Here is a 57,671-nt window from a genome sequence, read left to right on the forward strand (position 1 = left end):
GCGGCGTTCCGGCAACACGCCGAGCGCCCGATCGATCAGATGTTCGCGCGGAGCGTGGATCAGTGTGATGTTCTCGGACTGGGGTAGCGTCGGCCTCGAACCGATCGCACGGTCAACAACGACCATGGGAACCTCCCTGAACGACAATTCCAGCATAAGCTCTCCAGCACCTCAGGTCAGCCGGGTTGTCGCGACAACTCTCCAGTCGGCGCTGCCGTGTCGAGACCAGATCGTGCTGTACCTTGCCGGGGAGAGGGATCTCGCCGTGACGATCCCTTGCGCGGCGGCTACGGTTGGGCGTGTCAAGAACCGTCGCCGAGACGGCCCCGAGGTCCATCGAGGAGCAGGATGATGAGCACCCAGACTGTCGATAACGGTCGTCACCGGGTGGTGGTGATCGGCTCGGGATTCGGCGGCCTGTTCGGCACCAAACACCTCGCGCGCGCCGACGTCGATATCACACTGATCTCCAAGACCTCGACCCATTTGTTCCAGCCACTGCTCTATCAAGTGGCGACCGGCATCCTGTCGGTCGGCGAGATCGCACCCGCCACCCGGCTGGTGCTGCGCAAACAGAAGAACGCGCATGTGCTGCTCGGTGAGGTCACCGACATCGATCTGCGCAACCGGACCGTGACCTCACGCCTGCTCGATCAGGACACAGTCACCTCGTTCGACAGCCTGATCGTCGCGACCGGCGCACAGCAGTCCTACTTCGGCAACGACCATTTCGCCACATACGCGCCCGGTATGAAGACCATCGATGACGCGCTCGAGTTACGTGGGCGGATTCTCGGAGCGTTCGAGCAGGCCGAGCTCGCCACCACCCAGGAAGATCGTGACCGCCTGCTGACCTTCGTCATCGTCGGCGCAGGCCCGACCGGTGTCGAGCTGGCCGGGCAGATCGCCGAGCTCTCCGACCGCACCCTGGAGGGAACTTTCCACAACATCGATCCGCGTGACGCGCGCGTCGTGCTGATCGAGGGCGCGAATGCGGTACTCGCACCGATGGGGCCGAAGCTCGGTGGCAAGGCCGAGCGGCGGCTGGCGAATATGGGCGTGGAGATCCAACTCGACGCCATGGTGATCGATGTCGATGCATTCGGGGTTACCGTGAAGGACTCCGACGGTACGACCCGCCGCATCGAATCGTCGTGCAAGGTCTGGTCGGCTGGTGTCCAGGCCAGCCCGCTGGGCGCAATGCTCGCCGAACAATCCGATGGCACCGAAGTCGACCGCGCGGGCCGGGTCGTAGTCGAACCGGATCTGACCGTCAAAGGCTATCCGAACGTCTTCGTGGTGGGCGACTTGATGTCGGTGCCGGGTGTGCCGGGACAAGCGCAAGGCGCCATCCAGGGCGCGACCTATGCCGCCAGGCAGATCAAGGCGGGGCTGGCCGGGCAGACACCACAGGATCGCAAGCCGTTCAAGTACTTCAACAAGGGCAGCATGGCCACGATCTCGCGCTTCAGCGCCGTGTGCCAGGTAGGCAAACTCGAATTCGGCGGGTTCATCGCGTGGCTCGCCTGGTTGGCACTGCATTTGTACTATCTGGTCGGCTACCGCAGCCGGATCATCACCGTAATCCAATGGTTCGTCACCTTCCTCGGCCGCAGCCGCGGACAGATGGCGGCCACCGAGCAGTGGGTGTTCGCACGACTGGCTCTGGAGGCCATCAGTACCGGTGATGACGAAGATGCCGAACAGCTGGCCGCTACCCTCGGCGCCTCCGGCAACAGCCGAGTCGCCGTGGACAAGGTCACCACCGACGCCAAGGCCGGCTGACCCGAATTAGCAAATAATTGGTTACTGCAATTCGGAGTGTCGCAGTACGCTCGACCGATCCGGGTCGCCGATAGATCCGAATGTGAGGCGTCGAAGTCTCCCTTCCGGATGAAAGGCGAGCTATGGGAACGGGTAAGCACAAAGCACTCGCGCGACGGCGGCAACGAATCGGCTCGACTGTCGCGGCGGGAGCACTTTCTCTGGTACTCGTGCTGATGGGGAACAGCACCGCGAACGCAGAGGCCGGACCACCCGCCTCGGCGACCAGGACGGACCAGAGTGATCAAGTCGTACAGTGGCCCGACGCCAAGGCACCCAACGTCCGCCCGTACGAGGGTCTGCTGATCCCGGAAGACACGCTGAGTTCGCTGCAGTGGGCACGACCGATACCGGAGAAGAACTACCTGGCTCCGGTGGACATACTGCACGCGCCTATTCCGGTCGCCCCGGTGCCGCCGATCGCACCACCACCCGGCAAATTGCGTTTCGGTGATGTGCAGGTCGACGCGCCGGACTGGCTCTACCGGGAGCAGGCGATCCAGATCAACGACGGTGCTGCGCGAGTGGAGGCCGAACTGGCGACATTCCTCGACTCGGTGGGGATGGAGCGAACCAGATCCGATCGTATCGCAAGCCAGACCGTCGGCGCCGCCGCGATCGGTGCCGCAGCGGGCGCGGCAGTGGCAAGTCCGTTCGCACTGATCGGCGCTGTCGCCGGGGGTACGCTCGGCCTGTCCATCGGCCTGCCGTTCGCGCCGATCGGCCTCGCCGCGGGACCGATCGGCGCCGCCTACGGCGCGGCGCTCATGATCGTCCCTATGACCGCCATCGGTGCGGGTGTCGGCGCGACTCTCGGTGCGGTGCACGCTTTCAGCGCACCCCCACGGACGGTCGGCAGCTGACCGGACACTGTGCGAAGAATGAGTCGCGGGGTCGATTCCGGCGCTACCGGAATCCACCCCGCGACCGACAAGCTCCCGCGTGTCGGCACGCCGCGATCGACAACAATCTCTTCGACCGAAAATTCTCAGCTATCTCCAGTATCTCCAGCCGATCAGCTGTCTCGGCCCAATGGATACGCGGATCCTGCCGGATCACACGGCGAGCAGCACCCCGGTACTAGTAAACAAACTGCCACCAGCCGCCAACGGTAGTCTGGTCCGGGTCAATCCTGTCGCCATTACCGGACGTTCATCGGGATAGACGAGTTCGCTCTCCAACGCGCGGGCAGCGGCCAATACGTCGTCGGTAGATGTACCGGCACCCAGTTCCAGACGATGGCGCAGCAAAGGTATGTCGCCGACATCGGCGATCAAGTCTCCCCGCCATCGGCCACCATCCTCGTCGGCACGGCCGATCTGGATACGTTCGCGCATACGCAGCCGGGCGTCGGACGCCAGCCGGATCGTAGTGACGGTGCGATGACATGCGTCATCCGCCACGATCATCGGCTCAGGGTCGAAATCCAGCACTCCCCCACTACCGACTTCGAAATGCCAGTGCCCGAACGAAAGCGGTGTCACCTCGCCCGGCAGGGCGAGGGTTGCCGCAACCGAGCGCACCACCAGCTCTGCACCCGGCTCTACCAGCACGACGACATCGAACTCGTCACCGCCGAGCGGCGTGGCGGCAGTACCGATGAGATGGACGGTATGTGGGCCGGTACGGCGAGCCGATAGCCCGCCGGAGGCATGGATCTCCGGAAGTGCCGTGGTGGTGGCGACTATCTTCAGCTCAGTGCGCAACAGCAGATTCGCCTGCGGCCGTCCGGTCCTGCTCGGCCATCACACGCAGCTGCTCGCGCACCCAGGCCAGCACCGGTGCCGCCGCGGGGTCCTCGGTAAGCGAGATCAGTACTGTCGGCCGGTCGCTCCGCACCCGCGTCGCGTCACGCTCCATCACACCCAGGTCCGCACCGACCAACGGGGCGAGGTCGGTCTTATTGATCACAAGAAGATCCGAGAAGGTCACGCCAGGACCGCCTTTGCGCGGCACTTTGTCACCCCCCGCCACATCGACAACGAAGATCTGCGCGTCGATCAGACCAGAGGAGAAAGTCGCGGTGAGATTGTCGCCACCGGACTCGACCAGGATCAGATCCAACGGCGAGTTAGCCGCGACCAGATCGTCGATGGCGTCGAGGTTGGCGGTGATGTCATCGCGAATGGCGGTATGCGGGCAACCGCCGGTCTGCACGGCGGTGATCCGCTCATCCGGTAGCACCGCGTGTCTGCGCAGAAAGTCCGCGTCCTCGGTGGTGTAGATGTCGTTGGTCAACACCGCAAGGGATAACTCCGCACGCAACTGCCTGCACAGTGCGGCCACCAATGCGGTCTTGCCCGATCCGACTGGTCCACCGATGCCGATACGCAGCGGCTCGCCGGGCGTGCGAGACCGCTTGGGCCGGTCGTGGCTGTGGTTGTGTGGCTCACTGTCGAGTAGGTGCGGGGGCATAGAGCGATTCTCCTTCTCTCAGGGCTTCAGCTGGCGAACAGTGGCATGTCACGGTGTAGGTGACGTTCAGCGAGCACATCTTGCAACGGGTCCGACACTGCGGCGAGACCGGTCACCGCTTCCGCGGAAATCCGGTCGCACAGGTCGGTAAGACGGATCGTGCACGCGGCGATCGCGGCGGGATCAAGGGCGAGCAGGCGCTGGGCAGCGGTCGCTGCGCCGGTGAGCGTGGTGTAGACCACCACACCCGCGATCTCCCTAGGAGATACCGCGGCAGCCCTGCCCACAATGCCAAAGGCCGTCGACGCGTGAGGGGTCGCCCTGAGGGGTGACCAATCGTGCCGGGGCCACAGCTGTTTGGCCAGCCGTAACAGACCTCGGCCCTGGGCGCGGGAGGCGACTCGCGCGCTAGGTGCGGGAGTTCGCGCGTCGGCCTCCAGGTCAGCGCGGGCCGAGTCGAGTTCACCCGCGCATACGGCAGCGGCCAGCGACGCGGCTACCAGGCCTGAAGTCAGAATCCGGCGACGTACATACAGCTCCACTGTCGCCACGTCCCGAACCAGACCAGAAGCGATGGCCTCTTCCATACCACCGGAGTGCACATGCCCGCCGATCGGTAGCCGGGAGTCAGCGAGCGCGAGCACCGTTGCACGGCTCGGCGCAACCGGATCACTCGTACCAGATTCACGCACCCGTCGATCCTATGTCTCGGCATGTCGCGGGGGCGTATCGACCATTTCATGAATGTTCCGGCATCGCACGATGATACCGCGCTATTCGACAGCAGACGAGGCCCGGCGCTCGTCCGAGACGATCAGCGACGGGCACGAAGGGCGAACCAGGCCGATAGCGCCATCGCCACAAGCACCATCGCGCCCGCGGTCACCGCGGCATGCATTCCATGGACAAAGGATTCGCGCGCCGATTCGATCAGCGCCGTATTGCCGTCGGCCTTCTGGATGGTCTCGCCAAGCGTGTCCTTGTAGTCACCACCCGATCGGAAGATCAGCGCAGCTAGGGAACCGAGCAGCGCCAGCCCCAACGCGTTGCCCAGCTCGAAGCTGGTCTCCGAGATGCCGACCGCCGAACCGGCTCGCTCCGGTGGCACCGAGGACACTGCGACATCGGACACCAGCGTGAAGGCCAGGCCATAGCCGATTCCGGCAATGGTCGACCCGACCAGATATGCCCAGAGTCCACCGTGTACCCCGACGCCGAGCAGCATCAGGTTGCCCACTGCGGCGGCAAGTAGCGCGAACACAAAGACGGCTCGGGCACCGAACCGATGACCGGCCGCCGCGCCACCGACCGAGCAGAAGAACACCGCGATCGCCATCGGGATGCCGAGCAGTGCCGCGGCCAACGGTGTGCGTCCGGTGACCGACTGCAGGTAGATACTGCTCAGGTAGCTCAGACCGGCTAGCGACATCATGCCTGCCGAGCTGGAGCCGACCGCCACCGAGAACTGAGCCTTGGCGAAGAGCCTCATATCGAGCAGTGGTTCGTCGAGCTGCCGCTGTCTGCGGACAAACACGATCGAGCTGATCACGCCGATCAACCCGATAGCGATCGCTTCCGCATCGACACCAGTGGTCGCGGCGTGCTTGATGCTGTACACCACGGGAAGGATGCCGCCGATCGACAAGGCGACGCTCGGCAGATCCAGTGGCCCCAGTACGCGCTCCCGATGTTCCGGCAATACGAGCGGGCCGAGCGCGAGCAGGATCAACAGCACCGGGATATTGATGAGAAATACCGAGCCCCACCAGAAGTGGTGCAGCAGCACACCGCCCACGATCGGTCCCGCGACCGAACCACCCGCGAAAAACCCCGTCCAGATGCCGATCGCGGTAGCACGCGTGCGTGTGTCGGGGAACAGGCTGGAAATCAGCGCCAGGCTGGACGGCAACAGAGTCGCACCCCCGATACCCATCAGCGCCCGAGCGGCGATCAGCATGCTCGCACTCGGTGCGAACGCCGCGAGCACCGACGCGATGCCGAAGATCGCGGCACCCGCCAGCAGGATGGTGCGTCGCCCGACCCGATCACCAAGATTGCCCATCGTGATCAGCAGACCCGCGATCAGGAACCCATAGATATCGAGAATCCACAGCTGCTGGCCCGCCGAGGGATCCAGGTCGAGGGTCAGTCTCGGCAGGGCGAGGAAAAGCACTGATATATCCATCGACACCAGTAGCACCGGCAGCAGCAAGACCGCGAGCCCCAACCAGGCACGACGCGGAGCCGTCATTCCCGGTCCAATGGACACGGTCGATACTGCCTGTGCGTCAGCCATCCCAAGCATCCTTTCTCGTAGCGCGTACGTCGTACGCATGCATTAGGGTACAGTGTACGCATTCAGGTTCAGCACGGAAAGCGAGCCCGAGGATGACCGAGAACAAGCTGCACCGCACTGCTATCATCGACGCCGCGATCGAGCTTGCCGATGCCGAAGGCTTGGATGCGCTGTCCATGCGGCGCATCGCTGACCGGCTCGGCGTAGGAGCCATGTCGCTGTACCGCCATATCGCGAACAAAGACGAACTGTTGGCGGCGATGACCGACGAAGTGGCACGGCGCACCCCGTACCCCTCGCCAGAGGGACAGCAGTGGACCTGGCGCGATCGGGTCCACATCGCCGCCGAGATCGACCGGGCGCTCTATCGGCGACATCCGTGGGTGCTGCTCACCTTCGCCACCCCACGCTATAGCCCCGGCCCACCGAGCTTGGCCTGCTTGGCCTGGCTAGTGGACGGCTTCCTGGAGCTCGGGGTGTCTATCCGCGAGGCGACGAGCATGTCCCTCACCGTGTGGAATTACATCTCCGGCGCTACTTTGCCGGAGATCAGTACCGCGCTGATGACCCGCAAGGGCACGCACTCCGACGACAATCAGCTGCGCTCACTGACAGAAGCCGCGACGGACCGATCGATCTCGCCGATACCCGCCGAACTCATCGGCGGCGGGGCAGGCACCCTGTCCTACGAGGAACTGCTCTACAGCGGGCTCGACGCATTGTGTGACGGGTTCGAAGCACGGGCCGCGCACCATGTCCGATCGACCTCGGCCTGACTCGAGTCACAGCCTGACATGCCGACTACGTCCTGTGCTATCTTGCTTCCCCACGGCCAAGGCTGCCGCCGCGCGCTGGGGCCGCGTGGAGCGCGCGGCACGATGGAGCTGGTTTCCCAACCTCCGGGCTCACTCGATGTTGTCGCCGTTCACGACGGCGTAGGCGAAACCATCCCAGCCCTTGCTACTCACAGTTTGGATCACGGTCGCCGCCAGGCCGGGTTCGGCAGCGAGAAACTCGATCAGTTCGCGGCCCGCCTGCGCACTCGAGTCCGCGGAGTGCGCATCGGCCACCCCGCCACCGCGGACTACATTATCGACGATAATCACCGAGCCCGGTCGGCTCAGACGCATCGCCCATCGCACATATTTCGTATTGTTCTCTTTGTCCGCATCTATGAACACTAGGTCGAATGGGTCGAGCCCCTCCTCGGCGAGGATAGGCAGGCTTTCGAGCGCGGCACCGACGCGGATCTCCACTCGGTCACCCATACCCGCCCGATCCAGGTTCTCTCGTGCGATCTGCGCATGCCGCATGTCGAATTCCACGGTGATCACCCGGCCGGACGTGCCGACCGCGCGGGCGAGCCAGATCGTGCTGTATCCGCCGAGGGTGCCGATCTCCAGCACCCTGCGCGCCCGCACCGTCCGGGCCAGCAGATACAGGAGCTTCCCCTGCGGTGGCGGCACGTCGATCGCGGGCAGGCCCGCCGCTTTGTTCGCCGCCAGCGCGGCATCAGAAGCCGGATCCGCTACCAATGCGTCCATGAGGTAGCGCTCCACATCAGCCCATCCCGGTGTCGTCATTCCTGTCAGTCTGCCACTCGGTATCGCCCGCGGGCTCGACATCGCAAGTAGCCTGCCGCATAGAGAGACGTGCGTGTCCCGCCCTGCACGGCGCACGCCGACAGCGGAGCCGAGTATGTCGCGCTCGGCGCGCATCTCAGTCCTCGGGGCGATCGAGGACTGTCCTACTTGGTGAAGTTCTCCGGAGGCTGCTGCGGCGGAGACACCTCCTGCGCAGGGAGCACCGACCGGTGTGGAGAGGGTTCGTGTTCTCGTCGCGGCGATGTCGGTGTCATCCCCTCGACCGGGGTGCGCGCTGTGGCCTCGGCGGCGCGCACGGCACGCTCTATCGTTGGATCGGGTGCGGTATCGAACCAATCCGCGACATCGGAGTCGTCCTCTGGCTTAGCTTCCGTGCCGTCGGTGGCGGGCGGTTCGTACCGGAACACGCCGTCTTCCCCCTGTGTGCCGAAGCTCTTGGCGAACCCTTCGAGCGCCTTGCCGAAATCGCTGGGCACCAGCCACACTTTGTTGGCATCGCCACGGGCGACCATGGGCAGCGTCTGCATGTACTGATAGGCGAGAAGTTCCGGTGTCGGCTTGCCGGATTTGATGGCGGCGAAGACCTTCTCGATCGCTTTGGCTTGCCCTTGGGCCTGCAGATAGGCGGCGGCGCGCTCGCCCTGCGCGCGCAGGATGCGGCTCTGCCGTTCGCCTTCGGCAGAGAGGATAGCCGACTGCTTGGCACCCTCCGCGGAGAGAATCTGCGACTGCTTGGCGCCCTCGGCTGTCTTGATCTGCGATTCGCGCTGGCCCTCCGCAGTGAGGATCATGGCGCGCTTTTCACGATCGGCCTTCATCTGCTTCTCCATCGACTCCTGGATCGATGGCGGCGGATCGATGCTCTTCAATTCCACCCGGGCGACCCGAAGGCCCCAACGCCCGGTCGCCTCGTCGAGCACACCACGCAACTGACCGTTGATCGCGTCACGGGAGGTGAGCGTATCCTCTAGCGTCATGCCGCCGACCACATTGCGCAATGTAGTGACGGTCAACTGCTCGACCGCGGCGATGTAGTTGCTGATCTCGTACACCGCCGCCTGTGGACTGGTCACCTGGAAATAGACCACGGTGTCGATGTGCAGGGTCAGATTGTCTTCGGTGATCACCGGCTGCGGCGGAAACGAAACCACCCGCTCACGCAGATCCACTTTGGCGCGGATCCGGTCGGCGAACGGAACGAGAAACGTGAGCTGACCCGACACTGTCCGCGAATACCTGCCCAGACGCTCGATCACCGCGGCCTCAGCCTGCGGCACCAGCGCGATCGATTTGAATACCACCACGACGACCAGGAGGACGAGTACGGCGGCAACGATCAATACAGCCATCAAGGCCCCTTCCAGACGACGGCGGTCGCGCCGTCGATCTCCATGACATACACAGTCGTGCCCGGCTCATAGACTTCGTTCGTGTCCATCGGCCGCGCGGTCCAGACCTCCCCGCCCAGCTTCACCTGGCCGGAATGCTCCGCGACCTGTTCGAGCACCAGCGCCGTCTTACCCGGCAGCGCGTCCACATTGGTCGGTGTCGGCGGCGCGGTTCCGAAACGTCTGCGGATGATCGGGCGTACACCGAGGAACAGCACCGCCGAGATCCCTGCGAACACGATGGCGTCCACGACTGGCGAGGTATCGGCTGTTGCGCTGACACCAGCTGTGCCGAGCGCCGCGACACCCAGCATCAACAGCGTGAAGTCCCCGATGAGCAGCTCCGCTGCCGCGAGCAGGATTCCCGCGACCAGCCACAGTATTGCGACCACATCACCACTCTAGTGTGCTCGGCATAATCTGGGGTGGCAGCGCCCCGACTACTCGGCATGGAATCGCCCCAGACGCACGGCAAACCCCGTTGCGGCGAAACCCTCAGCGACAGTGCTAGCTTCAGGTGATGAGCGGGCGTGACGGATATGGCGACATCTTCTCCGGACATTCTCGATCGAAGCGGTCGGTCCCAACGGTTACCGCGGAACGCGATCTGGTCGTCGAAGACGCCGCGACAGGATTCTGTGGCGCCGTGGTCGGTTTCGATCGCAGCTACGACGGTGAGTTCGTGAAACTGGAGGACGCCCACGGCGTGGTGCGTCTGTTCGCGTTGCGCGCGGCCGCGTTTCTGCTGGACGGTATTCCAGTGACACTGGTCCGCCCGACCGAGGCGCCACCGAGACGGCAAGCTCGCTCGGCCTCCGGATCCACTCGGGTACATGGGCTGCGTGCCCAGGTAGCGCGTGGCAGCAGGATCTGGGTGGAAGGCGTGCACGACGCAGCCCTCGTCGAACGGGTGTGGGGCCACGATCTACGCGTCGAAGGCGTCGTTGTCGAACAGCTGGAGGGCTTGGACAACCTGGCTGAGCGGCTAGCGGCATTCGAACCCCGGCCGGGCAGGCGAGTCGGAGTGCTCGTCGACCATTTGGTGGCCGGGTCCAAGGAGACGCAACTGAGCACCGGGCTCGGACCGCATGTCCTGGTGACCGGGCATCCCTATGTCGATATCTGGCAGGCAGTACGGCCCGCAGCCGTCGGGATCGCGCAGTGGCCGCGAGTGCCACACGGCGAGGACTGGAAGACCGGAGTCTGCAGGCGGCTGCGCTGGGGCACTCCACAGAACGGATGGCGCCGGGTATACGACGCGGTGACATCCTTCCGGGATCTGGAGGCGCCGCTCATCGGTGCGGTGGAGCGCCTCATCGACTTCGTCGTCACCGAGCCGGGCTGAACCCTTTCCGGAACGGGCCAGGTCGCCGGTCGGTGTCCAGACCGGTCCGGAAACCCGCACGAAAGCCCTACTCGCGGCATGCGCGCTGCTCACGAATGCCCTTGTGCATGGCTGCCCGCCGGTAACGCCTACCCCTTATGCTCGGTAATTATGTGCTCTCCAAGTGCGACGCTGACCGTGTGGGCGAGCTCCTGGCTGGCCGGCCGCAGTGCGCCCGACGACGTTCTGGCAGCCTTGCACGCCTGGGCGCCCGGACACACCATCGCGGCGGGTGACCCGCTCACCGGCGGCCGCACCGACCTGCCCTGGCCCGCGCACGGTGACCTGCCGGGAAGCGGAATCATGGCCCTGCTCACCGTGATACGCAAGTTCATGACGCAGCCGGGAGCGCAGCTGCGGCTGGTGCTCCCGGTTCCCGGCGATGTGCGTGGAGTCCCCCTCGCAACAGCGTTCGCCGCCGATGTCATCGACGCGGAGGAAGGCATCCTGATCGGTGTACCAGGCACCGACGGCACCGGCCTCATCCCGCAACGGGTCACCGAAGACACTCTGCAGTGGACCGTCTACAGCACCCCCATCCCTACCGGTCCCGACACCGATATGTCGCTCGGTGAAGCCGAATACGCTATGCGCGAAGCGGTCCGCGACGCCGCGGACGCACTCATGGAGCTGCACACCACCTCGGTCGGCACGACCGATTCCGATCCACGTGAACTCATCGAGGCCGAACTCGCCGACTACTCCCGGCACGACTATCCCAGATCGATTCCGCTGCGCGCCCGGCGTATTCTCGATACCGCCGACCATGTCGCGGCCATCCTCACTGTCGCCCAGCGGGAACCTGCCTCCGCTCCCACCTCCGCCAGTGCGATCGGCGCGCAGGAATCGCTGCTACGCCCGCTGTGGGACGTGATCCGCGACGCTCGACTGGTCGCAGTGCACGCCTCGGTGCGCGGCGGCCGCTGACCCCCCTTGGCTCCTCTGCTCGCTTACCACCCCGAGCTCTGCCCGATCGGCGGACGAAACGCGTCACCCCGATGGCACGACCGCGGATGCCGCGGCAGAGCACCGGCACCTATGTCAATTCACCGCGCCAGGACGACGGGCCTCGGAACAACAACCAGGGGCACAGGGGGCGCCGTCGCGGGTGCAACCGTATCCAGGGACAGCACCGAGCCGACCGGGCTCACTCGCATGCGTATGTTCGGAGATCAACTCGACGACCAACTTCGCGAAACGGGGATCTGCGCCCGGCGTGGCGGCGCGCGCGAACTCCATGCCGAGCTCGGCGGCCTTCTTCGCGGCCTCGGTGTCGAGATCCCAGACGACCTCGAGGTGATCAGAGACGAAACCGACCGGGCAGACCACGACGGCGACGACCCCCTGCGCCGCGAGATCCACCAGGTGATCGACGATATCCGGCTCCAGCCATGGGACTTGCGGCGGACCGGAGCGTGACTGCCAGACCAGGTCATAGTCGGTGAAACCGGTTGCCGATGCGCATAATCGGGCCGCCTCCGCGACCTGACGGCTATAGAGTCTACCGCCCTCGGTGGGCGGACCCGCGGCGACGTCGGCCGAGACCGGGACGGAGTGCGCGGTGAAGACCAGCCGGGCATCGGTGCGGCGGCCGAATGAAAGCCGTTCGCGTGCCGCACTGATCGCATCGGCGAACGCCTCGATCAACAAGGGGTGGTCGAAGTACTGCCGCAGTTTCACCAGCTCCGGCGCATTCGATCCGAAAGCGGCACGCGCCCTTGCGATGTCCTCATCATACTGCAGACAGCCGGAGTAGCCACCCCATGCCGAGGTCGGGAACACCAGGGCGGAGCCGATGCCGTCGGCGGCCATTCGCGCGACGGTATCCTCCACCAGGGGATGCCAGTTCCGGTTGCCGAAGTAGACCGGCAAATCCAGCCCCGCCGCGGTTAATTCGCCCTCGACTGCCGAGATGATGTCCCGGTTGAGCGCGTTGATCGGCGAGACGCCGCCGAAGTGCAGGTAATGCTCGGCGACCACTTCCAGGCGTGCGCGCGGAACTCCCCTGCCCCGAGTGACATTCTCCAGAAATGGCATCACATCCTCGGGGCGCTCCGGACCGCCGAAAGACAGCACCAACAGCGCCTCAGGTGCCCGCATCACGGTGTTTCCCATCGTGTTCGGCTCAGTTGATCGACATGCTCTCGGGGAACCAGGTGTTATGGCTGGCTCCGCCGTCGACGTAGATGATCGAGCCTGTCGTGCCCGGCAACCAATCCGACAGCAGCGCCACGACCGACTTCGCTACCACCGTCGGGTCGTTGACATCCCAGCCGATCGGCGAGGCGCCCGCCCAGTACTCGTTGAGCTGATTCAGCTTGGCCGCATCGTCGGTCGCGGTGCCCGCGATGGCTTTGGCGGCCAGGGTCTTGATCGGACCCGCGGCGATCAGGTTGGAGCGGATCCGCTTGGCCGCACCCACTTCCCGCGCCACATACCGGTTCACCGATTCCAACGCCGCCTTGGCCACGCCCATCCAGTTGTAATATGGCATCGCGGTGCGCGGATCGAAGTCCATGCCGACGATCGATCCGCCCTCGTTCATTACCGGAAGTATCGCACGCGACAACGAGGCATAGCTCCACGCCGAGATCTCGAATGCTTTGGCGGCGTCCGGGCCCGGCCCTTCGAGGAACGATCGAGCCTCCGGCCCCATCAGAGTGCGAGGCGCGAACGCGATCGAGTGCAGCACCCCATCGATTCCCTCGGGCGCCAGTTCCCGCACCTTACCTGCCAGCGCGGCGAGATCCTCCTCGTTGGTGACGTCCAGCCCGATGGCAGGCGGAACTTCCTCCGGCAGACGTTTGGCGATCCGATCGATCAGCCGCAGTCGCTCCGGGATACCGGTGATGACCACCTTCGCGCCCTGCTCCTGCGCGACCGTCGCCGCGTGGAACGCGATCGACGAATCGGTAATGATTCCGGTGACCAGGATGGTCTTACCTTCGAGCAGTCCGCCCATGAGTTCTCGGTTCTCCTGAAATTCGATTGTGAGTGCCTGCGACGCCCGCGGCCTGCCGCGCTATGCGTTGGTCGATGTGTTCAATGGCCCATGCCCATGCCGCCGTCGACCGGGATCACGGCGCCGGTGATATATCCTGCTTCGTCGGAGGCGAGGAAACTGATGACCGCGGCAACGTCTTCGGGCTTGCCGTAGCGCTGGAGCGGGATGGCCTGTAACGCCATTTCCTTGTATTTGTCCTCCATCGCGTTGGTCATATCGGTCTCGATGAAACCCGGTGCGACCACATTCGCGGTGATGGACCGAGACCCGAGCTCGCGAGTGATGGAACGGGCCATACCGATGACGCCCGCTTTCGATGCGGCGTAGTTGACCTGCCCTGGCACGCCGGCCAAACCGACCACCGAACCGAGGAAGACGATCCGACCCCAGCGCGCTCGCAGCATGGCGCGATTGGCGCGCTTGGCGACGCGGAACGCTCCGGTCAGGTTCGCATCGATGACCTTGGTGAACTGCTCCTCGCTCATTCGCATCAGCAGCGTGTCATCAGTAATGCCCGCATTGGCCACCAGCACCTCGACCGGCCCCTGGTGCGCTTCCACCTCGGCGAACGCATTGTCCACCGACGCACTGTCGGTCACATCGCATTTCACTCCGAACAGGCCGTCCGGCACCCCCGATCCACGATGCGTGACGGCCACCTTGTGACCGTCGGCAAGCAGACGCTGCGCGACCGCGAGACCGATGCCGCGGTTACCGCCGGTCACCAGAACCGACCGGGATGTGATGTTCGACATGAGGTTCAACCTACCTGGTCCGGTTCGATCGGTACGACCGGCCCGCCGGGGGGCACACCTCGACCGGCGGTGAACGGGATACCGCGATCTGCGCGCTGTCGACACACCCGGCTACGGCAACCGCTGGCGGTAGAGCAGCCCGGTCACCACACCACCCGCTGTGATGAGCAGGCCGAGCAGCAACCACGGTCGACTCACATCCCCCCTGGTCAACTCGTATCCGATCTGCTGCTCGAGAGTGTCGTACACCGAAGTGAGTTCACCCATGCTCGACGCCTTGAAGAAGTCGCCACCGGACAGTTTCGCGATCTCCCGCAGCGACTCGTCGTCGACCGGCACCTGCTGCCGTGATTGTCCGCCCTCGCTGTCCGGTATCTCGACCGTGCCCCATGCGGTGCCGAACGAAATCGCCGAGATGGGGACGCCTTTGCTCTTGGCGAGCCGGGCCGCGACATACTCGTGCCGTGGGTTGTTGAAGTCTTCGAAGGAAGGGACCGTCTGCTTTCCGTCCGACATCAGCACGATCCGCGCCGGTGGCGGTTCACTGGCTCCGCCGAGCACTGTGGCGAGCGTGTCGATCGCCTGCAGCGCGGTGATGATGCCTTCTCCCGTCGCGGTACGTTCGGCAAGTTTGGCATTGTCGATGGCGGCTTTGACCGCTTCGTGGTTCGTCGTCGGCGACACCATCACCGACGCGGTTCCCGCGAAGGTGACGAAACCGATGTTCACACCCTTCGGCAGGCCGTCGACGAATTCCTTGCCCGCGTCCTTGGCGACCTGGAAGCGACTCGGTGCCACGTCCGTCGCCTCCATCGACAACGACACATCCATGACGATCATGACGGTCGCGCGATTACGCGGCACCTTCTTCACCGCCGTAGGCCCCGCCGCGGCGATGGTGAGGAATACCAGGCCTATCAGCACTAGTGCGATGGCCACGTGCCGGAACGGACCCGGCCGCGAGGGCGCGACTTTCTCCAACAATTGCATATTGGTGAACGTCAACATGTGCTTGCGCCGGTTGCGCTGTACCGCGACATAGCCGAGCGCGATCAGCACGATGACGACCAGGAATCCGAGCCAGATCTGTGCGGTGAAATGCGAAATACTCACTGACGTGGCACCCGCCCGGTCGGGGCGCCGAAGCTATGGCGCCGGGTGGACACGAACCGGACCACATCGGCGATCCAGTCTCGATCGGTGCGCAGCGTGAGCACCGGCGCGCCACAATTACGCAAGGCCTGTTCGACCTGTTGTCGATGGCGTTGCGCCGCTGCGGCGAAATCGGCGCGCAAGGTTGGGGTCACGCTGAACTCGCGGGTGCGCCCGGTCTCCGGGTCATGCAGCACAACGTCGCCGATATCGGGCAGCGACAGATCGCGCGGGTCGAGTATCTCGACCGCGAGCAGATCGTGTCTGGCGGAGATGGCACGCAGCGAACGCTGCCAATCGATCTCCCCCAGGAAATCGCTGATGATCACCGCGAGCCCGCGTTTACGCTGCGGGCGGCGCAACGATTCGATACCGCCGCGCAGGTCGCCGCGCACACCGTCACGCACGTGCGGAGTGGTCGCGATGTCACGTAACAGCGACTGGGCGTGAATGCGCCCACTTCGAGCCGGGATACGGACCAATCGCTCACCGGTGGCGACCACCGCGCCGATCCGGTTGCCGCCGCCGCTGGTCAGATGTGTGACAGCGGCTGCGGCGGCAATGGCGAGATCACGCTTCTGGCAGGCGGCGGTGCCGAAGTCGAGGCTGGCCGACAAGTCGATCACCATCCAGGTCTCCAGTTCCCGATCGGCGATCATCTGCCGCACATGCGGATGAGTGGTCCGCGCGGTGACCGACCAGTCCATCTGGCGCACATCGTCACCCGGCTGATATACGCGCGCCTCGCCCGGTTCGGAGCCTGGGCCAGGGATGAGCCCGAGATGATCACCGTGCAGCACACCGTCGAGTCTGCGACGCACGGTGAGCTCGAGGGTTTTCAGCGCGACCGAAAGCCTAGGGTCGGTCAACCCCCCTGCCTGGAAAGACGGCGGCGCGTGTGATGGCATCGGCACTGACACAACCGGATCCGATGCCGGGGTCACTTCGGCGGGATGGTGCCCACGGGCTGCGATGGCTGCCCGTTCGGTGGCTGGGGCGAGGTCTGCTGTGGCGTAGGCGCTTGCGGATTCTGCTGATGCGGAGCGCTCTGCGACCCGGTGGCCGGGTGCGGGGCCGGCCCGCCCGGCACGACAGCTTGCGGGGCGACCTGCGGCAGACCGACAGTTTGCAGCACACGCCTGATCACATCCTCCGGGCTGACCTCGTCGGCGAGGGCGTCGTAGGACAACACCAGCCGGTGCCGCAATACGTCCGGAATCACTTCGACGACATCCTGCGGTACGACGTAATCGCGGCCGCGGATCAGCGCGACGGCGCGAGCCGCGGCGATGATGCCGAGGCTGGCACGCGGTGAAGCGCCGTAGGAGATCCAGTTCGCCACATCCTGCATGCCGAAGTCGGCAGGCTTGCGGGTCGCCGCGATCACACGGACCACATAGTCGACGAGAGCGTGATGCACGAAGGTGTCGGCCGCGACCTTCTGCAGCCGGATCAAGTCCTCAGGCCGCAGTATGCGACTCGCCTCCGGCGCGGACACCCCCATCCGGTAGATGATCTCGCGCTCCTCCTCCACCGAGGGGTAATCGACGACGACCTTGAACAGAAAGCGGTCCCGCTGCGCTTCGGGCAGCGGGTACACTCCCTCGCTCTCGATCGGATTCTGTGTCGCCATAACTAGGAACGGATCCGGCATCGGGTAGGTCTTGCCACCGATCGAGACATGGCGTTCGGCCATCACCTCCAGCAGAGCCGACTGCACCTTGGCCGGCGCGCGGTTGATCTCGTCTGCGAGTACGAAGTTCGCCACGACCGGGCCGAGTTCAGTGTCGAACTCCTCGCGGCCCTGTCGGTAGATGCGCGTACCGATGAGATCGGTGGGCACCAGGTCCGGCGTGAACTGCACGCGGGCGAACGAGCCACCGACCACCTTGGCGAAGGTCTCCACAGCCAGCGTCTTCGCGATACCAGGGACACCCTCGAGTAGCACGTGACCACGCGCGAGGACTCCGACGAGCAGTCGTTCGACCAGACGGTCCTGACCCACGATCACTCGCTTGACCTCGTAGATCGCCTTCTCCAGGAGCTGGACGTCACTCCCGAGGCCGCCGGGCGCGGAAGCAGGCGCATCCTTCACCGAGCTCGCTCCGCTCACACCGTCCGTCGAAGTCACCAACATCCCCGCTTTCGCCTTGGTCCTGTGCGTGCTGCCACAACTATTCCAGGTATCGCCCACCTGCGCCGCAACCGGACCCGACAAGATGGGAATTCAGGGTTCACCACGCCGCTCGATATCCAGAATGTCCGATATTTCAGGCGACTATCCGTACCGCGTACGGCATGATGCCATCCTCGCGGACCGGGGAAACTTTGACTACGTCACCGGACTGCGGTGCTTCGATCATCTGTCCGTCACCAAGGTACAGCGCTACATGTCGACTACCGTTGGCTCCCCAGAACAGCATGTCGCCGCGCTCGCGCTGTCCGACCGGCACCCGCGTGCCCGCGTTGTACTGGTAACCGCTGTAGTGCGGCAACGCGACTCCGATGCCCGCGAACGCGTAAACCATCAGGCCTGAGCAATCGAAACCCACTTTGTCGAAATCGCCGTGCCGGTCCGCGATGCCGCCGTCGCGGATACCCAGGGTCGGCCCACCCTCGTCGCCGCCACCCCACGCGTAGGTGGTGCCGAGCTGGGACATGGCTCGGTCGATCACGGTCTCGATCGCCGCCGGGCCACTGACCGGGGGTGGGTTCGGCCGTGGGGCGTTACGTCGCGGCGGCGTGTCCTCCAGCTGAGTATGCGGGCGCTTTCCCGCCGCCAGTTCGGCGGCGCGATCACGCGCCGCCTGGTCGGCGGACGAACGGGCCTCGGCGGCCGCGCGCACTGCCGCTTCTTCGGCTCTGCGCCGCACGTCCCGGGACTGGAATGCGCTGCGCTGTTCTTGCAAACCGGCTACACGCTGCCGCGCCTGATCCAGCCTGCTCTGCGCGTCGTGGTGCCTGCGCAGCAGGTCGTTGCGTTGGGCAATCTGCTGATCGAGCTGGGCTCGCGTCGTGGCGACCGCGTTCTCCGCCTCGGCCTTGCGTGCCGCGGCGGTGGCGACGGCCGCGTCCGCGACTGCCTTCGCATGGCGGGCGCTGGAACTCTTGTTGCCCTGATCGATCTGCGCCCAGCGCAGGCGATCCAGCACCTGCTGCCGGTTCGCCGAGACCAGCGTGAGCAGCTGCGCACGATCGAGCATCTCCGCCGGGGTGGCGGCCGTGAGATAAACGACTATCGAATCGGAGCTCGGCCGGGTATATGCCTGGATAGCGAACTGGTCGAAGTCACGTCGCGCCTGACCCACCCGCGCTACAGCGGCGGCCAGCGCGTGCTCGGTTTCGACAACAGCGACGGTTGCCGCATCAGCGGCGGCCCGCGCGACCTGCAGATCCACCAGCGCCTTATTGGCTTCTTCCCGGCGCTGGGCGACCACATTGTCGAGCTGCCGCAGCCGCTGATCGACCTCGGCGATCTGGTTGATCAACATACCCACCTCGGCCACTCCGGCTTCGACCTGCGCGCCGACCTCGACAATCTGACTGTCGCTGGAATTTTGCGGAGTAAGCGGATCAGCGGCGGCCGGTCGAGGTGCGATCAGTGCAGTAGCTACAGATAGCAACCAAATAGCAATCCATAATGGGCGCCAGCCGACCGACTCGGCGTTACTGCGCATCACACCTCCCGAAGACCGGATTACAGCGATACCCAGAACACAAGGTGGACCATGACGCACTGTTCAATGCATGCTCTAAGGACACATAGTCCCCTAGTGGATGCCATTCGGAACGCACGACACCACGACAGGGGAAGAATTGTGGCAACCGAGTAGCACTCGCAGTTTTGCGTTGCCAAAAATTAGCTATATACGGTTTCGTCTTCTGGAGACTGAAGCAAACCAACCGAATGAAAAATTAGCTAATAGGATGCTGAAGACTCTGATCGACGTCTGTATGCGATATCGGGGCGCTCTTCACTCGCGCAAAGGCTTCCTCATGAAGTCACAACCGATTGCCAGGATTCACGCGGAGCCGGGGGAAGCTTTGCGCGCGCGCCTGGCCTTGATCCAGGCCAACCCGGCGACCACCGCCAACGTCCCGGCCAGCAGAATGCAGGTGACAGCAGTCCACGACACCGATTCCGGTGTCTCCAGACGGTCGACGAAGCCGCTCGCAGCCCGTACGTTCGCACCGTGACTGTACTTTGCGGCGTCTTCGGCCCATTCCAGCCGCACACGGCTGAACGTATCGCTATAGGTGCCGACCCAATCGTCGCTGAAAACGACGACGGTACCGCCCTGGGTCTTACCCACTTCGGTAGCCAGGTCGCGAAGGCTCGACTCGCGTCCCGGGTTGCCGGGGACAACCACGATGCTCAGCGGAATTCCATGCGATCGTGCGTCCGCCGCGATAGCCACCAACGCCGCCTCGTCCCTGCCGGTCAACGTCGCGACATGGTCGTGCGCCAAATCCTCATTGAGCGAGCGCACGGTGTCGGCGGTGACATTCGGCGGCAATTCGGTGGCCAAAGGGGTGAAAACGGAGGTGTGCGGGGCGGTCATCTTCCATCCGGTCTGTCGAGCCGCATCGGCATCCGCATCCGAGGCGACGGGCGTCCAGCACTGCAGGGTCGGGCGATATCCTCCTTGCTGGCTCGAAAGCACAGTACGCGACGGGGTGTCGCATCATCGATACCCGGCACGCCGAACCACCCCCCACCACTTCACAGGACAAGCGTACTGTTAAGGTCGCAATGCGAGGAAACCAGCGCTCATCGGCGCCGGAGCACCTCCGAAGTCTCGGTCGCAGGCACAGCCCCGTCTGCGACCACCCTCACAGATGAGTGGAGCTGACGTGACGAAAAGTATCGATACTTTCGGCGCCAAGGGCACTCTGGAGGTCGGAAGCGACTCCTACGAGATCTTCCGCCTCTCCGCCGTGCCCGGCACCGAAAAACTCCCCTACGCGTTGAAGGTCCTTGCGGAGAATCTGCTCCGTACCGAGGACGGCACCAACATCACCGCCGATCATATTCGCGCCATCGCGAACTGGAATCCTTCCGCGCAGCCCGACACCGAGATCCAATTCACCCCTGCTCGCGTCATCATGCAGGACTTCACTGGTGTGCCGTGCATCGTGGACCTGGCCACCATGCGCGAGGCCGTGGCCACCCTTGGTGGCGACCCGGACAAAGTGAACCCGCTCGCACCCGCCGAGATGGTCATCGACCACTCTGTGATCATCGACGTCTTCGGCCGCGAAGACGCCTTCCGACGCAACGTCGACATCGAATACCAGCGCAACGGTGAGCGCTACCAGTTCCTGCGCTGGGGCCAGACCGCGTTCGACGACTTCAAGGTCGTCCCGCCCAGCACCGGCATCGTGCACCAGGTCAACATCGAGCACCTGGCCCGAGTCGTCATGGTCCGCGAGAACAAGCAGGGCGCGGTCCAGGCTTATCCGGACACTTGTGTGGGTACCGACTCACACACCACGATGGTCAATGGCCTCGGCGTCCTCGGCTGGGGCGTCGGCGGTATCGAGGCCGAGGCGGCCATGCTCGGCCAGCCCGTCTCGATGCTGATCCCGCGCGTGGTCGGCTTCAAACTGACCGGCGAGATCAAACCGGGGGTGACCGCGACCGATGTGGTGCTCACCGTCACCGACATGCTGCGCAAGCACGGCGTGGTCGGCAAGTTCGTCGAGTTCTACGGCAAGGGCGTGGCCGAAGTACCGCTGGCCAACCGCGCCACCCTCGGCAACATGAGCCCGGAATTCGGTTCCACTGCGGCGATCTTCCCGATCGACGACGTGACCGTCGACTACCTGCGCCTGACCGGCCGTACCGAAGAGCAGGTCGCGCTGGTCGAGGCCTACGCCAAGGAGCAAGGACTCTGGCACGACGCGGACAACGAGCCCGCCTACTCCGAATACCTCGAGCTGGACCTGAGCACCGTGGTGCCGTCCATCGCAGGCCCGAAGCGCCCGCAGGACCGCATCCTGCTGTCGGAGTCCAAGGTCGCCTTCCGTAAGGACATCCACAACTACACCAGCGACGAGGTCAGCGGTCCTGCCGCGAGCACGCCGCACTCGAACCTGGACGAGGCCATCGAGGAATCCTTCCCCGCAAGCGATCCCGCGGTGCTGTCTTTCGCCGACGACGACGCCGCGCTGGTGTCGGCCGCCGATAACGCCGAGGGCCGTCCGTCCAAGCCGGTCAAGGTGAGCACTGAGGAGTACGGCGACTTCGTACTCGACCATGGCGCGGTAGTAGTCGCTTCGATCACTTCGTGCACCAACACCTCCAACCCGTCGGTCATGCTCGGCGCCGCCCTGCTCGCCCGCAACGCGGTGGACAAGGGCTTGACCCGCAAGCCGTGGGTGAAGACGTCCATGGCACCGGGTTCCCAGGTCGTCAACGGCTACTACGAGAAGGCCGGCCTGTGGCCGTACCTGGACAAGTTGGGCTTCAACCTGGTCGCCTTCGGCTGCGCCACCTGCATCGGCAACACCGGGCCACTGCCGGAAGAGATCTCCAAAGCGGTCAACGACAACGACCTCACCGTCACTGCGGTGTTGTCGGGCAACCGCAACTTCGAGGGCCGAATCTCCCCCGACGTGAAGATGAACTATCTGGCTTCCCCGCCGCTGGTCATCGCCTACGCGCTCGCGGGAACCATGGACTTCGACTTCGAACACGACGCGCTGGGCAAGGGCACCGACGGCAAGGACGTGTACCTGAAAGATATCTGGCCCTCGCCGCAAGAGATCCAGGAGACCATCGACCGGGTCATTTCCCGCGACATGTTCCTCGAGGACTACAAAGACGTCTTCAAGGGCGACGAACGCTGGCGCAGCCTGCCCACTCCGGAAGGCAGGACCTTCGAATGGGCCGAGGAATCCACCTATGTGCGCAAGCCCCCGTACTTCGAGGGCATGCCGCAGACCCCGGAGCCGGTCACCGACATCATCGGCGCTCGGGTGCTCGCGTTGCTCGGCGACTCGGTTACCACCGACCACATCTCCCCGGCGGGCAACATCAAACCGGGTACCCCAGCCGCGCAATATCTGGAAGATAACGGCGTCGAACGCAAGGATTACAATTCCTACGGCTCGCGTCGCGGTAACCACGAAGTGATGATCCGCGGCACCTTCGCCAACATCCGGCTGCGCAATCAGTTGCTCGACGACGTCTCCGGCGGCTACACCCGCGACTTTACCCAGGAGGGTGGCCCGCAGGCATTCATCTACGACGCCGCGCAGAACTACCAGGCCGCGGGCATCCCGTTGGTCGTGCTCGGTGGCAAGGAGTACGGCTCGGGCTCATCGCGTGACTGGGCCGCGAAGGGCACCCGTCTGCTCGGCGTGAAGGCTGTCATCGCGGAGTCGTTCGAACGCATCCACCGCTCCAACCTCATCGGCATGGGCGTCATCCCGCTGCAGTTCCCCGCGAACGAGTCGGCTGCGTCGCTGAAGCTGGACGGTACCGAGACCTTCGTTATCGAGGGCGTCACCGCGTTGAACGAGGGGGTTACTCCGAAAACCCTGAAGGTCACCGCCACCAAGGAGAACGGTGACAAGATCACTTTCGACGCCGTGGTGCGGATCGATACCCCCGGTGAGGCCGACTACTACCGCAACGGCGGCATCCTGCAGTACGTGCTGCGCAATATGATCAGGGCTTGATCGCACCGCCTTCGGCGGCGCGTGTTCGCGCCCTTCGAATCTCGTGTTCGCGTGCCCGAGACTCCCGCTTGCCGTCGACAAGTCGTGAGCGGGGTCCTGCATGGTTACGCAGGACCCCTCCTCCCGACCTGACCACGCACGGCAAGGCGAGTGCGCTCTGGGTGCGTGAATGCGAGATGGTCGCGAACATCGCTCATAAGACTCACTCCGCCTGGACTGCGAAGCGCGAATGAGAACAGGCCCCCTGGGGCATCAGTGCTTCAGAACGCCGGATACGGCCGCTCGGATCACTGCTCGCCTCGTACTGTGAGACCCCTGGTCGGTGAAGGGCCGATTCCGGGGCCAATGCATTCCCGATAGAGGAGCCCGATGCCCAAGGTCAGTGACGATCATCTTGCCGCTCGGCGCAGCCAGATCCTCGACGGGGCACGCCGCTGCTTCGCCGAGTACGGTTACGACGGCGCCACCGTGCGTCGCCTGGAGGAGGAGATCGGGCTATCCAGGGGCGCTATTTTCCACCATTTCCGCGATAAGGACGCGCTCTTCCTCGCCCTCGCTCAGGAGGACGCCGAACGCATGGCCGATGTCGCGGCCAACCAGGGCATCGTGCAGGTGATGCGCGATATGCTCGCCCATCCCGAGCAATTCACCTGGCTCGGAACACGTTTGGAAATCGCGCGACGGCTGCGCACCGATCCCGAGTTCCGTGCGAGCTGGACCCAGCGTTCAGCCGAACTCACCGCCGCCACCCTGGCCCGCCTGGAACGGCGCAAGGCAGCGGGCGCGTTACGCGACGATGTCCCCACCGACGTCCTGCTCGGCTATCTCGACCTTGTCCTCGACGGCCTGATCGCCCGGATCGCCTCTGGGCACACCAATGAGAATCTCTCCGCGGTATTGGATCTCGTCGAAGCTTCGGTCCGCCGCGGACACCCTAGAGAGCGTATGAGTTCAGCTCGACAGTAACGACAACAACCACTTCCAATCAATCGGAAATATTGCGACATTCGATTAACTAAGCCGCAATTAAATTTGCAAACAGCCGGTAAAGCTCGTGATTTGAGCTTATCGAGATCCTCCTCGCGTTATAATCGATCACACGCTCAGGGGCGTGGCAGAGGGTGAGCAGATCGGAGAGAAGGCTATGACCGACGCAATCCGCCTTCCTGGATCGACGCCGAAGGGTAATCCCGTCCCTCCGTCGCGGGGGCTGCCGGTCGGCCACCCTGTGACCATCTCGGAGTCGCCGACGTATACCCGTAGTGACGACCAGCTACACCGGCTCGCCGAAGCCTCGGCCGCCGGACCACGCTTCGCCGGTCGCACGAACGCGAGTGGCACGCCGTTCACCTACTGCCGAACCATATCGCGCGACGGGGTCGACGACGGCATCGACTGCGACAGTCTCGATTGAGCGGCGGGCGCATGACGACGCGCCAAAAGAGCTCGGTGCTGATCGTCTCCGAAGCCGATGATCTCCATAGCACTGCGATGGCAGTGACCTTACGAGAACACCACGAGGTCTACCCGATTCAGCTCGACCTGCGCGATTTTCCCCGAGAATCGGGCAGTTTCCGACTCGACCGGCTCGGTACCGCGCGCTCGATGTCACACCTGATCGGTCTCGACGACGTCCGGTCGGTATGGTGGCGGCACCCGCACCCCGCGCAGGTGCCCGCTGGAGTCGCGGCCTCGGACAACGCCTTCCGCCAAGCCGAATGCGATAGTTTCATCCAGGGCTTGCTCTGGTCCATCCCGGCTTGCTGGGTCAACGATCCCGGCGCCGACCGCACCGCAGCGCGCAAAATCGTGCAGCTGGAGACCGCGCTGCGGGCCGGGTTCGCCGTGCCGGAAACCTTGATCACCAACGACCCGGACGAGGCACGTAGTTTCATCGGATCCCGGCACGGCCCTGTCGTTTACAAAAGCACCGGTACCAGCCGGGTCGGGTGCACCGAGACCCGGATCATCTCTGGAGATGGTCTCGGCAGGCTCACCTCGATTCGTTCGGCGCCGACCATCTTCCAAGACTATGTCGACGCCAGCTGCGATTTCCGTGTCACCTGGGTAGAGGGGACCGAATGGACCGCACGCATCGACGCACAGCCGGGCGTCGGCACAACGGACTCCCGGCTGAACACCTCGGTGAATTTCCGGCCCACCCAGTTACCCGCTACAGTAAGCAAGTCGCTGGCCACTCTGATGGGCGCGCTCGGACTGTCCTTCGGAGTATTGGATATCCGGCTCGGCCGCGACGGCGAGTACTACTTCCTCGAAGTCGATCCACAAGGGCAGTTCGCCTATCTGGAGATCAAGACCGGGTTGCCGATCTTCCGCAGCCTGGCCAATCTTCTGGTGAACGGTGACGGCATGGTGGCGGACTACTGAGGGCATACGGAAATCCCACACAGCGCGCATGCGCCACACCACAGGGCTTGCCTGGGTGTTGCTCGACTCCCGAACTCAGCGAGCCGCGCCGGGCGGCACGCGACTGGCGGGGGTCGCGCCTCGTCCCGGCCACCACCCGGCGCTCCGGGTACGACCGATGGTGGCCGACGAGCAGCCTGCCGGATACGCGACCGGCGCTACTGGCTCTTACGGCGATTGGCTCCACCTCGGCTGCGGAGCTGCACATGCGACTCCACCAACACATTGTGGATGAAACCGTAAGAGCGGCCGGTGGACCGCGCCAATGATCGGATACTCGCACCCGCCTCGTATTGCTTCTTCAACTGAGTTTGCAGACGGTCACGTGACTTTCCGGTGACACGCGTGCCCTTACCCAGTGTGGTCTTACCTTGTATGGGTCTGTCGCTCATGGCTTCCTCCGAGTCGCCGAGCAGCGTCCCTCCAGGCTAAGCACTCCGCGAGCGGTGATCAACGGGTTGCTGTGATGAAACTCACGCAAGCTGAATGAGTTCCAGATATTCGGCCGACCAATGATCTTCCGTCCCGTCCGGAAGGAGGATGACTCGTTCCGGAGACAATGCCTCCGCCGCACCCGGATCGTGCGTCACCAACACCACGGCACCTGCATATGTGCGCAACGCGTCCAGCACCTGCTCGCGCGACACCGGGTCGAGGTTGTTCGTCGGTTCGTCCAGCAGCAGCACGTTCGCCGCCGAAGAGACCAGACCGGCCAGCGCCAAACGGGTCTTCTCCCCGCCCGAGAGGGTACCCGCAGGCTGGTCCAGCTGTGGACCGGAGAACATGAATGCTCCGAGCAGACCACGCAGCTGCTGTTCGCCCGCGTCCGGCGCGGCGTGGCGGATGTTCTCCCAGACGGTGGCGTTGTCGTCGAGGGTGTCGTGCTCTTGCGCGAAGTATCCGACCTTCAGGCCGTGGCCGGGCATCAGTCCGCCCGCAGTAGGCTGCTCGACCCCGGCCAGCAAGCGCAACAGCGTGGTTTTGCCCGCGCCGTTGAGCCCGAGTACCACCACCCGGCTACCTCGGTCGATCGCGAGGTCGACGCCGGTGAAGATCTCCAACGAACCATAGACTTTGGTGATGTTCTCGGCCATCAGTGGCGTCTTACCGCAAGGCGCCGGCTCGGGAAACTTGATCCTGGCGACCTTGTCCGCGACACGCACGTCGTCGAGTTCGGCGAGCAAGCGATCAGCACGTTTGGCCATGTTCTGCGCCGCAGTCGCTTTTGTAGCCTTCGCGCCGAGTTTAGCCGCCTGAGCGCGCAGCGCGCTCGCCTTCTTCTCCGCGTTCGCGCGTTCGCGACGCCTGCGCTGCTCATCGGTAGCGCGCGCGTCCAGGTATTTCTTCCAGCCCATGTTGTAGACATCGGCTTCGCCGCGCACCGCGTCCAGGAACCAGACTTTGTTCACCACATCGGCGAGCAGTTCCACGTCGTGACTGATCACGATCAGGCCACCGTCGTGGTTCTGCAGGAAACCACGCAGCCAGGTGATCGAATCGGCGTCGAGATGGTTGGTCGGCTCATCCAGCAACAAGATAGTGTCCGACCGGCCGCCACTGCCATCAGAGGCAGCGAACAGAATGCGTGCCAGCTCGATCCGACGGCGCTGACCACCGGAGAGGGTACGCAACGGCTGCCCGAGCACTCGATCCGGCAAACCGAGGCTATGACAGATTCGCGCCGCCTCGCTCTCGGCGACATAGCCGCCGAGAGCGGAGAAGCGCTCTTCGAGCCTGCCGTACTTGCGGATCGCCTTCTCGCGCTCCTTGTCGTCGGCAACTTCGGCCATCAGCGCCTGCTGTTTCTCCATCTCACGGATCAACGTGTCCAGGCCGCGGGCGGACAACACCCGGTCGCGGGCCAATATGTCCAAGTTGCCCTCGCGGGGATCCTGCGGCAGATAACCGACCTCGCTCGAGCGTAGGATCTTCCCGGCGTACGGCTCGCCCTCGCCCGCCAGAATACGCAGCGTGGTCGTCTTGCCCGCACCGTTGCGCCCGACCAATCCGATCCGGTCGCCGGCCTGCACCCGCAATGCTGGTCCGGGGGCCGACAGCAAGGTGCGGACTCCGGCCCGGACTTCCAGGTCGGTCGCGGTGATCACAAAATTCTCCTCGCGGATCGTGGTTCTGCTCAATTGTGCGAACGATGCGCACAAGAGCCACCGATTTTACCCGGAGCGAACCGGCCACCCCCATTCCAGCCCTCCGAAAACGATGCGGCCGCCGCGACCTGTCCACCGAGCTTGCCCCAACGATTCGGAATCCTCTTGATCGGACGTCCGGAAGAAGCCGATCGTGGAGTCACGAACAGGTGCGCGGGCCCGTCACCGCAGCGGTCTCGGGAAGCTCGGTCGAATACTCGTGGATTACCGCAGTCCAGTCGTCGACGACGAGTACATCCGCATCAATGTGTGCGCAATAAACTCCCCCGACCTTGCCGAATCCCGCGTCAACGCGGTTTGCGGGCGATAACGGTGGGAAAGATTCGAGCCCGGTCGTCGATGAACTCGATATCGGCGAACCCAGCCTGCTCCAGCTGCTTTCGAATTCGGATATGTGTACAGAAGTTACTCCATTTTACTTCGATGAGCCGAGTGAACAAGACCTCCTGGAGGGCCAGGGAATCCGAATCGATTTCGGCCACACGCCATGGCGAGTCCGCCGAAACCGATGGTGGTGGCGTGAGAAAACTGGTGACCAGTGTTCCGCCTGGCTTCAAAGAGTCGGAGAACGAGCGGTACAGCGCCATGATACGGCCGTCGTCGGGTTCATATATGTTGAGACCGTTGCTGGCCAGCGCATCGACCTCTGCATTCAAGCCGGTAGCCCAGGCATCCGCACAACGCAGCGATACGCGGTCAGCCAGTCCACATTCGGTGGCCAGGATTCGTGCCTCGTCAAGGGCTGCTCGATCGAGGTCGATACCGACAAGCGTGACGTCATCGAACCCGGCGTAGTCGAGTAGCAGCAGCTCCCCCATCATCCCGCACGGGACCGACGCAAGAATCGCTCCTCGGCTGATCAGATTCTGCAACCGCTGCCGGAAGATGCTGAAGCGTTCTCGCGTCGCGAGAATCAACGGCATGGTCTCGAAGAGCCGATATTCGAGATCGTCTGGGGATCCAGCAGTGAGAGTGCCAGGACGATAGGTGACCAACCGATGCGTCCAGTACGCATTCAGACCCTGATTCTCCAGCAGGAACCGGCCCAGGTCGAACGTGGCCAACTGCTCGAGCAGCGCGACCTGCTGATCGATCGTGGCGCCGGGTAAGTCTCCTGCCGCACGCAAGCGCGCCTTCGCCGCCGCCATCATCTCCTTGTATCCGAGACCTGCGTGCACGCCGTGCGAAATCACGTGTCCCACACCGCCGATACCGGCTGCGGAATCGTTCGAGTGTGCCACTTACTCCTCCAGAGCTGATTCGAGGTGGCCGATACCGTCCTTTTAGAGCAGCTTGCCGCTACCGAACAGCGTGTCGAGACAAGTTCGTCATATACGCATACCCGAAATGATTACGTATATCCGAAATGATACTGCACACCGATCTCTGTCTGCGGAAACCCGCCGACCAGGCACCTCCCCACCATTGGAACGCCTTCGAGGGAACTCCTTCGAGCGAGCCCCGCCGAGCGGCAAGCGGCAGGCCCCACTGTCCGCATGTGACAGCGATAACGGAACGCACGCATCGCTACGCTACCGTGCGATGTCATGAGTACCGATCTATTGGGTAAGAGCGCGCTGATCACCGGGGCCAGCAGGGGAATCGGCAAGGCGGTCGCGGCCGAGCTACTCAGCCGCGGTGCGAACGTGCTGATCACCGCGCGTAAGAAGGATCCGCTGGAGGAGACGGCCGCCGAGCTGCGCGAGCTAGGACATCAAGGGCAAGTCATCTCCCTGGTCGGCAACTCAGGAGTCGAGGAAGATCGGGTGGAGGCGGTCGAGCGAGTGGTCGCGGAGTTCGGTTCACTGGACATCCTGGTCAACAACACCGGCATCAATCCGGTTTTCGGCGCGCTGATGGACGCCGACCTGGACGCGGTGCGCAAGATCTTCGACGTGAATGTGGTCGCCGCGCTCGGCTACCTCCAGCAGGCATACCAAGCGTGGATGCGCGACCATGGCGGCGCCGTGGTCAATGTGGCCAGTGTGGCCGGTATCCGCTCGACCGGGGTGATCGCCGCGTACGGCGCGTCCAAGGCCGCACTGATCCACCTCACCCAGGAACTCGCCTGGCAGCTCGGACCGAATGTCCGAGTGAACGCAGTCGCGCCAGGAGTGATCAAGACGAAATTCGCCCACGCGCTGTACTCGGCCGATGAAGAACGTGCGGCGAGCATCTACCCGATGAAGCGGTTGGGCACCCCGGAGGACGTGGCCCGCCTGATCGGATTCTTGGTCTCGGATGAGGCCGCGTGGATCACCGGTGAGACGGTGCGGGTGGACGGCGGGTTACTGGCGACCGGCGGTCTCTGACCTCGCTACGCAACAAGACTTCGGCTCGATAGACCAGCTCCACTGCGCGGTCACAGCCGAGGCCGGTAAACTTGCGCTTCTTCAAGAGGGGTGGAGCACCCCTTAGTCGGTACAGCAAGCATAGTCAAGGCACGAATATCCACTGTCTTTCATCTGAGATAGTGGAATACATCTGAGGTGGTGGAATAAAGGAGGGAAAGCCAATAAATGTCCGACTCTGACGAACAGTCGCCCGCCGAGACCTTCGGCCGAATCCTGGTCAGCTCCCGCTCACTCGACGAGTACCGGGCGATGTTCGCTCTCACCGACGCGGAACTCCGTTCACGAATCCTCGACTGTCCCAGTGGCGCGGCCGCATTCACTGCTGAGGTGAGCCTACTGGGCGGTGACGTCACCGCCTGCGATATCGCGTACTTCGATGATGGCATCGAGGAGGTCGTCGCAACCGCAATGGCTGAAGCCGAGCGAGGCAGCCAATTCGTGCGCACCCACCAGCACCTCTACAAGTGGACCTTCTTCGCCGATCCCGACCAGCACCGGCGCCGGCGCCGGAACGCGGCCGAATGCTTCGCCGCCCATGCCCGACACGATCCGAGCCGCTACGTCGCCGGACAGCTGCCCTCGCTTCCCTTCCCCGACAATGATTTCGACCTCGTTCTCAGCTCACACCTACTGTTCAGCTATGCCACAAACCTCGACTACGACTTCCATCTGCGCGCGCTGATCGAGCTGATGCGGGTCACACGGGAGGAGCTACGCGTCTTCCCGCTCGTACCGATCGGAGCAACCTCCCGCTACCCGCATCTGGGCAGGTTGCTCGCCGAGCTTCGCACCCACGACATCGACGCCCGGATCGTCGATGTCGACTACGAATTCCAGGCCGGAGGAGACGAAATGCTGATCTGCCGTTCGCTCGCCGACCAGGTGGCGCCCTGAACGGCGACAGCTGTCTGGGCGCTGTCGCCGAGTCCGATCGGCGATAGTGGCCAACGCTGTTCCCGCTAGCGCGGCTTCACGCCACCGGGCTGCGCCGTACGAAGCGTCAGGCGGCTATGTACTCGAAAACCCCCTGCGCTTCAGCTGTAAGGCCCCGTCCATAGACACAGAAGCAGCACACCGGGAGCTACTGCGGGGTCCGTGGCTATCGTCTCGATTCCGACCAGGGCGGCGGCGTAGCAGTGACCGATGTCAGCGGCTGACACCTTGGCCTCGGCATCTGCTACGGCCACAGCCCGTCCGACGCCTTCCACAGTTCCCTTGATGACCTCGACCATGTTCTCGGCAGGGCCGAAGTTATACAGACTCGAGTCGAAACTGGTCCCCAGCCCGAGCAATCCGGACAGAAGTAGTTCGAGAATCGTTCGTGGTGCCGGAATTCCGGTTCAGCCGCCCACTGCGGAGATCCGCTCGGCGCCGGGCCGGATGCTGAACCTCCGTCGGTCGAAGTCCCAGAATCGATAGATCGGCCATTGCACGGTGTGGGTCACCCAGGCACCCATAACAATGGCCCGATGCACCGGTCGCACCTGGAAGCCATGATCTGTGAGGGTGCGCAGGCCTATCATCTGGAATCGCCACCAGTGACGCGGGCTGGTGCGTCGTCGGCGAGAGGAGGTCTGGGCATGCATTTCGGTCAGTTGATCGATCCGGAACCCACGCTCGGCCAGGCACAGCGCCAAATCCAGATCCTCGGCGAGTTCCGCGCGCACTCGAGTACTGTCACGGACCTGCATCCACACATCACGACGGATCGCCATATTCGGGCCATACATATTGCCAACCGGGCCGCCGAGTTTGCCACAACGCTTCAGCACCCACTGTCCGAATGCCAGGAAGAAACCGATCGGGGAGTCGTGGTAAGTACACAGGCCCGTCACCGCAGCGGTCTCGGGATGTGCGGTCAAGAACTCGCGGATTACCGTAGACCAGTCGGTGGCAACGAGGGTATCCGCATCAGTGCGTGCAATGAATTCTCCACGAGCCTTGTCGAATCCGGCGTTACGCGCAGATGCGATGCCTCGGACGGGTTCGTGGACGAGTTCGATCTTCGGGTGGACAGCGGCGAGCTTGTAGACAATATCGATAGTGCCGTCATCACTGCCGTTATCGACGACGATCACCTCGTCGACAGCTTCCTGGGCAACCAGGCGCAGCAAAGTGCGCTCGATCACCTGGACTTCGTTGAGCGCTGGAATGACAACCGAGAGAGTAGGCAGAGCAGGAGAGTCCGTCATCAAGTTCTTTCTGTTTCCGAATGCTTGGTTCCGCAGGTTCTGAATGTGGGCGGCACTGTGACTTCAGTAGCGATGGTCGTGCCACCATGACATCCCCACTGTCCGGGCACCGCCGGTGCATCCGGCGCCCCGATGCAGCCTCTCGCCGAACCTCGGCTTTTCGACCTCCAGTAGACCTGCTGCACACCGCAGGTACGCGCATGCCGAGCGGCGACAGGGGCGCGTCGCACGCAACTACAACGCAATGCGTCCGTCATTGCCGAGAACGCGCCTCACCAACGCACTATGGCGACACACCGTCCTTCCGACAGCTGAGCGAAGTCCAACACAAACACCCCTCACTCTGCCCGCTGCAACACGAAGTCGCGATCGGAGAATCAACAATATGATGAAGCATTCTGCTTCAAGGAAGAAGCCGGACACAAATTCCACGTAATGCCGCGCCGAAACCCGACTCACCGCGTATCCACCGCTGTGGCAGCATCACTCATTCAAGCTCAGTAACAGCCCATGGCGCGATCGAAGGCGACGTCGAGTTCGAAGCGCCATACGAGCATGATGAGTGCAACTCGCCCGGCTGAAGTGCTGAGCCCGAATGCGTCGCACGGCTGCCGTACTCCGGACGAGCGAGACCATGAAAGGCTCGAGCGCATGCATCGAGACGCACCAGCGAAGACCCGGACGGACGTGGCATGACAACAGACCTCGTTATCTGTGGCTTCGGCCCGGCAGGTCGCGCTCTCGCGCACCGCAGCCTGGCACGCGGGCTCGCAGTTACCGTGGTGGATCCCGCACCGCGACGCAACTGGACAGCCACCTACGCGACCTGGGCTGATGAACTGCCGCACTGGCTGGCATCGAATGTCGTCGCCGCGACAGTCCCGCGACCGATAGCGTGGGGTACTCACGCGCACGCGATGGACCGCCCCTACGCGGTGTTGGATACCGTACGACTGCAGTCGTCGCTGTCAGTGGCCGGTGCTCGAGTGATCGCCGATCGCGCTGTCGAGATCACGCGCGAACAAGTGGTTTTGGCATCCGGGGCGATACTCACAGCGGACAGGGTGATCGACGCTCGCGGCCTCACCCGCTCCTCGAAACGAGCCGAGCAGACGGCCTACGGCCTGGTCGTGGACACCGACCGCTGTGCGGGACTCGTCCCACTGTTCATGGACTGGCGCGCCGATAACGGTGCTCCGGCCGATGCACCACGGTCGTTCCTCTATGCCGTGCCACTGGACGGTGAGCGAATGCTGCTGGAGGAGACCTGTCTCGCCGGTCGTCCCGCTCTGTCCAGTGCGCAACTTCGGGTGCGCCTGCGACACCGGTTACTTTCCAGGGGTATCCGGCTCACTGGTACCGAAACCGTTGAACACGTTCGCTTTCCAGTGCAGGGTGGCAAGCCTGGCCGACACCGGTTCGGAGCGAAGGGTGGGTTCCTGCATCCAGCGACCGGATACAGTATCGGCGCTGTCCTGACCACGGCCGATGCCATGGCAGCGGGCCTGCGGATATGGACCGCCCGAGCCCACGCCGTCCATCTGCTGCGCGAAGCGGGGCTGCGCGCCCTGCTCGCCCTGCCACCCGAGGATATTCCGCTGTTCTTCGACGCGTTCTTCACATTACCCGCGGCTGCCCAGCGCGAGTATTTGTCGGGCCACGCCGATCTCGGCGGTACTGTGACGGCGATGCGTTTGTTGTTCGAAGCTTTGCCATGGCGACTGCGGCGGCGTATAGCGACTGCGACACTGGGGATGACAATTCGCCCCCCACGCAGACGCGGTCGATGAATTGTTGCGATATCTGTCACCACAGATACTGGCAGGTCCGCGTTTCACAGTTGTCGATGTCGAGATCGATGGGCACGCGCTCACTGCCGAACAAATGGCACTCTGACACGGCAGCTACGCTTGCGTCGACACCACATCGGTATATCCGATACCTATCTGGATTCTCGACCGGATCTTCACTCATTGACCGGATTCGCGGATGATCGACGACAAGAATGCGATCTCCTGACACTCGAGCTTTCGGCACCGCAGACCACACACCCTACTTGTGCGACCGGAAACACCAAGTCGACCGAGTTTCGCCGCAAACGCGAACCTCTTGGAAAGTACGATCGATAGATGAGAGCGATCTGGACGGGCTCGATCGCGTTCGGGCTGGTGAATGTCCCGGTGAAAGTATACGCCGCCGCTGAGGACCACGACATTCGTTTCCATCAGGTCCATACCCGCGATGGCGGCCGGATCAGATACGACCGAGTGTGCTCCACATGTGGTCAGTCCGTCCCGTACAGCGATATCGACAAGGAGTACGAATCCCCGGACGGCGACAAAATCGTGCTGTCCGAAGCTGATTTGGCTACGCTGCCTGTGGCGGAGAAGCATGAGATTCCCGTCCTGCAATTCGTGCCATCCGACCAGATCGACCCGATACTCTTCGAGAAGAGCTACTACCTGGAACCGGACTCCGGTACGCCGAAAGCGTACGCGCTGTTGGCCGCGACGCTCGCGAAAATCGAGCGCACCGCTTTGGTGCATTTCACCCTGCGGCAGAAGACCAGGCTCGCCGCATTACGCGTGCGCGATGGCATTCTGGTACTGCAGACACTGCTGTGGCCGGACGAGATCCGCGTCGCCGACTTCGAACCCCTGGCCGAGATCACCCGCCCCCGACCTAGAGAGATCGCGCTGGCGGAGACGCTGATCGAGACCATGTCCGATGACTTCGATCCGAACCAGTTCACCGACGAATACCAAAAAGAGCTCAAGCTCCTTCTGGATGAAACGATCGCCGAGGGCACCGGGAAAGCGCCCGAGCATCCCGCGCCCACACCGAGCGAGATGGAAACCGAGGTGGTCGATCTGATCGCCGCGCTGCAACGCAGCCTGGAGGCAGGCGGGCACTGGAAGGCAGGCAGCGGTTCCAGCAAGACCTCGCCGAAGCGGGCGCCCGAGAAGACCTCGGCAGGCCGCGGCACAACCAGGAACTCAGCGGCCAAGAGTACGACGGCGAAGAAGACGACGCCCGCGAAGAAATCAGCCAAGAAAACCACGGCCACCCATAAGGGGGCCTGACTTCTCCGACCGAGCCCACCTCCAGGGCGGCCACACGCGCGGCATCGGATACACCCAGGTGATCGGTCGGTCAGTCCCGTGCCGCGTGCTCACGACCCGCGTGGAAGAACTGCAGCAGAGCGGAGACGGTATTCACCTCGGCCTGTGGCCTTAGTGCACCAAAAGACGCGTTCCAGAAATCACCTGTACGCGGCGTCCACGGGCCGATGTAGGCATACGGTCCCGCGTGCATGTCGTCGCCTGGCGACACACCGAAGTTCACCTCGCCGATGGTGCATGCCACGTCGAAATGCTCCGACCAGAGCACCGGCGTCACCTCGGGCACCAGACCGCGTAACGCCTCGTCGCCCAAGGCGAACCACCCCTCGATCAGCTTGGCCACTGCCGGATCAACCTCGAGTGCCGCGTCGAGATCGACCCCCGTGGTGTCTTCGTACACTCCCTCCGGCGCCCCTGGCGCGATACCCGCCGCCAGCGCGACCTCCCGATAGGTACCCGCGAGCCGGGTTCGCCCTTGCGGCCACACCAGCTCGGTGCCGATGATCGAAACGGGCCACTCGGCACCTCCGAATCCCCCCGGCACAATCCGCAACCGAATGGTGCCTGCTTCCCGATGCTGCGGCCCCGCGATCAGCAATTCCGCTGCCGCGTGCAGTGCCCGCCGGGACTGTCGATACGTTGTTTCGTCCACTTCCGCATCATCTCCGCTACCCCACGGACACGTCCGCGTTACACGCGATAATCGACCTGATTGCTACAACGATCTCGGCGAACAGGTTCCCAGACGTCCGCGGTAGCCCACTCGTCGGGCAGCGCATTCCTGCCTCGGTGGGCTATACCGTGAATCCGAGGGCACGCAGCTGCTCGCGACCGTCCTCGGTGATCTTGTCCGGCCCCCAGGGAGGCATCCAGACCCAGTTGATTTTCATATCCTCCACCAGTCCGCTGCGCACCAGCGCATTGCGGGACTGGTCTTCGATGACATCGGTCAACGGACAGGCCGCCGAAGTCAGCGTCATATCGAGAACCGCGACATTGTCCTGTTCGATATGTAGTCCGTAGACCAGCCCCAGATCGACGACATTGATGCCGAGCTCAGGGTCGACGACATCGCGCATCGCCTCTTCGAGGTCCTCGAGCAGCTTGCCGTCCGCCGAGGAGAGCTCGGTCGATTCGGCTGTATCAGCGTGCTCGCCTTGTGTCGCGGTGCTGGTACCCGGTGTATCGCTCATGACAATTCCCTGTTTCCCATCGAAGTCTTCGTTTCCGCCGCGGTGCTCGCGGGCTGCTGGGGGCCGATCCGAAGCACAGCGTCCTTGAACGCCATCCATCCGAGCAGCGCGCATTTCACCCGCGCGGGATACTTCGATACTCCCGCGAGAGCGATGCCGTCGCCGAGCACGTCCTCATCGCCCTCGATGGCGCCACGGCTGGAGATCATCTCATTGTAGGAGTCGACCACCTCCAGCGCCTGACGCACCGGAAGACCGATGACCTGATCGGTCAGGATCGAAGTAGCGGCCTGACTGATCGAGCAGCCTTGCCCGTCATAGGAAACGTCGGCGACATCGCCGTTATCGCCGAGCCGCACGCGCAAGGTCACCTCGTCACCGCAGGTCGGGTTCACGTGGTGCACCTCGACCCCGTACGGCTCCCGCAGCCCGCGGTGGTGCGGGTACTTGTAGTGGTCCAGGATCACTTCCTGGTACATCTGCTCCATACGCATGTCTCAGGCAACTCCACTGTGTCTCATCGTCGACGCTCGCTGGGCGCACGTATGTCTAGACGTCGGCGTTCGCTGTGCGCACGCCGAAAAAGGTCTGGGCCTTTCGCACCGCGGCGACCAGCGCGTCCACCTCGACGAGGGTGTTGTAGACCGCGAACGAGGCGCGCGCGGTGGCGGCGATGCCGAAACGGCGATGCAATGGCCACGCACAATGGTGGCCCACCCGGATCGCGACGCCCTCATCGTCCAGGATCTGCCCGACATCGTGGGCATGGATGCCGTCGACCACGAACGACACCGCGCCACCGCGGTCGATGTTCTCAGTGGGGCCGATAATACGCACGCCATCGATGTCGGCCAGTCCCGCCAGCGCCGCACTGACCAGCGTGTGTTCGTGCGCAGCAACAGCTTCCATGCCGATCTGTTCCAAATACCGTACAGCCGCGCCCAACCCGACCACCTGCGAGGTCATCGGCACACCGGCCTCGAACCGCTGCGGTGGCGGGGCGTAGGTGCTGTGGTCCATGAAGACCGTCTCGATCATCGATCCGCCGGTGATGAACGGCGGTGTCTCCGCCAGCAGCGCCCGGCGGCCGTAAAGTACGCCGACACCGGAGGGGCCGAGCATCTTGTGGCCGGAAAACGCGGCGAAATCGACACCGAGCGTATGGAAGTCCACCGGCATGTGCGGTACCGATTGGCACGCGTCCAGCACCACCAGCGCATCCACCTCCCTGGCTCGTCGCACCAGCTCGGCGACTGGGGCGACGGCGCCGGTGACATTGGACTGGTGGGTGAACGCGACCACCTTGGTGGCAGGCGACAACTCGAGCGAGTCCAGGTCGATCCGGCCGTCCTCGGTGACGCCGTACCACTTCAGGGCGGCGCCAGTGCGGCGGGCCAGCTCTTGCCAGGGCACGAGATTCGCATGATGCTCCAGCTCTGTGATGACGATCTCGTCCCCAGGACCGACGTGGTACGGGAACCGGTCATCGCCGAACGCGTAGGTCACCAGGTTCAGCGACTCGGTGGCGTTCTTGGTGAACACGATCTCGCCCGCGTCGGCACCGACGAAACGTGCGATGTCGGCCCGCGCGCCCTCGTAGGCGTCGGTAGCCTCCTCGGCCAACTGGTGCGCACCGCGGTGCACCGCCGAGTTGCTGGTGGTCAGAAAGTCCCGTTCGGCCTCCAGTACGGCTACCGGCCGCTGCGCTGTCGCGCCGGAATCCAGGTACACCAGTGGTTTCCCGTCTCGAACCGTACGGCTCAAGATCGGGAAGCCCGCCCGGATTCGAGCGACATCGATAGTGCGGACCGTCGTGGTCATGTCAGGCTCCAGCGGTGGCGGTCTGAGTGAAACGGACATAGCCGTTGGCGTCGAGTTCCTCGGCGAGTTCTGGACCGCCCTCGGCGACGATGCGTCCGCCGACGAAGACGTGCACGAACTGCGGCTGGATGTAGCGCAGGATGCGCGTATAGTGCGTGATCAACAGGATGCCGCCGTTCTCGCGCTCCTTGTAGCGGTTGACGCCCTCGGAGACAATGCGCAACGCGTCGACATCCAGACCGGAGTCGGTCTCGTCCAGGATCGCTAGCTTCGGCGCGAGCAAGCCCAACTGCAGGATCTCATGGCGCTTCTTCTCTCCGCCGGAGAATCCTTCGTTCACGCTGCGGTCGGCGAAGGCGGGGTCGATCTCCAACTCGCTCATCGACCCTTTCACCTCCTTGACCCAGTGCCGCAACTTGGGCGCCTCGCCGCGTACGGCGGTGACGGCGGTGCGCAGGAAGTTCGACATCGAGACGCCGGGCACCTCGACCGGGTACTGCATCGCGAGGAACAGTCCCGCACGCGCACGTTCGTCGACCGACATCGCCAGCACGTCCTCGCCGTCAAGAGTGATCGAACCGGAGGTCACCGTGTATTTCGGGTGGCCGGCGATCGCATAGGACAGGGTCGACTTGCCGGAGCCGTTGGGCCCCATGATGGCGTGCGTCTCACCGGATCTCACCGTGAGGTTCACGCCTTTGAGGATCTGGATGGGCGCACCGGACTCGTCGGGGTTGGCGACCTCGACGTGCAGGTCCTTGATTTCCAGAGTGGTCATCGAATTCGAGTTCCTTTGCGGGTATGAGTCGTTGATCAGGCGCCGATGGCGGCGAGTTCGGCTTCGATGGCCGCCTCCAACCGTTCCCGGACCTCGGGTACCGCGATCTTTTGGATGATCTCGTGGAAGAATCCGCGCACCACGAGCCGACGGGCGGTACTCTCCGGGATGCCGCGGGCACGTAGATAGAACAGCTGCTCGTCATCGAATCTTCCGGTCGCCGAGGCGTGTCCGGCACCGACGATCTCGCCGGTCTCGATCTCCAGGTTCGGTACCGAGTCGGCCCTGGCACCGTCGGTGAGCACCAGGTTGCGATTCACCTCGAAAGTATCGGTTCCCTCAGCTGTGGCGCGGATGAGCACATCACCGACCCACACAGTACGGGCATCGCCCTTCGAAGAGTGTGGATCGCCTTGCAACGCCCCTTTGTAGAGCACATTGGACTTGCAGTTCGGGACCGCGTGGTCGACGAGCAGGCGCTGTTCGAAATGCTGACCCGCGTCGGCGAAGTAGAGACCGAGCAGTTCGGCATCACCGCCGGTCCCGGCGTAGCGGACCGTGCCGGTCAGGCGCACCAGGTCGCCGCCAAGGGTCACCGAAGTGTGCCGCAGGGTGGCGTCGCGGCCGAGCGCAGCATGATGCGCGGTCGCGTGGACAGCGTCGTCGGCCCAGTCCTGCACCGCGACAACAGTCAGCGCGGCGGAGTCGCCGAGCACGAATTCCACGTTCTCCGCGTATGTTCCACTGCCGCGCTGATCAATGATCACGGTCGCCCGAGCGAAGGGATCCAAACGGATCTGCAGGTGACCGTAGGCGGTCCTGCCCGCGCCAGGACCGGTGATCGCGACAGTCACCGGTGCGGCGATCTCGACCTCCGCGCCGACCGAAACGATAGTGGCCTGTTCGAAACCTGAGTAAGCTTGCGCAGCAACACGATCAGACGGCACGCCGCCCTCGCCGAGCCTGGGATCGGCACGATCCACGGTCTCCACCGCCACGCCGTCTACCACGGTGACCTCGACGCTCGCGCGGCCATCGCTGGGCGCGGTGCCGTCATGCAATCCACGCAGTCGACGCAGCGGCGTGAACCGCCACGCCTCGTCCTTACCCGAAGGCACTTCGAAGGCGTCCACCTGGAAGGAGGTGAATACCTCACCTTTGTTGATCACGGGGGTGCGGGCCTCGGCCGCTTCGGCAACATTCTGCACTGCCATCAGCCGACGGCTCCTTCCATCTGCAGTTCGATCAGGCGATTCAATTCGAGTGCGTATTCCATCGGCAGTTCTTTGGCGATCGGCTCGACAAAACCGCGCACCACCATCGCCATCGCCTCGTCCTCGGTGAGGCCGCGGCTCATCAGGTAGAACAACTGGTCCTCGGAGACCTTCGAGACAGTCGCCTCGTGCCCCATGGTCACCTCGTCCTCGCGGATGTCCACATAGGGGTAGGTGTCGGAACGGCTGACCGTGTCGACCAGCAGCGCATCGCATTTCACTGTCGATTTCGAGCCGTGCGCACCCTTGTTCACCTGGACCAGGCCCCGGTAAGAGGCGCGACCACCACCACGAGCCACCGACTTCGACACGATGGTCGAGGAGGTGTGCGGCGCCAGGTGCAGCATCTTCGCACCGGTGTCCTGGTGCTGGCCCTCGCCTGCGAATGCCACCGAGAGCACCTCACCCTTGGCGTATTCGCCGGTCATCCAGACCGCCGGGTACTTCATGGTGACCTTGGAGCCGATATTGCCGTCGATCCACTCCATGGTCGCTCCGGCCTCCGCCTTGGCCCGCTTGGTGACCAGGTTGTAGACATTGTTCGACCAGTTCTGGATGGTGGTGTAGCGAACCCGCGCGTGTGGCTTCACAATGATCTCCACCACCGCCGAGTGCAGCGAATCCGACTTGTAGATCGGCGCAGTGCAATTATGCACCGCGAAGCCGTAAGCCAGGTAGCTATCGGGCGCTTCGACATCGAGGTTGTACACGGGCTCATGTGCATCCCGCACGGCCAGTTTCTTGATCGGCACGGCGAAGTAGTCGCCGCAATCCCGCACCTGCTTCGGGCCGCGTCCGCCCTCAGTCCACTGCACTTGGTACAGGTCTTCACGGACGATGTCACGACCTTGGATGGTCTCGGGACCGCCAGGCCGACGCAGTTCGACGGTCGCGAAGTGCCCTAACCGGGCGAGGATCGCTTGCAATTGGAAAGCCCACACACGCGATGTAGTGTGCGCGCGCTTCCAGAGCGCACCATCACGTTCGGTGACATTGCCGTCGCCGTTCATGTAGGCATCGACGAGCTCTCGAAGGAATTCGCCATCCTGCCGCATCAAGGTGTCGGAGAGCTTCTTGTCGGCCGAGCCTGTGCCGATATGGCTCAGCATCGCCGAGTAACCGGCTTTCGTGTACACCAGCACACGTGCGGAGTGCTTCTCTTCCTCGATCAACACAGAACCGGGAGTGTCGTACAACTCTTTGCAGGCTTGTCGCACCTGCTCGATGTAATCGAATTCTTCACTGTGGAAAGAGAAGACCAGCGATGCGCAATTGTTGGTCAGCGTAGCGTGCCCCTCGGCCAGGTAGTATCCCGCCAGCCGGGCAAATTCGAGGGGCAGTACCGTTTTCGCCGGCACCGGCTTCGGCTTCGGATAGATGAGAAAATCGCCTTCGACGACATCCTTGGCCGCCATCCAACGCGGCTCCGCGCTGCGCAGCTTCGCGGAATCCACTTCGGGCAGCCATCCGTTGCGCGGCTTACGTGCCGTCCGGACTTCCGCACGCGGCACCACCAACAGCGGATGTTCGGCGGTCACCGAAAACGCGTTAGCGGAGGATATCGGAGTAAACGTGAACAGCTCGCCATTGAGATCGCGCATCTGCACGGCGGTCACCCGGTGGGCACAACCATCGTGACCGAGCACATGGTCGCCGACACGAATCGATTCGATCGGTCTCAGCCCGCCATCGGCCATGGTGACCAGCTCACCCACTGGCAAGCAGCCCTCCACGTAATGCACGTAGGCACCCTCGTCGGCAATGATCAGGGTCCGCTCGAACTGGCCCATATTCTCGGTGTTGATCCGGAAGTACGCCTGCAGCGGGATATCCACATGCACACCAGGCGGTACATAGATGAACGAACCGCCCGACCACACGGCGGTGTTCAGCGCCGAGAACTTGTTGTCTCCGGCGGGGATCACCGAACCGAAGTACCGCTGGAAGATCTCCGGATGCTCCTTGAGGCCGGTATCGGTGTCCAGGAAGATCACTCCCTGCGCCTCCAGATCCTCGCGGATCTGGTGGTAAACCACCTCCGATTCGTATTGCGCGGCGACACCGGCGACCAGGCGCTGCTTCTCCGCTTCCGGGATACCCAGCTTGTCGTAGGTGTTCTTGATGTCCTCCGGCAGCTCATCCCAGGACTCGGCCTGCTTCTCGGTCGAACGCACGAAGTACTTGATGTTGTCGAAATCGATGCCGTCGAGATCGGAGCCCCAGTGCGGCATCGGCTTGCGATCGAAGATACGCAGCGCCTTGAGCCGTTGTTCGAGCATCCACTCCGGTTCGTTCTTCTTCGCCGAGATATCGCGGACGACCGCCTCGGACAGACCTCGTTGCGCGCCGGCGCCGGCCGCATCCGAATCGGCCCAGCCATAACCGTATTTACCCAGCGAAGCAATAGTTTCTTCCTGAGTGAGCGGTTGCACCTGGTCGGTGGTCGTCGTCATTCGGCACTCCTTCTGGAGTCGTTCGTTCGTACCGCCGCGGGCTGCGCAGCGGTACGAGGGGACGTTTTCTTCCGAGCTATCGGCAGAACGAGCAGGGGCACGTGCGTGGTGCACGCACAGTCGCCGTTGGCGATCGTGGCCAGCCGCTGCACATGGGTGCCGAGCAGCTCCCGGAACACCTCCAGTTCGGCCGCGCACAGCTGCGGGAACTCCTCGGCGACATGCGAGACCGGACAGTGGTGTTGGCAGATCTGCACGCCCACGCCCACCTTGCGCGTGGCGGCAGCGAAACCGGCTGCGGTGAACGCCTCGGCGATCTCCTCGGCCTTCGCCGCGATCCGCTCAGCCTGCGCCGCGGACTGCTCCGGAGTGTGTAACGCGACCGGTTCGATCCCGGACACGATAGTGCGTGCCCGTTTGCGGGCGAACTCGGCAATGGCCTGATCCCCGCCGATTTCTCCGAGCTGCCGTATGGCGGCGCCGGCCAGATCGTCATAGGCGTGGCCGAGTGTGCCGCGTCCCGCCGCAGTGAGCTGGTATTGCTTGGCCGGGCGGCCCCGCCCCTTCTGCTGCCACGGCGCCGAGCGAGTGGCCCGCGCCTGGCCGGAGTCGATCAGGGCGTCCAGATGCCTGCGCACACCCGCCGGAGCCAGCCCAAGCCTGCTACCGATGGCGGTCGCGGTGATCGGCCCTTCTTCCAGAAGCAACCGGACGATGACCGCTCTGGTATGCCCTTCCCCGCTACCCGTTACGGGCGCGGCTGTCGACCCGACACCGGCGTCACCTTCCCGCAAACCCATGGTTTTCACAACATCAGTGTGGCGGAATTCGTTCCCGAAATCTAATAAGGGTGCCCTGACTTCCCGCCTGGACGTGTGTGCAGAACCCGGCTCGACACCATGACCGGACGTTCACACCCGCCGCCGTTATCGAATCGCGCTCACCTGAGCTGACCTGCGATAAGAAGCCCCATCACCGAAACCGATCGGCTTGGACCGCGTCCATTCGACGATCGCCATTGCACTATCCGAGCACGATCCCCCCGAGTGCGGCACAGTACCGAGCAACAGAAATGTGATTTGTCACACATTTATATTCGCCCGATAGCGACCGGCATCGAACACCGCGCCGCCATTCGACACACCGGCGATGCTTATCTCCACCGACCACACCGGATACGCAGAACCATTCCGCAGCACGCCGAGACGAGCTGACGGGGTCGGCGGCACTGTTCTAGGTTGGACGGCTCTAGGGCGAGATCGCACAGTCGCGGGGAACCGACCGATTCCAGGAACCGGTCGCGGGGACGGTTCGTTCGGCCGGAAGGCGCGTCAGTGAAAACGGTGCTGGGAAAACAGTGCCAGAAGAAAGGGTATCTGCCTCATGGCGATCACTGTGTCCGGCACGGGAGCATTCGGATGCCGACCGAACGGCGAACCCACCACGGCTACTTACCGATCCCGACGCCTGGGTGACCGCGAGCGGGTGGTGAACTGAGGTGTTCGCGTGGTGGGGGGAGCGGGTTTCGCGGGGCCGGTTCGTGGTCATCGGTGTTGTGACTGCCGCGATGCTCGGGTTGGCCGGTTTCGGGCTTGGATTGGAAAATCATTTGAGTTCGGGCGGAATGTTCGACCCGAACTCGGAGTCGGCGCACGCAGGCCGACTGGCTGATGCGGCCTTCGGACGTAATCACGACGTGGACGTGGTGGTCCTCTACACCGCACCAGACGGCAAAACCGTGGACGACCCGGAATTCTCCCGCACGATCATCGACAGCCTCGATAGTCTGCCGCGACGATATCCGGAGCAGATCGCGGGAATCAATGCCGCGTACTGGCCCACCGAGACCGGGAAATTCAGCGGCGCGCGAGCCGCTACCGAGGACAAGAAACACGCGGTCGCTGCGATCGCGATACGTGGCGATGACGACACCGAGGTAAGCCACAATTTCCGTGCCGTCGAAGATGCCTTCGCCATCCCTGGTGTGGATGTGCGGGTCGGCGGGTTACAACCGGTAGCAGGTGCGCTCAACAACACTACTGCCGCCGATATCCATCGCATGGAGCTGCTGGCGTTCCCGGCGGTCGGAATACTGTTGTTGTTCGTCTTCGGCGGCGTCGTCGCCGCCACTCTGCCGTTGATCGTCGGCGGGCTCACCGTATTCGGTGCTTTCGGCATCATCCGGCTCCTTACCGGGTTCACCGAGGTCGATTACTTTGTCTCCCCGGTCGTGTCCATGATCGGACTCGGCCTGGCCATCGACTACGGGTTGTTCATCGTCAGCCGCTTTCGGGAGGAACTCACCGCAGGCTACGACACCCACACCGCAGTACATCGCTCGGTGGTGACGGCAGGACGCACTGTGGTGTTCTCCGCGACGATGATCGTCGCCAGCCTCGGCGGCATACTGCTGTTCCCGCAAGGTTTCCTGAAGTCCATCGCCTACGGCGCGATCGCGACGGTATCGATGGCGGCGCTGACCGCGATCACCATTCTGCCCGCTCTGCTCGCCGTTCTCGGACCACGCGTGGATATGCTCGGGCTCGGGCGTTTCCGTTTCCGGACATCCACCTCCGCCCGCGCGGTCGAGAACGGTTTCTGGGGACGCTGCGCCGGCTGGGTGATGCGCCACCCGGTCGAGATCGCCGTTCCGCTGGTCATCGTCTTGGTGCTGTTGATCCTGCCGATCGGCAATCTGTCCTTCGGCGGATTCAGCGAGAAGTATCTACCGCCGGATAACCCGACTCGCCTGGCCCAGCAGCAGATCGACCACTACTTCCCACTGCGCAAGTCCGATCCGATCGAGTTGGCATTCGTCTCGACCGACACCATTGCGATCGGCGCGATATGGAAACAAGCGAACCAGGCGCCCGGCCTGGCCGAGCCGTTCAATGTTCCGATTCGCTCCACTACGCAACCGGATGTCTATCGTGCCACCGCGGTCCTCACCGATTCCGACAATGCGGGACCGACCATCGACTACCTGCGTTCGATCGAACAACCAAAGACCGTGTCGATGCTTGTCGGCGGTGTACCCACGCTGCAGAAAGACAGCATCGATGCCTTGCTGACCCGAATACCGTGGATGGTCGTACTCGTCGTGCTGGTGACCACCCTGCTGATGTTCCTCACCTTCGGATCTCTGGTGCTGCCGATCAAGGCCGTGCTGATGAGCGCACTCGGACTCGGCTCCACCCTCGGCATCCTGACGTGGATTTTCATCGACGGCCACGGCGCATCCTTACTGAACTTCACCCCGCAACCGATCCAGGCCAACGTGCTCGTGGTGATCATGGCCATTATCTATGGGCTTTCCATCGACTACGAGGTCTTCCTGCTCTCCCGTATGGTCGAAGCACGCGCCCTCGGCGCCTCCACTACCGCGGCCGTACGCATCGGCATCGCCCATACCGGGCGGATCATCACCGCCGCCGCACTCATCTTGCTCGTAGTCGTCGGCGCCTTCGCGTTCTCCGACCTGGTGATGATGCAATACATCGCCTACGGCATGATCGCCGCGCTGTTCATCGACGCCACCGTCCTGCGCATGCTGCTGGTTCCCGCCACCATGAAACTCCTCGGCGAGAACTGCTGGTGGGCACCGTCCTGGATGCGCCGCGCGCAGCGGAAGATCGGGCTCGGCGAACCCGTTCCCCCGGCCGACCCCCCCGGCCGAGGCAACCCCCTCGACCACATCCCATCGACGCATGTCACGGCGGGCCGGAACCAAGTACGGAACTCCCCGTCCGAGGGGGGCGATCACCGCGCGAACTAGGCTTCATCTCGTGGCGGTACTGGAGGACGCACGGCGCAGCACATTGGCGTTGGGACGCCGGGCACTCGGGCTCGATGTGCCCGCTGCCGATCACACCATCGCGGTGCTGCACCGCGACGAATCGGAGGTGCCAGGTCTCGACCGCGACGAACTGACGCAACTCGCCCGAATCCGCCTGATGGGCGCGACCGGTACGGTGTTGATGGCGATCAGCGCGCTCGGCATCGGCGCGCAGCCGGTGCACCAGAATCCGACCTCCGGTGTCCGGGTCCTCGGCATCTTCGCCCGCGCACACACCGGATCGCTTGCCATGTGCATGATCGGCACCGTTGTCGTCGTGCTCGCCTGGCTGCTGCTCGGTCGATTCGCGGTCGGCGGCGCGGGCGGCTCCCCGATACACCGGCTGACCCGTTCACAGCTGGACCGCACGCTATTGCTGTGGCTCATCCCGCTCAGCGTCGCGCCACCGCTTTTCAGCAACGATGTATATTCCTATCTGGCACAGAGCGAGATCGCCGCACGCGGTATCGATCCCTATAAAGAGGGGCCGGTCGCGGGCCTCGGGATCGACAATGTCCTCACCAACAACGTTCCGACCATCTGGCGCGACACGCCGGCCCCCTACGGCCCGCTGTTTCTCTGGATCGGCCGCGGCATCGCCGAGCTCACCGGCGACAACATTATCGCGGGCGTCTGGGTGCACCGGCTGCTGGCACTGGGCGGTGTCGCGCTGATCGTCTGGGCCCTACCGCGGCTTTCGGTGCGCTGCGGTGTCGCGCCGGTGAGCGCGCTATGGCTGGGCGCGGCCAACCCACTAGTACTGTTCCACCTGGTCGGCGGCGTGCACAACGACGCGCTGATGCTGGGTCTGATGCTGGCCGGGCTGGAGTTCTGTCTGCGCGCCATCGAAGACACCCACCCGTTCGACCGCCGTGCCTACGCCTGGCTGATCAGCGGAGCGGTCGTCATCACGCTGTCTTCGTCGATCAAAGTGACCTCGATCATCGCACTCGGCTTCGTCGGTATGGCGTTGGCCCGGCGCTGGGGCCTCTCCTGGCGCACGATCGCCGCCGCGGCCGCGATGCTCGGCGTGATCGCCCTCGGCACAACGCTTTTCATCAGTTCGGCGAGCGGGCTCGGATTCGGGTGGATCTACACGGTGAATACCGCGAGTGTGGTGCGCAGCTGGATGTCCCTGCCGACGGCGCTGGGCATCATCACCGGCTTCGGCGGTGTGCTGCTCGGAATCGGTGACCACACCACCGCGTTACTCAGCATCACCCGACCGATCGCGGCAGTGGTCGCAGGCTTCTTCACCGTGCGCATGCTGACCGCCGCCGGTACCGGGCGGCTGTATCCGGTCGGCGCACTCGGCGTAGCCCTCGGTGCCATCGTGCTGCTGCTCCCCGTGGTGCAGCCGTGGTATCTGCTGTGGGCGATCGTGCCGATGGCCGCGTGGGCGACCCGGCCGGTCTTCCGCGTTCCAGCGGTGGCATTCTCGGCGATCGTCAGCGTGATCCTGATGCCACGCGGCGCCGACCTGGAAGTATTCCAGATCGTCGGCGCCGCCCTCGCTACCGCGATCGTCGGTGTGCTGTTCCTGGTGATCACCCGCAATGCACTGCCCTGGCGTGGACAAACGGGGGTACCGACTCCGTCGCAGGCCACCACCTCTTACGGTGTGACACCGTGACCGAGCGCAGCGAGAGAGCCATCGACGGCGAGGTGCAGTCGTGACCACAGCCTCCGAACCCGCCGTCAGCATCGACGGCATCAGCAAACGGTATGGCGACACCACCGCGGTGGACGGCCTGACCTTCGAGGTCGAACAGGCACAGGTGCTCGCACTGCTCGGCCCCAACGGCGCAGGCAAGACCACGACGGTCGAGATGTGCGAAGGATTCACCGAGCCGGATACTGGTACGGTGCGCGTACTCGGGCTGGACCCGGTCCGCGATACCGAACGGCTGCGTCCCCGCGTCGGCGTCATGCTCCAGGGCGGCGGCGCGTATCCCGGCTCGCGCGCAGGCGAGATGCTGGAGCTGGTGGCCTCCTACTCCGCCGATCCACTCGACACCGAATGGTTGCTGCGCACGCTCGGGCTCCAGGACAATCGCCGCACCCCTTATCGCCGCCTCTCCGGCGGCCAGCAACAACGGCTCGCGCTGGCCTGCGCGTTGGTAGGCAAGCCGGAGATCACATTCCTGGACGAACCGACGGCTGGGCTGGACGCACAGGCCAAGCTGATGGTCTGGGAACTGATCGACGCCCTGCGTAGGGACGGGGTGACCGTCGTGCTCACCACGCATCTGATGGACGAAGCCGAGCAGCTCGCCGACCAGCTGGTGATCATCGACCACGGCCGTATCGTCGCCTCTGGCACCCCGGCCGAGGTCACCGCACGCGGGGCAGCCGGGCAACTCCGATTCTGCGCACCAGCCAGACTCGATGTAGAGCTATTGCGGACCGCGCTACCGGAAGGCTTCGCACCCAGGGAGGCCACTCCTGGCACGTACCTGATCGAGGGCGAGATCACTCCACAGGTGCTCGCAACCGTCACCGCATGGTGCGCGCAAATGAACGTGCTGGCCACCGATATACGGATCGATCAGCGCAGACTCGAAGATGTTTTCCTGGAACTGACCGGACGGGATCTCCGCGGATGAGCACACATGATCTGACCACCAACCGCTTCGCGCCGGGCACCTTCACCCCGGCTCCCCGTCCGAATTCCCGCGCCAGGATGCTGCGCGCACAGACTCGGCTCGAGCTGATCCTGTTACTGCGCAACGGCGAACAACTGCTGCTGACCATGTTCATCCCGATCTCCCTGCTGCTCGGTTTGAGCTTGCTACCGTTCGGCAACCTCGGCACGCACCGGGTGGACACGATCGTGCCCGCCGTGATGATGGTGGCCATCATGTCCACAGCGTTCACCGGTCAGGCCATCGCAGTCGGTTTCGATCGCCGTTACGGCGCACTCAAACGGATCGGCGCGACAGCGTTGCCGCGCTGGGGCATCATCGCGGGCAAAAGCATGGCTGTGCTCATCGTCGTCGTGCTGCAGACAATCCTGCTCGGCGTGATCGGTTTCGCGCTGGGCTGGCGGCCCGAATCCGCTGGGTTTCTGCTCGGCGCGGTCGTTATCGCGCTCGGCACAGCCACATTCGCGGCGATGGGTCTGCTGCTCGGTGGCACGCTCAAAGCCGAGGTGGTGCTCGCGCTGGCCAACATCCTGTGGTTCTTCATGCTCGGTGTCGCCAGCGTCGTGTTCACCACCGATAGTCTGCCCACCGCAGTACATACACTGGTACGCCTGGTGCCCTCGGGTGCGCTGGCGGTTACCTTGGAAGACGCGATGCGCAGCCACGTCGATTTGTTCGGGCTGACCGTGCTGACGGCGTGGGGCTCAGGGGCTGGCATCCTCGCGTCCCGGCTGTTCCGTTTCCATTGATCCCACCGCTCCACAACGACGAAACGTAGTAGACCGGGTGTAGGCGCTGGATCCTGCCCGGCTACCATTTTCGACGTGCTGTATCGAGCATTTCTGCGACTCGTCGACAAGCTGCCGCTGCCCTCGCTTCGAGCGCAACGCCTGATTGCCATCTCGGTTATCGCCTCCCAGGCGGGCATCTCGATCACCGGTGCCATCGTCCGGGTCACCGCGTCCGGTCTCGGCTGCCCGACCTGGCCGCAATGCTTCCCCGGCAGCTTCACTCCGGTCGCGGTGTCGGAGGTCCCGGCCATCCACCAGGCGGTCGAATTCTCCAACCGGCTGCTTACTTTCGTAGTCACTCTGTGTGCGGCGCTGGTCGTACTCGCAGTGACCCGCGCACGCCGCCGCCGCGAAGTGTTGGTGTACGCATGGCTGATGCCCGGCGGCACCGTTGTGCAAGCGATCATCGGCGGCGTGACGGTACGCACTGGGCTGCTGTGGTGGACAGTCGCGCTGCACCTGCTCGCGTCGATGGTAATGGTCTGGCTCGCTGTGGTGCTCTACGCGAAGATCGGTGAGCCCGACGAGGGCATCGCCACTGTGCGAGCGCCCGCGCCGCTGCGCTGGCTCACCGCACTCGGCGGCATCGCGCTCGGCGCCGTCTTGATCACGGGCACGCTGGTGACCGCCGCGGGACCGCACGCGGGCGACAAGAGTATCGAGCGTCCAGTACAGCGACTGCAAATCGAGATCGTCACCTTGACGCACCTGCACTCGCAAATGCTGGTCGGGTATCTCGCGCTGCTGATCGGACTGGCATTCGGGCTGTTCGCCGTCGGCATCACCCCACAGGTTCGAATCCGGCTGTTCGTATTGCTCGGGCTGGTCTGCGCGCAAGCATTGGTCGGCGTCGTGCAGTACTTCACCAATGTCCCGGCGGCGCTGGTCGTCGGACACGTGGGTGGTGCCGCGGCCTGCACCGCCGCCACCGCGGCACTCTGGGCTTCGATGCGCACCAGGGAACGGATCGGCCTGTCGGTGTCCGACTCGGCAGCACAGACAGCCTGAGCCGGGGCCGGGGCCTTAAGTCCCCGCCATCAAGGGCTGCCGACTCGGTTGCGCCAGGCGCTCGGCTGCGAGGGTAGAGATAAAAGACCTCGCGACGACCCGCCGGAGGACAGATGAGCTCGCATGTAGATCGTCAGTCGATCGTCGTCGGTATCGATGGCACCACTACCGCCCTGGCCGCAGCACGCTGGGCAGGCGCTGTCGCGAATCGCCTGCATGTCCCCCTAGTACTACTCAGCGTTGTCCCCCCTGTCGACTATCCGCTGGCCGCGACGGCATTCGCCGGAACCGACCTGCTCGCCGAGCTCCGGGCTACGACACAGCGCAAACTCGAAGGGGCATTCGAAGCCGTGCATTCCGACCATCCACAGGTGCAGATCCACCAGATCGCCGAGCACGGCGTGCCCGCACACAAACTGATCGAATACAGCGCTTCCGCGCGAATGGTGGTCGTGGCGGCAAATCTCGGGGATCGGTTCAGCACGCTGCTGCTCGGGTCCACCGCGCTTACTGTCGCGAACAAAGCGACCTGTCCAGTGGCGGTGTGGCGGGGGCATCCAGACCGGCCACTTCCGGACGAGCGGCCGGTGCTGGTCGGTGTCGACGGCAGCCCGGGTAGCTCCGCCGCGGTCACCGAGGCATTCGAGCTGGCCGCTGCACTAGGCGTCGAGGTGATCGCGTTGCACGTCTGGAATGAGCCCGACCTGCTGGAGTGGACACCGGTACCCGGCGACTGGGCCGCGCTGGCCGCACAGGAAAGGGAACTGCTATCCGAGCGCATGGCCGGATGGAGCGAAAAATATCCGGATGTCGCTGTCGACAAAGTGGTTGAGAAGGGCTCGCCGACCCAAGTTCTGCTCGACCATGCCAAAGACGCGCAGCTGGTGCTGACCGGTAGCCGCGGGCACAACCGGCTCACCGGGCTGCTGGTCGGATCGACCAGCCAGAACCTGCTACATCATGCGCCGCACCTGGTTGTCATCTGCCGAGAGCGATAGAATGGCACCCTCAGCAATGGCACCCTCAGCAATCGCACCCTCAGCAATCGCACCCGGAACCGACCGCGTATGCCTCCCACAACACCCCGCGACGATGGTGACGTCGACCTGACGCCACTCGCGCCGATCGCTGTGCTCACGGGCGTGATGATGGTCAGCGCCGCGATCGTCTCGGTAACCAGATTCCCCGGCTGGGCGGTGGACTACGGCGTACTGATGATAGCCGCGGGTGTTCTCTATCTCACCGCTGCTGCCTGGCTCGTCCGCTGGGGTGTCTGCCAGCTGCGCGATAACTCCGGCGATACCTGAGCTGCACGGCCTCGAGCCGGCCCGCTCGGCCCCGGCGAGCTGTCCAGGACGAATTAGACCTCGTTACGCGCCTTGGGGAAACTGGTCTGCTTGGCGACCCAGCCCGCCATCTCGGCCCAGTGGCCGGTGCGTGGGGTGACGATCGCGGTCAACTCTCGATTCCACTCCTCGGCTTCGGTGAGGCCGTCGATGGTTGCGACGAGTTTCTTGGCGGCGGCCAGGCTGTCGACCACACGATCGCCGAGGACTCCATCGGCACCAACCAGTGTGATACGAACACCGATCCGCCCGATCGGTTGGAGCACGGCCGTGGCGGAACCGCCGTGATCAGCGACGAACCCTTTGACGGACTCCACGAGGGCGCCCGATGGCTTCGCCGGGGCAGTATCGGTTTGAGCACTCATGGCATGTAGTTTACCGACCAGTAGTAAATGAGCTCGCCCTTCGGGTGTACAACTGAATCTCATGCGCGCCATTCAGGTTTCCGAACACGGTGGTCCCGAGGTCTTGAAGTACACGGAGGTACCCGATCCGCGAATCGGGCCGGACCAGCTGCTGGTCGATACCCAGGCAATTGGCGTCAATTTCATCGACACTTACCTCCGAACCGGGCGCTACCCTCAGAACATTCCCTATATTCCGGGGGCCGAGGGCACCGGGATAGTCGCCGAGATCGGTGCGAACGTGACCGAGTTCGCGATCGGCGACCGAGTCGCGTGGGCAGCCGCACCCGGAAGCTACGCACCGAGGGTCGCGGTGCCCGCCAGGGTCGCCATCGCGGTGCCGGACGAGGTCGAGACATCAGTTGCCGCCTCGGCGCTACTGCAGGGCATGACCGCGCACTACCTCATCGAATCGATCTACGCGCCGAAGCCAGGGGAAAGCGTGCTGGTGCACGCGGGCGCAGGTGGTGTCGGGTTGATCATGACCCAGCTGCTCGCCGCACGTGGCGTCCGGGTGATCGCCACGGTGTCCTCCGACGCCAAAGCGGAACTCTCCCATGCGGCGGGCGCCGCCGAGGTCCTTCGGTACAGCGACGACCTCGCCGACCAAGTACGTACGCTCACCGAAGGCATCGGCGTGGCCGCGGTCTACGACGGCGTCGGAGCAGCGACCTTCGAATCGAGTCTGGCCGCATTGCGCGTGCGCGGAACTCTTGCTCTCTTCGGCGCGGCGAGCGGCCCAGTACCGCCATTCGACCTGCAACGACTCGGCCCATACGGTTCGCTGTTCATCACTCGCCCCACTCTCGTGCACTACACCCGCGATCGCGCCGAACTCGCCTGGCGAGCAGGCGACATCCTCGCCGCCCTCGCCGATGGCACGTTGGATATCCGGATCGGTGCGACCTATCCACTCGCCGAAGCCGAACAGGCCCACCGTGACCTGGAGGGCCGCAAAACGACCGGCTCCATCGTGCTTCTTCCCTGAACTCGCCGCACTGGTCGGCAACGCGGTGGCCGGTACCCGCGTATCCGTCCGGCCTGCGGCTGCGTCGGCGCCGTCAGCTGAAGAAACTGCCGATGGTGCCCCAGCCGAGCACCGAGTCCACCGCAAGGCCGCAGAACACCACGGCCAGATAGTTGTTCGACTGCAAGAACAGCCGCAGCGGCTTCACCGATTCGCCACGACGCACCCCCGCGTACAACTGGTGGGCCATGAGCAGGAACCACGCACCGGCCACCACCGCCACCGCCGCGTAGACGACGCCGGTCGCGGGCAGGAGAACCAACGTGGTCAACACGGTGAACCAGGTATAGATGACGATCTGTCGGGTGACCGCCCGCTCGGTGGCGACCACCGGCAGCATCGGCACGCCTGCCGCGCGGTAGTCCTCCTTGTAGCGCATCGCCAATGCCCAAGTGTGTGGCGGCGTCCAGAAGAAGATGACACCGAACAGCGCTATGGCAGGCCAGCCGATGTCTCCGGTCACCGCCGACCACCCGACCAGCGCGGGCATACAACCAGCGGCGCCACCCCACACCACGTTTTGCGAGGTGCGGCGTTTGAGCACCAAGGTGTACACGAGAACGTAGAACAGGATCGTCGCCACGACGAGCAGGCCGCTGAGCAGATTGGCCTGCCACCACAACCAGGCGAACGAGCCGATACCGAGCACGACGCCGAATACGAAAGCGTTCCTGGTCGGCACAGCGTCCCTGGCCAAGGGGCGCCTGGCGGTGCGCTTCATCACCTTGTCGATATCGGCATCGGCGACACAATTGAGCGTGTTCGCGCTCGCGGCACCCATCCAGCCACCGAAGAGCGTGGCGAGGATCAGACGAATGTCGACAGTGCCACGGTCGGCGAGCAGCATAGTCGGGATGGTTGCGACGAGCAGCAACTCGATCACTCTCGGCTTGGTCAGCGCGAGATAAGCCAGCATCCACCGCAGCAGCCTGGACGGTAGCCCGGCACCCGTGAACCGGTCGGTCAACGCCGTCGCGGAGGAGCCGTGTGCACCATCGCCACCCGGCTGTTGCCCAATCCGCACTATCTCTCCTCGCACGCTGTGCATCGCATCCGGTATGTCCGCCCAGCACCCTCCGACCGGTGCGGTGCGACTACTACAGGGGATGGTAGACCCTCGCCGCCCTCGCTCCTTCCCTCACCCCCGCACAAGGGATCCAAACGGTTGATGCGTCGGACCGCCCGCATTACACCGCCCGAACGGCCACCCGCGGCCGTCCCGCGCCGCCCAGTCGGTCGTCACCGAGGCCGGGACGGGTCGCTCGATCAAGACGGCTCCGGCCCCCGTCCAACGGCTCCCGGAACATCCGCCTACCTATGTCGCCACCGATTAAACACGGGTTAGCGCGGTGCGGACCGGTAGGCACATCTAGGGTGGTTGGGTATACCCGGAATGCACGCGGTAGCTGCCGCGCGATCATCGCCGTCAGAAACCACCCGCCGTCGACGAAACCAATGTCAGGAGAACCTCGGTCGTGTCGATCACAGACGACATCCGCGCCCTCACTCAGCCGAACTATCCGGACGACTGGACAGATCTTGACACCAAGGCTGTCGACACCATCCGGGTCCTCGCCGCCGACGCGGTGCAGAACGCCGGAAACGGCCATCCTGGTACCGCGATGAGCCTGGCGCCACTGGCCTACACCCTCTACCAGCGCATCATGCGCATCGACCCTCGCGATCCCGGCTGGGTCGGCCGGGACCGTTTCGTGTTGTCGTGCGGGCACTCCAGCCTCACCCAATACATCCAGCTGTACCTGGCGGGTTTCGGCCTGGAGCTCACCGACCTGGAGAACCTGCGTCAATGGGGTTCGCTCACCCCAGGGCACCCGGAGTTCCGACACACCGATGGCGTCGAGATCACTACCGGCCCGCTCGGCCAGGGCCTGGCCTCGGCGGTCGGCATGGCGATGGCGGCGCGCCGCGAACGCGGCCTTTTCGACCCTGAAGCCGCGCCGGGCACCAGCCCGTTCGACCACTTCGTCTATGTGATCGCCTCGGATGGTGATCTGGAAGAGGGCGTCACTTCCGAAGCGTCATCCCTGGCGGGCACCCAGCAGCTGGGCAACCTCGTGGTGGTCTACGACGACAACAAGATCTCCATCGAGGACGACACCACCATTGCTTTCACCGAGGACGTGGCCGAGCGCTACCAGGCCTACGGCTGGCACGTGCAGGTGGTCGAGGGCGGTGAAGACGTCGTCGCCATCGAGACCGCGCTATCGGCCGCCACCACCGAGACCGGCAAGCCCTCGATCATCGTGCTGCGCACCATCATCGGCTACCCGGCCCCGAACAAGATGAATACCGGCGCTTCACATGGCGCCGCACTCGGCACCGACGAAGTGGCCGCCACCAAGAAAGTCCTCGGCTTCGATCCGGAGCAGACCTTTCAAGTGGACCCCGCGGTCATCGCGCATACCCGCAAGGTAGGCGAACGGGGCAGCCGGGCGCACGCGCAGTGGCAGCAGTCGTTCGACACATGGGCCGCGGCGAACCCGGAGAACAAGGCTTTGTTCGACCGACTTGCCGCGCGGCGGCTGCCGGAGAACTGGGTGGCGAGCCTACCGGTCCACGAGCCGGATCCCAAGGGCATGGCCACCCGCAAGGCCTCCGGTAAGGTGCTTGCCGCACTGGCACCGGTGCTGCCGGAACTATGGGGCGGGTCGGCCGACCTGGCCGAGTCCAACAACACCTCGATGCCCGATCAGCCCAGCTTCGGACCGGAATCGATTTCGACCGGCATGTGGAAGGCAAACCCCTACGGCCGCACCCTGCACTTCGGCGTCCGCGAGCACGCGATGGGCGCGATCCTCAACGGCATCGCGCTGCACGGCCCGACCCGCCCCTATGGCGGAACCTTCCTGGTGTTCAGCGACTACATGCGCCCTGCGGTCCGGTTGGCTGCGCTGATGCGGGTGCCGGCTATCTATGTGTGGACCCACGACTCCATCGGTCTCGGCGAAGACGGACCCACCCATCAGCCGGTCGAGCACCTGGCCGCATTGCGCGCCATCCCCGGCCTGAACGTGGTCCGGCCCGGCGACGCCAACGAAACCACGTATGCCTGGCGCGCCATTTTGGAACGCGACAGCAGCGAGCACACATCGCATTTCTCGGTGTCCGAGCCGCCACACCGAGATGGCCCTTCGGCGCTGGCACTGACTCGCCAGGAGCTGCCGATTCTGGTGGGCACCAACTATGACGGTGTAGCGAAAGGCGGCTACATTCTGGCTGAGGCGTCCACGGGCGACCCGCACGTGATCCTGATCGCCACCGGTTCGGAACTCCAGCTCGCCATCGCCGCCCGCATTACGCTGGAAGA

General features: G+C 64.1%; 52 protein-coding genes (2 of these 52 cut by a window edge). 22 read left to right on the forward strand and 30 right to left on the reverse strand.

Features of this window, described 5'->3' with window-relative positions:
• Positions 1-126: the beginning of a cytochrome P450 gene (locus ACX4ZE_RS05255; RefSeq protein ID WP_480272153.1), read on the reverse strand. 1,365 nt of this gene lie to the left of the window's left edge; the window shows 126 of its 1,491 coding nt (coding positions 1-126); the start codon lies at positions 124-126; the stop codon falls past the left edge of the window.
• A gap of 225 nt (positions 127-351) precedes the next feature.
• On the opposite strand from ACX4ZE_RS05255, the gene ACX4ZE_RS05260 reads away from it, so the two are divergent.
• Positions 352-1,785 (forward strand): NAD(P)/FAD-dependent oxidoreductase, encoded by a 1,434-nt coding sequence (locus tag ACX4ZE_RS05260; RefSeq protein ID WP_480272250.1) that lies wholly within the window; start codon positions 352-354, stop codon positions 1,783-1,785.
• Between the two features lie 122 nt (positions 1,786-1,907).
• Positions 1,908-2,687, forward strand: a complete 780-nt coding sequence (locus ACX4ZE_RS05265) for a hypothetical protein (RefSeq protein WP_480272154.1) — start codon at positions 1,908-1,910, stop codon at positions 2,685-2,687.
• A gap of 192 nt (positions 2,688-2,879) precedes the next feature.
• Here the strand turns inward: ACX4ZE_RS05265 and ACX4ZE_RS05270 are convergent, their stop codons facing one another.
• The 4 genes from ACX4ZE_RS05270 to ACX4ZE_RS05285 all read right to left on the reverse strand — a co-directional run bounded on the left by ACX4ZE_RS05270 (position 2,880) and on the right by ACX4ZE_RS05285 (position 6,490).
• The gene (locus tag ACX4ZE_RS05270) at positions 2,880-3,530 is read right to left on the reverse strand and encodes an urease accessory protein UreD (protein WP_480272155.1); all 651 of its coding nucleotides are present in this window, start codon (positions 3,528-3,530) and stop codon (positions 2,880-2,882) included.
• Entirely contained in the window at positions 3,520-4,239 is a 720-nt protein-coding gene (ureG, locus tag ACX4ZE_RS05275) for an urease accessory protein UreG (protein WP_480272156.1), read from the reverse strand. The genes ACX4ZE_RS05270 and ureG overlap by 11 nt, the downstream gene beginning before the upstream one ends.
• Before the next feature lie 26 nt (positions 4,240-4,265).
• Positions 4,266-4,931, reverse strand: coding sequence for an urease accessory protein UreF (locus tag ACX4ZE_RS05280; protein WP_480272157.1), 666 nt, complete (start codon positions 4,929-4,931; stop codon positions 4,266-4,268).
• A gap of 122 nt (positions 4,932-5,053) precedes the next feature.
• A complete protein-coding gene (locus ACX4ZE_RS05285; RefSeq protein WP_480272251.1) occupies positions 5,054-6,490 on the reverse strand; it encodes an MFS transporter in 1,437 nt (478 codons plus the stop codon).
• A gap of 137 nt (positions 6,491-6,627) precedes the next feature.
• On the opposite strand from ACX4ZE_RS05285, the gene ACX4ZE_RS05290 reads away from it, so the two are divergent.
• A complete protein-coding gene (locus ACX4ZE_RS05290; RefSeq protein ID WP_480272158.1) occupies positions 6,628-7,311 on the forward strand; it encodes a TetR/AcrR family transcriptional regulator in 684 nt (227 codons plus the stop codon).
• Between the two features lie 129 nt (positions 7,312-7,440).
• Here the strand turns inward: ACX4ZE_RS05290 and ACX4ZE_RS05295 are convergent, their stop codons facing one another.
• The 3 genes from ACX4ZE_RS05295 to ACX4ZE_RS05305 form a co-directional block, all read right to left on the reverse strand.
• The gene (locus ACX4ZE_RS05295) at positions 7,441-8,118 is read right to left on the reverse strand and encodes an O-methyltransferase (RefSeq protein WP_480272159.1); all 678 of its coding nucleotides are present in this window, start codon (positions 8,116-8,118) and stop codon (positions 7,441-7,443) included.
• Between the two features lie 164 nt (positions 8,119-8,282).
• Positions 8,283-9,488, reverse strand: coding sequence for an SPFH domain-containing protein (locus tag ACX4ZE_RS05300; RefSeq protein WP_480272160.1), 1,206 nt, complete (start codon positions 9,486-9,488; stop codon positions 8,283-8,285).
• Positions 9,488-9,919, reverse strand: a complete 432-nt coding sequence (locus ACX4ZE_RS05305) for an NfeD family protein (protein WP_480272161.1) — start codon at positions 9,917-9,919, stop codon at positions 9,488-9,490. Before ACX4ZE_RS05305 ends, ACX4ZE_RS05300 begins: the two co-directional genes overlap by 1 nt.
• Before the next feature lie 128 nt (positions 9,920-10,047).
• Between ACX4ZE_RS05305 and ACX4ZE_RS05310 the strand changes: the two genes are divergently transcribed.
• Positions 10,048-10,872 (forward strand): DUF3097 domain-containing protein, encoded by an 825-nt coding sequence (locus tag ACX4ZE_RS05310; RefSeq protein WP_480272162.1) that lies wholly within the window; start codon positions 10,048-10,050, stop codon positions 10,870-10,872.
• 150 nt (positions 10,873-11,022) lie between these two features.
• Entirely contained in the window at positions 11,023-11,838 is an 816-nt protein-coding gene (locus tag ACX4ZE_RS05315) for a hypothetical protein (RefSeq protein WP_480272163.1), read from the forward strand.
• 114 nt (positions 11,839-11,952) lie between these two features.
• On the opposite strand, the gene ACX4ZE_RS05320 is transcribed toward ACX4ZE_RS05315, so the two are convergent.
• From ACX4ZE_RS05320 to ACX4ZE_RS05355, 8 genes are all read right to left on the reverse strand, one after another.
• Positions 11,953-13,011 carry a ferrochelatase gene (locus ACX4ZE_RS05320; RefSeq protein ID WP_480272164.1) on the reverse strand — a complete coding sequence of 353 codons (1,059 nt, stop codon included), beginning with the start codon at positions 13,009-13,011 and terminating at the stop codon, positions 11,953-11,955.
• Positions 13,012-13,036: 25 nt separating this feature from the next.
• Positions 13,037-13,873: an NADH-dependent enoyl-ACP reductase InhA gene (inhA, locus tag ACX4ZE_RS05325; RefSeq protein WP_480272165.1), complete on the reverse strand. Its 837-nt coding sequence runs from the start codon at positions 13,871-13,873 to the stop codon at positions 13,037-13,039.
• A gap of 80 nt (positions 13,874-13,953) precedes the next feature.
• On the reverse strand, positions 13,954-14,670 hold the full coding sequence (gene fabG1 / locus ACX4ZE_RS05330; protein ID WP_480272166.1) for a 3-oxoacyl-ACP reductase FabG1: 717 nt from the start codon (positions 14,668-14,670) through the stop codon (positions 13,954-13,956).
• A gap of 111 nt (positions 14,671-14,781) precedes the next feature.
• Positions 14,782-15,783, reverse strand: coding sequence for a VWA domain-containing protein (locus ACX4ZE_RS05335; protein ID WP_480272167.1), 1,002 nt, complete (start codon positions 15,781-15,783; stop codon positions 14,782-14,784).
• Complete coding sequence (locus tag ACX4ZE_RS05340) at positions 15,780-16,730, reverse strand: DUF58 domain-containing protein (RefSeq protein ID WP_480272252.1); 951 nt, start codon at positions 16,728-16,730, stop codon at positions 15,780-15,782. The genes ACX4ZE_RS05335 and ACX4ZE_RS05340 overlap by 4 nt, the downstream gene beginning before the upstream one ends.
• 32 nt (positions 16,731-16,762) lie before the next feature.
• The gene (locus ACX4ZE_RS05345; RefSeq protein ID WP_480272168.1) at positions 16,763-17,959 is read right to left on the reverse strand and encodes an AAA family ATPase; all 1,197 of its coding nucleotides are present in this window, start codon (positions 17,957-17,959) and stop codon (positions 16,763-16,765) included.
• 133 nt (positions 17,960-18,092) lie between these two features.
• The gene (locus tag ACX4ZE_RS05350; protein WP_480272169.1) at positions 18,093-19,499 is read right to left on the reverse strand and encodes an NlpC/P60 family protein; all 1,407 of its coding nucleotides are present in this window, start codon (positions 19,497-19,499) and stop codon (positions 18,093-18,095) included.
• 345 nt (positions 19,500-19,844) lie between these two features.
• Positions 19,845-20,384: an Rv1476 family membrane protein gene (locus tag ACX4ZE_RS05355; protein ID WP_480272170.1), complete on the reverse strand. Its 540-nt coding sequence runs from the start codon at positions 20,382-20,384 to the stop codon at positions 19,845-19,847.
• Positions 20,385-20,661: 277 nt separating this feature from the next.
• Here ACX4ZE_RS05355 and acnA point away from each other — a divergent pair, with 277 nt between their 5' ends.
• The 4 genes from acnA (at position 20,662) to ACX4ZE_RS05375 (ending at position 25,896) form a co-directional block, all read left to right on the forward strand.
• Positions 20,662-23,508, forward strand: coding sequence for an aconitate hydratase AcnA (gene acnA / locus ACX4ZE_RS05360; protein WP_480272171.1), 2,847 nt, complete (start codon positions 20,662-20,664; stop codon positions 23,506-23,508).
• Between the two features lie 369 nt (positions 23,509-23,877).
• A complete protein-coding gene (locus tag ACX4ZE_RS05365; protein WP_480272172.1) occupies positions 23,878-24,474 on the forward strand; it encodes a TetR/AcrR family transcriptional regulator in 597 nt (198 codons plus the stop codon).
• A 145-nt stretch (positions 24,475-24,619) separates the two neighbouring features.
• Complete coding sequence (locus tag ACX4ZE_RS05370) at positions 24,620-24,922, forward strand: hypothetical protein (RefSeq protein ID WP_480272173.1); 303 nt, start codon at positions 24,620-24,622, stop codon at positions 24,920-24,922.
• An 11-nt stretch (positions 24,923-24,933) separates the two neighbouring features.
• Complete coding sequence (locus tag ACX4ZE_RS05375) at positions 24,934-25,896, forward strand: MvdC/MvdD family ATP grasp protein (RefSeq protein ID WP_480272174.1); 963 nt, start codon at positions 24,934-24,936, stop codon at positions 25,894-25,896.
• A gap of 197 nt (positions 25,897-26,093) precedes the next feature.
• Here ACX4ZE_RS05375 and ACX4ZE_RS05380 read toward each other — a convergent pair whose 3' ends face one another.
• The 3 genes from ACX4ZE_RS05380 to ACX4ZE_RS05390 form a co-directional block, all read right to left on the reverse strand.
• The gene (locus tag ACX4ZE_RS05380; RefSeq protein WP_480272175.1) at positions 26,094-26,327 is read right to left on the reverse strand and encodes a helix-turn-helix domain-containing protein; all 234 of its coding nucleotides are present in this window, start codon (positions 26,325-26,327) and stop codon (positions 26,094-26,096) included.
• Positions 26,328-26,408: 81 nt separating this feature from the next.
• Positions 26,409-28,040: an ABC-F family ATP-binding cassette domain-containing protein gene (locus tag ACX4ZE_RS05385; protein ID WP_480272253.1), complete on the reverse strand. Its 1,632-nt coding sequence runs from the start codon at positions 28,038-28,040 to the stop codon at positions 26,409-26,411.
• A 347-nt stretch (positions 28,041-28,387) separates the two neighbouring features.
• Positions 28,388-29,341, reverse strand: coding sequence for an SAM-dependent methyltransferase (locus ACX4ZE_RS05390; protein ID WP_480272176.1), 954 nt, complete (start codon positions 29,339-29,341; stop codon positions 28,388-28,390).
• A 306-nt stretch (positions 29,342-29,647) separates the two neighbouring features.
• Here ACX4ZE_RS05390 and ACX4ZE_RS05395 point away from each other — a divergent pair, with 306 nt between their 5' ends.
• Both ACX4ZE_RS05395 and ACX4ZE_RS05400 read left to right on the forward strand, forming a co-directional pair.
• A complete protein-coding gene (locus ACX4ZE_RS05395; protein WP_480272177.1) occupies positions 29,648-30,412 on the forward strand; it encodes an SDR family oxidoreductase in 765 nt (254 codons plus the stop codon).
• Between the two features lie 207 nt (positions 30,413-30,619).
• Positions 30,620-31,348 (forward strand): methyltransferase domain-containing protein, encoded by a 729-nt coding sequence (locus tag ACX4ZE_RS05400; RefSeq protein WP_480272178.1) that lies wholly within the window; start codon positions 30,620-30,622, stop codon positions 31,346-31,348.
• A gap of 446 nt (positions 31,349-31,794) precedes the next feature.
• On the opposite strand, the gene ACX4ZE_RS05405 is transcribed toward ACX4ZE_RS05400, so the two are convergent.
• Positions 31,795-32,646: a glycosyltransferase family 2 protein gene (locus tag ACX4ZE_RS05405; RefSeq protein WP_480272179.1), complete on the reverse strand. Its 852-nt coding sequence runs from the start codon at positions 32,644-32,646 to the stop codon at positions 31,795-31,797.
• A 692-nt stretch (positions 32,647-33,338) separates the two neighbouring features.
• Between ACX4ZE_RS05405 and ACX4ZE_RS05410 the strand changes: the two genes are divergently transcribed.
• Complete coding sequence (locus tag ACX4ZE_RS05410; protein ID WP_480272180.1) at positions 33,339-34,436, forward strand: lycopene cyclase family protein; 1,098 nt, start codon at positions 33,339-33,341, stop codon at positions 34,434-34,436.
• 339 nt (positions 34,437-34,775) lie between these two features.
• Positions 34,776-35,729 (forward strand): non-homologous end joining protein Ku, encoded by a 954-nt coding sequence (gene ku / locus ACX4ZE_RS05415; RefSeq protein WP_480272181.1) that lies wholly within the window; start codon positions 34,776-34,778, stop codon positions 35,727-35,729.
• A 70-nt stretch (positions 35,730-35,799) separates the two neighbouring features.
• On the opposite strand, the gene ACX4ZE_RS05420 is transcribed toward ku, so the two are convergent.
• The 8 genes from ACX4ZE_RS05420 to ACX4ZE_RS05455 all read right to left on the reverse strand — a co-directional run bounded on the left by ACX4ZE_RS05420 (position 35,800) and on the right by ACX4ZE_RS05455 (position 44,087).
• Positions 35,800-36,420, reverse strand: coding sequence for a hypothetical protein (locus ACX4ZE_RS05420; RefSeq protein WP_480272182.1), 621 nt, complete (start codon positions 36,418-36,420; stop codon positions 35,800-35,802).
• Between the two features lie 142 nt (positions 36,421-36,562).
• On the reverse strand, positions 36,563-36,961 hold the full coding sequence (locus ACX4ZE_RS05425; protein ID WP_480272183.1) for a metal-sulfur cluster assembly factor: 399 nt from the start codon (positions 36,959-36,961) through the stop codon (positions 36,563-36,565).
• Positions 36,958-37,455: a Fe-S cluster assembly sulfur transfer protein SufU gene (gene sufU, locus ACX4ZE_RS05430; protein WP_480272184.1), complete on the reverse strand. Its 498-nt coding sequence runs from the start codon at positions 37,453-37,455 to the stop codon at positions 36,958-36,960. Before sufU ends, ACX4ZE_RS05425 begins: the two co-directional genes overlap by 4 nt.
• Before the next feature lie 55 nt (positions 37,456-37,510).
• The gene (locus tag ACX4ZE_RS05435; protein WP_480272185.1) at positions 37,511-38,782 is read right to left on the reverse strand and encodes a cysteine desulfurase; all 1,272 of its coding nucleotides are present in this window, start codon (positions 38,780-38,782) and stop codon (positions 37,511-37,513) included.
• 1 nt (position 38,783) lies between these two features.
• Positions 38,784-39,560, reverse strand: coding sequence for a Fe-S cluster assembly ATPase SufC (gene sufC, locus ACX4ZE_RS05440; RefSeq protein WP_480272186.1), 777 nt, complete (start codon positions 39,558-39,560; stop codon positions 38,784-38,786).
• A 35-nt stretch (positions 39,561-39,595) separates the two neighbouring features.
• Positions 39,596-40,774, reverse strand: a complete 1,179-nt coding sequence (sufD, locus tag ACX4ZE_RS05445; RefSeq protein ID WP_480272187.1) for a Fe-S cluster assembly protein SufD — start codon at positions 40,772-40,774, stop codon at positions 39,596-39,598.
• Positions 40,774-43,287 (reverse strand): Fe-S cluster assembly protein SufB, encoded by a 2,514-nt coding sequence (sufB, locus tag ACX4ZE_RS05450; RefSeq protein ID WP_480272188.1) that lies wholly within the window; start codon positions 43,285-43,287, stop codon positions 40,774-40,776. Before sufB ends, sufD begins: the two co-directional genes overlap by 1 nt.
• Positions 43,284-44,087, reverse strand: coding sequence for a helix-turn-helix transcriptional regulator (locus ACX4ZE_RS05455; protein ID WP_480272254.1), 804 nt, complete (start codon positions 44,085-44,087; stop codon positions 43,284-43,286). Before ACX4ZE_RS05455 ends, sufB begins: the two co-directional genes overlap by 4 nt.
• Before the next feature lie 698 nt (positions 44,088-44,785).
• Here ACX4ZE_RS05455 and ACX4ZE_RS05460 point away from each other — a divergent pair.
• From ACX4ZE_RS05460 to ACX4ZE_RS05490, 7 genes are all read left to right on the forward strand, one after another.
• On the forward strand, positions 44,786-47,062 hold the full coding sequence (locus ACX4ZE_RS05460) for an MMPL family transporter (RefSeq protein ID WP_480272189.1): 2,277 nt from the start codon (positions 44,786-44,788) through the stop codon (positions 47,060-47,062).
• A gap of 10 nt (positions 47,063-47,072) precedes the next feature.
• On the forward strand, positions 47,073-48,755 hold the full coding sequence (gene mptB, locus ACX4ZE_RS05465; protein ID WP_480272190.1) for a polyprenol phosphomannose-dependent alpha 1,6 mannosyltransferase MptB: 1,683 nt from the start codon (positions 47,073-47,075) through the stop codon (positions 48,753-48,755).
• Between the two features lie 40 nt (positions 48,756-48,795).
• Positions 48,796-49,728, forward strand: coding sequence for an ABC transporter ATP-binding protein (locus ACX4ZE_RS05470; RefSeq protein WP_480272191.1), 933 nt, complete (start codon positions 48,796-48,798; stop codon positions 49,726-49,728).
• A complete protein-coding gene (locus ACX4ZE_RS05475) occupies positions 49,725-50,516 on the forward strand; it encodes an ABC transporter permease (RefSeq protein ID WP_480272192.1) in 792 nt (263 codons plus the stop codon). The genes ACX4ZE_RS05470 and ACX4ZE_RS05475 overlap by 4 nt, the downstream gene beginning before the upstream one ends.
• Before the next feature lie 75 nt (positions 50,517-50,591).
• Complete coding sequence (locus ACX4ZE_RS05480) at positions 50,592-51,566, forward strand: COX15/CtaA family protein (protein WP_480272193.1); 975 nt, start codon at positions 50,592-50,594, stop codon at positions 51,564-51,566.
• 113 nt (positions 51,567-51,679) lie between these two features.
• The gene (locus tag ACX4ZE_RS05485; RefSeq protein ID WP_480272194.1) at positions 51,680-52,564 is read left to right on the forward strand and encodes a universal stress protein; all 885 of its coding nucleotides are present in this window, start codon (positions 51,680-51,682) and stop codon (positions 52,562-52,564) included.
• 69 nt (positions 52,565-52,633) lie between these two features.
• Positions 52,634-52,873, forward strand: coding sequence for a hypothetical protein (locus ACX4ZE_RS05490; RefSeq protein WP_480272195.1), 240 nt, complete (start codon positions 52,634-52,636; stop codon positions 52,871-52,873).
• A gap of 53 nt (positions 52,874-52,926) precedes the next feature.
• Here ACX4ZE_RS05490 and ACX4ZE_RS05495 read toward each other — a convergent pair whose 3' ends face one another.
• On the reverse strand, positions 52,927-53,277 hold the full coding sequence (locus ACX4ZE_RS05495; RefSeq protein ID WP_480272196.1) for a hypothetical protein: 351 nt from the start codon (positions 53,275-53,277) through the stop codon (positions 52,927-52,929).
• Between the two features lie 61 nt (positions 53,278-53,338).
• Here ACX4ZE_RS05495 and ACX4ZE_RS05500 point away from each other — a divergent pair, with 61 nt between their 5' ends.
• The gene (locus ACX4ZE_RS05500; RefSeq protein ID WP_480272197.1) at positions 53,339-54,304 is read left to right on the forward strand and encodes a quinone oxidoreductase family protein; all 966 of its coding nucleotides are present in this window, start codon (positions 53,339-53,341) and stop codon (positions 54,302-54,304) included.
• Positions 54,305-54,377: 73 nt separating this feature from the next.
• On the opposite strand, the gene ACX4ZE_RS05505 is transcribed toward ACX4ZE_RS05500, so the two are convergent.
• Positions 54,378-55,310 (reverse strand): heme o synthase, encoded by a 933-nt coding sequence (locus tag ACX4ZE_RS05505; protein WP_480272255.1) that lies wholly within the window; start codon positions 55,308-55,310, stop codon positions 54,378-54,380.
• A gap of 508 nt (positions 55,311-55,818) precedes the next feature.
• On the opposite strand from ACX4ZE_RS05505, the gene tkt reads away from it, so the two are divergent.
• A protein-coding gene (tkt, locus tag ACX4ZE_RS05510; protein ID WP_480272198.1) for a transketolase crosses the window boundary here: on the forward strand, positions 55,819-57,671 show its 5' portion. The gene runs 289 nt beyond the window's last position; 1,853 of the gene's 2,142 nt are visible here — the first part of the coding sequence; its start codon is at positions 55,819-55,821; the stop codon falls past the right edge of the window.

This window comes from Nocardia sp. TBRC8007, from assembly GCF_056629435.1.

Bases quoted from the DNA above. Each gene is read 5' to 3' on its own strand.
- ACX4ZE_RS05485 (WP_480272194.1), top strand. From the start codon at position 51,680: ATGAGCTCGCATGTAGATCGTCAGTCGATCGTCGTCGGTATCGATGGC.
- ACX4ZE_RS05395 (WP_480272177.1), top strand. From the start codon at position 29,648: ATGAGTACCGATCTATTGGGTAAGAGCGCGCTGATCACCGGGGCCAGC.
- ACX4ZE_RS05425 (WP_480272183.1), bottom strand. From the start codon at position 36,961: ATGAGCGATACACCGGGTACCAGCACCGCGACACAAGGCGAGCACGCT.
- inhA (WP_480272165.1), bottom strand. From the start codon at position 13,873: ATGGGCGGACTGCTCGAAGGTAAGACCATCCTGGTCACCGGAATCATT.
- ACX4ZE_RS05355 (WP_480272170.1), bottom strand. From the start codon at position 20,384: ATGACCGCCCCGCACACCTCCGTTTTCACCCCTTTGGCCACCGAATTG.
- ACX4ZE_RS05495 (WP_480272196.1), bottom strand. From the start codon at position 53,277: ATGAGTGCTCAAACCGATACTGCCCCGGCGAAGCCATCGGGCGCCCTC.
- ACX4ZE_RS05300 (WP_480272160.1), bottom strand. From the start codon at position 9,488: ATGGCTGTATTGATCGTTGCCGCCGTACTCGTCCTCCTGGTCGTCGTG.
- ACX4ZE_RS05380 (WP_480272175.1), bottom strand. From the start codon at position 26,327: ATGAGCGACAGACCCATACAAGGTAAGACCACACTGGGTAAGGGCACG.
- ACX4ZE_RS05340 (WP_480272252.1), bottom strand. From the start codon at position 16,730: ATGCCATCACACGCGCCGCCGTCTTTCCAGGCAGGGGGGTTGACCGAC.
- ACX4ZE_RS05490 (WP_480272195.1), top strand. From the start codon at position 52,634: ATGCCTCCCACAACACCCCGCGACGATGGTGACGTCGACCTGACGCCA.
- ACX4ZE_RS05295 (WP_480272159.1), bottom strand. From the start codon at position 8,118: ATGACGACACCGGGATGGGCTGATGTGGAGCGCTACCTCATGGACGCA.
- sufU (WP_480272184.1), bottom strand. From the start codon at position 37,455: ATGCGTATGGAGCAGATGTACCAGGAAGTGATCCTGGACCACTACAAG.
- ACX4ZE_RS05310 (WP_480272162.1), top strand. From the start codon at position 10,048: ATGAGCGGGCGTGACGGATATGGCGACATCTTCTCCGGACATTCTCGA.
- ACX4ZE_RS05350 (WP_480272169.1), bottom strand. From the start codon at position 19,499: ATGCGCAGTAACGCCGAGTCGGTCGGCTGGCGCCCATTATGGATTGCT.
- sufC (WP_480272186.1), bottom strand. From the start codon at position 39,560: ATGACCACTCTGGAAATCAAGGACCTGCACGTCGAGGTCGCCAACCCC.
- ACX4ZE_RS05365 (WP_480272172.1), top strand. From the start codon at position 23,878: ATGCCCAAGGTCAGTGACGATCATCTTGCCGCTCGGCGCAGCCAGATC.
- ACX4ZE_RS05500 (WP_480272197.1), top strand. From the start codon at position 53,339: ATGCGCGCCATTCAGGTTTCCGAACACGGTGGTCCCGAGGTCTTGAAG.
- ACX4ZE_RS05260 (WP_480272250.1), top strand. From the start codon at position 352: ATGAGCACCCAGACTGTCGATAACGGTCGTCACCGGGTGGTGGTGATC.
- ACX4ZE_RS05405 (WP_480272179.1), bottom strand. From the start codon at position 32,646: ATGACGGACTCTCCTGCTCTGCCTACTCTCTCGGTTGTCATTCCAGCG.
- sufD (WP_480272187.1), bottom strand. From the start codon at position 40,774: ATGGCAGTGCAGAATGTTGCCGAAGCGGCCGAGGCCCGCACCCCCGTG.
- ku (WP_480272181.1), top strand. From the start codon at position 34,776: ATGAGAGCGATCTGGACGGGCTCGATCGCGTTCGGGCTGGTGAATGTC.
- ACX4ZE_RS05435 (WP_480272185.1), bottom strand. From the start codon at position 38,782: ATGACCACGACGGTCCGCACTATCGATGTCGCTCGAATCCGGGCGGGC.
- ACX4ZE_RS05315 (WP_480272163.1), top strand. From the start codon at position 11,023: ATGTGCTCTCCAAGTGCGACGCTGACCGTGTGGGCGAGCTCCTGGCTG.
- ACX4ZE_RS05285 (WP_480272251.1), bottom strand. From the start codon at position 6,490: ATGACGGCTCCGCGTCGTGCCTGGTTGGGGCTCGCGGTCTTGCTGCTG.
- sufB (WP_480272188.1), bottom strand. From the start codon at position 43,287: ATGACGACGACCACCGACCAGGTGCAACCGCTCACTCAGGAAGAAACT.
- fabG1 (WP_480272166.1), bottom strand. From the start codon at position 14,670: ATGTCGAACATCACATCCCGGTCGGTTCTGGTGACCGGCGGTAACCGC.
- ACX4ZE_RS05290 (WP_480272158.1), top strand. From the start codon at position 6,628: ATGACCGAGAACAAGCTGCACCGCACTGCTATCATCGACGCCGCGATC.
- ACX4ZE_RS05375 (WP_480272174.1), top strand. From the start codon at position 24,934: ATGACGACGCGCCAAAAGAGCTCGGTGCTGATCGTCTCCGAAGCCGAT.
- ACX4ZE_RS05475 (WP_480272192.1), top strand. From the start codon at position 49,725: ATGAGCACACATGATCTGACCACCAACCGCTTCGCGCCGGGCACCTTC.
- ACX4ZE_RS05455 (WP_480272254.1), bottom strand. From the start codon at position 44,087: ATGGGTTTGCGGGAAGGTGACGCCGGTGTCGGGTCGACAGCCGCGCCC.
- acnA (WP_480272171.1), top strand. From the start codon at position 20,662: ATGAGTGGAGCTGACGTGACGAAAAGTATCGATACTTTCGGCGCCAAG.
- ACX4ZE_RS05265 (WP_480272154.1), top strand. From the start codon at position 1,908: ATGGGAACGGGTAAGCACAAAGCACTCGCGCGACGGCGGCAACGAATC.
- ACX4ZE_RS05410 (WP_480272180.1), top strand. From the start codon at position 33,339: ATGACAACAGACCTCGTTATCTGTGGCTTCGGCCCGGCAGGTCGCGCT.
- ureG (WP_480272156.1), bottom strand. From the start codon at position 4,239: ATGCCCCCGCACCTACTCGACAGTGAGCCACACAACCACAGCCACGAC.
- ACX4ZE_RS05400 (WP_480272178.1), top strand. From the start codon at position 30,620: ATGTCCGACTCTGACGAACAGTCGCCCGCCGAGACCTTCGGCCGAATC.
- ACX4ZE_RS05345 (WP_480272168.1), bottom strand. From the start codon at position 17,959: ATGTTGGTGACTTCGACGGACGGTGTGAGCGGAGCGAGCTCGGTGAAG.
- ACX4ZE_RS05320 (WP_480272164.1), bottom strand. From the start codon at position 13,011: ATGCGGGCACCTGAGGCGCTGTTGGTGCTGTCTTTCGGCGGTCCGGAG.